Origin of the sequence: Rhizobacter terrae (assembly GCF_003852895.1) — a bacterium.
In the GTDB taxonomy this organism is placed as follows: Bacteria; Pseudomonadota; Gammaproteobacteria; order Burkholderiales; family Burkholderiaceae_C; genus Albitalea; species Albitalea terrae.
In genome coordinates this window covers 228,044-282,378 of the sequence record NZ_QUSW01000009.1, presented here as the reverse complement: position 1 = coordinate 282,378, position 54,335 = coordinate 228,044, and the positions used below count along the sequence as shown (strand labels likewise).

The window sequence follows — 54,335 nt, the reverse complement described above, 5'->3', positions numbered from 1 at the left end:
TGCGCTGTCGAGCACGGGCGCCAAGCCTGCCTGCCCGTGCGTGCGCAGGCAGGCGAGCGCGAAGGTGATGTCCCTGTCATTGGTGCGCACGGCCGCCATGCAGCTTTCGACGGCGGCAGGCACGGTCTTGGCGTCCGCCGAGCCCGCGGCGAGGTCGCGCAGCAGGCCCATCTGCCGCTCGCTGATGACGCGGCGCGTCTCGTCGGAGTTGGCGCAGATGATGCCCGCGGGCCGGCCGTCGTCGCCGGGGATGGGGCTGTATGAGAAGGTGTAGTAAGTCTCTTCGCGGTAGCCGTTGCGCTCCATGATCAGCAGCTGGCTTTCCGCGAAGGTGCCGTCGCCGTTCATGGCCGAGTCCAGCAGCGGCTGGATCTCGGTCCAGATCTCGCGCCACACCACGGAGGTCGGCTGCCCGAGGGCATGCGGGTGCTTGCCGCCGATGATCGACTTGTATGGATCGTTGTACAGGTAGAGCAACTGCTCGCCCCAGCCGATCCAGATCGGCTGGCTGGAGGTCAGCATGATGCGCACCACGGTCTTCAGGCTGCGCGGCCAGTCCTTGGGTGGCCCCAGCGGCGTGGACGACCAGTCGTGCGCGCGCATGAGCGAGCCGAGTTCTCCGCCGCCGGCGAGAAACGTCGTTTCCGCGTCGAGTCCGTTGGGCGCGTCCATGCCTGTCCTCCGCCTGGTGTTGTTGTCCGGTGCGAGGCGCCGATGCCTGGGGTCTTTTGGCAAGCAGCGTGCCTGCCGGAAGGCGGGTGGGTGTCATGCGAACGGGTGACACTCCATGCATGGCTTACAGAACGATTTCCTGGCCCGCGTGGGCCTTGGCATTGGCGTGCACCCTGGCGCATGCCGACGACGACCTCGTCCAGGACCTGGCCCAGGTCCAGCGGCACTGGCAGGCCGGGGAGGTCCGCGCTGCCCTGTCCTATGCACACCTCACGTCGGGCGAGCACCCGGATTCGATGGAAGCACTGGCTTGGCTGGTGATGATCGAAGACCGTATGGGGCAGGCCGACTCGGCCATGTCGCGCCTGTTGCAGGCCTTGAAGGAACGGCCGCGGGATGAACACTTGCGCACCGCGCTGACCCGCCTGGTCAAGGACCGCAAGGGATGCACGGCGACGCTGCGCGCCGCGGGCATCGAGACCGGCCGCTTCATTCCCGGCCGCCAGGCTTTCGCCCTGGTGCCCGCCGCCGGCAGGCCGCGCCTCGTGCCAGGGCTGCTCACCAGTGGTACCGACGGGGACCATGCACGCTTCTCCGCCTCGTCGGTGGTGGGCACATCGGCCATGCTCGTCTTCGACACCGCGGGCCGCCTCATCGCCGAGGGCGACGACCCGCAGGCCTTGCGCGTGCTCGCTCCCATGAAAACGCCCATGCCGGTCAAGCCGGGCATGGGCGCCGAGGAGCTTTATGAGACGCTGCTTCCCAACGTCATCCAGGACCAGCCCTGCGGCTGATCCTTCCTTCTCACGCCATCACGGCGGGCAGCTGGCACCCGCGTCCAGGCGCTGGATGCGGGGCTTGCCCAGCAGCGGGCTGTTCGGGTCGTAAGGCGGGTTGGGGCTCTTGGTGCCAGCCATGAAGTCGACCAGCGCGTCGATGTCCTGGGCGCCGCCCAGCAGGTCCTTGCCGCCCAGCAGCACGGTGAAGCCATCGCCGCCGGTGGACAGGAAGTTGTTGACCGTCACGCGGTAGGTCTTGGTCGGGTTGTTCACCACGCCTGCGGTCACGATCTGGTCGATGCTGCTGCCGGTGGTGAGCTTCACGTCGACGATGCGGCTGCACAGCGCAGCGTCGCCGTTCCAGGTGTAGGCGAAGCCGGCCGAAGGCAGCATCACGCGCGTGGCGGCCTGGCCCATGCAACCGGCGAACTGCTGCTCCAGCACGTCCTTGATCTGCTGCGCGGTGAGCGTCATCGTGACCAGGCTGTTGCCGAAGGGCTGCACCGTGAAGGCTTCGCCGTAGGTGATCTCGCCGGGGCCTTCGCTGCCGCTGATCTGGCTGTACACGAAGCCGGGGTTGCGCACGCCGCCCGCGTTCATGAATGCGATCTGCGCACCGCCGAAGCTGGCCGGCTGCGTGGCCTTGAGCTGAGAGTCCGCAATCAGCTCGCCGCCGGGCATGGCGCACGATGCGTTTCTCGTGTTGAGCGCATCGGAGGCGATCGAGCCGATGACCTGGTTGGCGATGGGCGAGACCAGGGCGCTGTAGTTGTCCACCAGCGTCTTGATGGCGGGCACCGGGGCCACGCCGGCGGCGCTGCGGTCCACCACGCGGTTGGTCGCGGACACGCTCACGACGTCACCGGTGGTGGTGTCCAGCGTCATGTCGATGTCGCTGAGCACGCGGCCGAAGGCATTGGCGCTGGTCACCGGGATCTTGCGGCCGGTGGCGTTGGGAAGCTTGCAGTTGTAGGCCGCATGGGTGTGGCCGGAGATCACCAGGTCCACCGCGTTGTCGAGCTGGCTCACGATGGCAGCGATGTCCGAACCGGCGAGGTCGCCCGCGCAGCCGTTGATGTCCACCGGGCTGGGCGGCAGGGTCTGGAATCCGCCCTGGTGCACCAGCACCACGATGGCCTCGACGCCGCGGGCGCGCAGCTTGGGCACCAGCGCGTTCACCGTGGCGGCTTCGTCGTCGAAGCGCAGGCCGGCCACGCCCGAAGGCGTGACGATGGTGGGCGTCGCCTTGAGCGTCATGCCGATGAAGGCCACGCGCACGCCGCTGAAGGTCTTGATGCCGTAGGGCGGGAACACCGTGGCGCCGGTGGCCGTGTCGAACACGTTGGCGGCCAGGTACTTGAACTTCGCGCCTTCGAAGGGCACCGGCGTGCCCACGCTTGCGCCCTTGCAGCTGTTGGGGTCGGTTGGATGGCAGCCGCCGCCTTGCATGCGCTTGAGCTCGGTCTTGCCTTCGTCGAACTCGTGGTTGCCCACGGCGTTGAATTCGAGGCCGATGCGGTTCATCGCCTCGATGGTGGGCTCGTCGTGGAAGAGCGCGGAGATGAGCGGGCTGGCGCCGATCAGGTCGCCGGCGGCCACCACCGCGTTGTTGGGGTTCTGGGCCTTGAGCTGGGCCACGTAGGCGGCCAGCACGTCCGCGCCGCCCGCAGGCACGTTGGCCGAGGCCGCGCTGCCCTTGAAGTTGCCGGGCGACTGCAGGTTCCCGTGGAAGTCGTTGAGGCCGATGATCTTGACGTTGACCGTGCCCGAATGGGCGCAGGCCGCCATCAGCGCGAGCGCCGCGCCGCTCATGAGGTGCTTGATTGCCATGATGATTTTTTCAGCGATGGTTCTGTGGTTCATGCGCGGCGGCGCGCGACGAATGCGAGGCCGGTGAGCCCCGCGAGCATCAGCGCGAGGGTGGTGGGTTCGGGAACGGGTGTGATGGACACGGCACCGACCGTCGCGTCTAGGCGTGCGCCGGCGGCATCCAGCGCGGAGTCTACGAGCACGCCGGTGATGCTGTGCGCGCCCGCACCCAGCGAGAACACGCCGCGGCTGTAGGAAGCGTTCGCCCAGGCGGCGTCGAAGTCCAGGCCGGTGCTCACGGGGTAAGTGCTGCCGCCCAGCGTGGTGAGGCCCAGCGACACGCCGTTGTCGAACACTTCGAAACGATCTCCTGCGAAGCCGCCGTCGATGACCTTGAACTGTGCAGGGCCGGCCAGCGTGATGTCGAAGCTGATGGCCGAGCCGTCGAGCGCGATCCACTCCAGGCCGCCGGAGGTGGCGGAGAACGGATCCACGTCGAAGGTGTTCCAGCTGCCGTCGGCCACGATGGGCGTGGCATGCGCGGCGCAGGCCAGCAGTGCGGCCAGGGCCGCCAGTGCAGGTTTGAACATGAGACTCCTCTGAGTGTTTGAAGTTGAAAGAAAGGTGGGCCGAATGTCTTCGTTTTGCATGACCTCGGCGTGACGGCTGCGCGATGTGAAACGCAGGCCGCTCGCGGCACGGCGTTTGCTCAAAGACCCCCAACTGTTCACGGAGGAAACGATGACTGACCGCCCCGAAATGTCCGATGGGCTCGCCGCCAAGCCAAGCGATGCCCCCTCGTGGAATACGAGCTTTCGCCTCTCGAAAGAGCAACTGGCCGCGGCCGAGCGCACCCGCGAATACCACGTGCGAAAGCTGCAGCAGCAGGTCAGTGCTGCAGAATTTCCATCACCCGAAGAGGTGAGAACCGAGCACTGACGCGGTGCGGCACGCGCACTGTTGGGCATACGCGTTGCTGCAACGGGATGTCCGGCGATGTTGCCGGCTCTTGAAACAGGAGTCAGAAGATGGCCAACCAACAGCGCAATGACCAGCAGGAGCAGGGCCAGGAAGCCCGCAACCAGAGCAGCCAGCAGCGCGACCAGGATCGCAGCCAGGCGCAGAACGAGCAGCAAAGCGGCCGCAATCGCCAACAGCAGAGCGACCGCAGCTCGGCGGGCAACCAGAGCCGCCAGCAGCAAAGCGACAGCGATCGCAAGTCCGGCTCCAACATGGACCAGGACTCCAGCCGCGACCGAGACCAGAGCAGCCGCCGTTGACCGGCGCACTGACGCTGCATGAGCAAAGGCCGGCACTGCCGGCCTTTTTTGTTGTCGATGTTGCCGCCGGAATTTCAGCCGTGCGGCGTCACCGGAACTGCAGCACCTCCAGCGTGCTGACCGCCGGTGCCTGATTGCCCCACGAGGCCCGCACGTAGCTCAGCACGGCGGCGATCTGGCTGTCGTCCAGCGCCTGCCCGAATGGCGGCATGCCGAAGGGGCGCGGGTTCCCCATGGTGGTCGGTGGGTAGCCGCCGCTCACCACGGCGCGAACGAGGTTGGCCGGATTGCCCATGGTCACGGCGCGGTTGCCGGCCAGGGCCGGGTAGGCGCCGCTCACGCCTTGCCCCTTGTCGCCATGGCATTGCTCGCAGTGCTTTTCGTAGATCTTCGAGCCTTCGCTCAGCAAGCTGAGGTCCAGCGGCTTGACGGCGGGGGCCGAGTCGTGCGCCTGCGGCAAGGACTTCAGGAACACGGCAATCGCCTCCAGGTCGTGGGCCGAGAGATGCTGCGTGCTGCGGTACACGACCTCGGCCATGGGGCCCATCACCGATGCGCGCGGCGAGATGCCGTCGCGCAGCAGGGCGACGACGTGCGCCGTCTCCCATTGCGCGACGCCGGCCTCGCGCGACGAGGTGAGAGCCGGCGCATACCACTTCTGCATCGGGATGAGCCCACCGCTCAGTTCCAGCCTTTCGCTGGTGGCGCCGAAGATGTTGCGGCTGGCATGGCAGGCATTGCAATGGCCCAGGCCGCGCACGAGGTAGGAGCCGCGGTTCCACTGCGCGCTCCTGCCCGCATCGGCGCGGTAGTTGCCCGGGTCGAAGAACATCGCACGCCACACGGCCAGCGAGGCCTGCGTGTTGTACGGAAAACGCAGCGTGTGCGGCGCGTTCGCCTGCTTCACCGGCGGCTGGCTTTGCAGCCAGGCGAAGAGTGCGTCGCTGTCTTCGCGCGTGACCTGCGTGAAGTTGGGATACGGGAAGGCCGGATACAGCAGGTGCCCATCGCGCGAGCGGCCGTTGTGCATGGCGCGGTAGAACTCGGCGGCAGTCCACCGGCCGATGCCGGTGTCGGGGTCCGGCGTGATGTTGCTGGCGAAGACCGTGCCGAACGGCGTGTCGATGCCGAGGCCCCCCGCGTACGCCGCGCCGCCACGCGCGGTGTGGCAGGCGGCGCAGTTGCCGGCCAGCGCGAGGTAGGCGCCGCGCTGCGCGAGCTCGGGCGTGGGCTTCCACGCGGGCGGCGAGTTCACGTCCACCTCGTCGCGCAAGTTGAGCGCGGCCACGATGGCGGCAAGCATCAGCAGCGTGCCGAGCACCGCGGCCAGGATCTTGATGCGGCGTGTGCTCATCGCGTGGGCCCGCTTCCGCAATCCATCGGCAGCGGCATCGCGATGCTGCTCGCCGGCTTGGCCGGCGTGGGCAGCGGGCGAGTGGACAGCCAGCCGGCGACGGCCGCGATGTCCTGCGGCGCCAGGCGTTGCGTGACCTGCGCCATGCAGTCCGGTTGTGCCGCCTTGCGCTGGCCAGTGCGCCAGGCGCCGAACTGGCTGATCACATAGTCGCGCGGCAGGCCCAGCAGGCCCGGCATGGCAGGCGACACGCCGGTCAGCGCCGAGCCGTGGCACTGCACGCAGGCAGGCACCTTGCGTTGTGCGTCGCCTTGAAGCGCAAGCGTCTCGCCACGCTGAAGCACCTCGGCCGGCAACGGCAACTGGGGCGAGGGCGGATACGGCAGGTCCAGCGACGAGAAGTGCGCCGCGATCTCGCGCAGGTAGGCATCGGACATGTGCTGCACGAGGTAGGTCATCGGCCCGTTCTGGCGCCGGCCTTCTCGGAAGTTCACGAGCTGGTTGTAGAGATAGCCGGCAGGCTTGCCGGCGATGCGCGGAAAGTAGCCATCCGGCGTGGCGCGGCCTTCCTTGCCGTGGCAGGCGGTGCACGGGCGCGTGCGCTCGGCGATGGTGTCGACTTCCTGTGCAACCGCCACCGCCTGGGCATGCGCCAAGGCGGCGAACATCGCTCCTGCCAGCACCAGGCCGGAGCGGATCGCGAACTTCCTCACACTGGGTCTCTTTCGATTCGCGAGCGGCATCTTCGGCCCTTCAAACTGATGTTTCGATTGGATACATTCACTGCACCGAGGACACATTCTCCCCCGAGCATGAACGCCATCACCATCCAGCAGACTCTTCTCGATTGCGGCGACGCCCGCGTGGTTCTTGCCAGCGATGCCGACATGCGTCCGGTCGTCGGCCTGAGCACCCACGGTGGCGAACGTTTCGTGCAGATCGATCGCGTGACCATGCTGGAACTCGAGCGTGGCATGGTGGATCCCGGAACCGTGATGGCCGAACGCTGCGCGGGGCTGGCAGTGGCCTGACCTCCTCCAAAATCCCTACGACGAAGCGGCGCCACGGCGCCGCTTTTTCATGCCCGTTACGCTGTGGCACAGTCCGGGCCTGTGAGCAACGAACACCTTTGGCTGGACAGCCTGATCGATGGCTTCATGGCGCTGGATGCCGCCGGTTGCGTGGTGCATTGCAACAGCGCCGTGCAGGACATGCTGGGGCTGGACTGCGAGCTGATCATCGGGCGCGGGTTGCTCGATGCGGCGCCCGTGCTGGCCGCATCGAGCGAGGCCATCCACGACGCCATGGCGACCGGCGAGGCGCAGACGCTGGCTGCGCCGCTGGTGCTGGGCGAGCGAAGCTTCAGCCTGCGCGTGTCGCCCGTGGTCCGCGGCGGCTGGACGCTGCAGTTCGTCGACGTGAGCGCGCAGGTGGCGAGCGATCGGCGACGTGGCGAGGACCTGGCCCGGCTGGCACACGACATGCGCAATCCGCTGGCGCCGCTGCGCACCGCGCTGGAGTTGCTGAAGCGGCCCACCGTGGCCGACGCGACGAAGGAGCGGGCGCGCGAGATCATGGATCGGCAGATCGTCGAGCTGGTCGGGATGATCGATCGCCTGCAGGCCATCGGACGCGGATTGCGCGATGCGCCTGCGAGCGCGCCGGCCGGCCCGTTCATGGCACCCGCCTTGGCGGATCCGTCGGCACTGCCGCACGACCGGGGCGCCCGTGTGCTCGTGGCCGACGACAGCGAACTCGTGCAGCAGTCCATCGTGGCGCTGCTGCGCGTGGAAGGCTATGAGGTGCGCACCGTCTCCGACGGCGAGGCCGCCGTGGCGGTGGCCAACGAATGGAAGCCGCGCTACGTGCTGCTGGACCTGCACATGCCGCGCCTGTCGGGCGTGGATGCGGCCAAGCAGTTGCGCGCCTCGCATCCGCCCGGCGACATGGTGATCGTGATGATGAGCGGCGTGTCCCTCAACGACGCCTGGCGCGACCACGCGAAGCAGGCCGGCTTCGACCTGTGCGTGGACAAGACCGCCGACCCGAACGAATGGCTGGCCCAGATGCGGGCCGCCGGCCTGGTGATCCGGCCGGCCTGAGGCGTTCTCAGACGCGGTGCTGCGGCCGCTTGCTGGTGACCGATCGCACGGCCCTCACGGGCTGCACCATCGGTGCGGGTACGTCGCCTGCCACCATGCGATGGATGTTGAGCACGTCCACCGCCCGCTCGGAGCCGGCCATCGCGCCCATGAGCACCACCAGCAGCTTGCGGCCCGCGGCCTCCAGCCGCATGCTCAGGCAGCGGCCGGCTTCATTGGTGAAGCCCGTCTTGGACACCGAGATGTCCCAGCCCGGCTGGCCCACGAACTTGTTGGTGTTGTGGAACATCCGGCCGCGGCCGTTCACCGCGATGCGGCTGCTGGACTGGCTGGTGGCTTCGACGATCTCGGGGTAGGACGACGCCGCGCGCAGGATCTTGGCCATGTCGTGCGCCGTCGCATGGTTCTCGGGCGACAGGCCCGTGGGCTCCACGAGGCCGGTGTTCTCCAGCTTCAGCTCGGTGATCTTCTTTTGCGTGGCCGCGAGGAAGGCCGGCATGCCGCCCGGGTAGGTGCGCGCCAGCGCGGCGGCGGCGTGGTTGTCCGAAGACATCAGCGCGATCTCGATGAGGGTGCGGCGCGGGAGCACCGCGCCCACCGGCACGCCGGAGTGGGTGTGCTTGAGGGTGTCCAGGTCCGCCCGGTCGATGCGGATCACGTCGTAGGGCGGCAGCTTCGCGTCCAGCACCACCATGGCCGTCATCAGCTTGGTCATCGACGCGATGGGTGCTGCGGTGTCGGCGTCCTTCTCCAGCAGCACCTCGCCGCTTTCCTCGTCCATTACCAGCGCATGGGCGGACTCGATGTCCGGCAGCGAGAGCGGCGCGGCATGGACCGCCGCGGATCCAAGGCCGATGAACAAGGCGAGTACTGCAGTTCTGAGCATGGCGGTGCGGGAGTGAAAAAACGACAACAGGGCTTGCGCGCGTGCTAGAGCCAACGCGCACATGGCGGATTCCGACTACGTGTAGTTGCGCTTGTTCCCTGGTTCACGAGACTTTTTTCGTCTTCTTCGCGAAGAACTTCATGCGAGTGAAAGAACTACACGGTGCGAACGTGATATTCGTGGGGAATGGGCCTTGCTCGACAGGGGCAGCGGCGCAATCCCGCGCCGACATTCAAGGAGCCCGCATGAGCGACCACGACGCCAGCCAAAGAGAAAAACTCTGGGATCTCATCAAGGACATGCGCTTTGGCATGTTCACCACGCGGCACGACAACGGCCACCTGCACTCGCGCCCCATGACCACCCAGAACAAGGCCATCGACGAGGACGACAGCCTGTGGTTCTTCATGTCGCGCGCCGGCGACCCGGTGCACGACCTGGAGCAGTCCGAGGAGGTGAACGTGACCTACGCCGACCCGGGCAAGGACGCCTACGTCTCGGTGTCCGGCAAGGCGCGGCTGGTGGAAGACATGGCGGTCAAGCGGCGCCTGTGGTCCAAGCTGAACGAGGCCTACTTCAAGGACGGCGTGGACGACCCCGACTGCGCGCTGGTCCGCGTGCGCATCAGCCACGCGAACTACTGGGACGTGAAGGCCAGCAAGCTGGTCCAGCTGTGGGACATGGCCCGCGCCGCCGTGACCGGCGAGCCGGTGAAGCATCGCGGCGACCATGGGGAAGTCCGCATGCATTGAGTGTGCAGACGAAGACCGCACGTCCGTGAGGGGGGCAGGGCGCCGAGCGTGATGCATTCACGCTAACGAACGTGCGGGCTTTCCGATAATTCCGGAGGTCGCCGGCTGTCATCCGGCGTATTTCCCAAGCAGTACCCCCATGATTCTCTGGCGAGTCGTTTTCTCCAAGACTGCGCGCCGGCAACGCGACACCTTCGCGTTCGGCCCGTGGCACCCCGACAAGACGGTGGTGGAGAACTGGGCGACGTGGTTTCGCCAACTGGGGCATCCGGTGTCGGTGGAAGACAACCGGGGGCTGGGGAGAACGGTGCTCTGACCCTGCGGTTCGGTTTCATTGCGCAGCGGGTGTGGTCTGCGCTGAATTGATCGGCATGGCGTAGTGAATCACCGAGCCGGGATCGGTGGGATGGTATTGCTCGCCGTAGACCTCGACGTCCCAGCCGCCGTCGTGCTGATGGCCGCTGCCGAGCAGCCAGCTTGAGTACGCGTAGTTCACCGTGTGGTCGAGTGTGGATACCGGTCCGCGGTGGATGAAGCGGGCATGGGACGCTGCCGGCAAGCTCAGCGACACCATGCCGGCCGGCACGTCCGCATCGCCGGTCACCGGCACGCAGGCCACGTAGTGTAATTGGTCGGACTCGTCGTCAACGGGGCGCAGCAGGCCGTACGCCACGCGGCCCGGCCCTGGCACGCGGCCACCGATGTCGCCCATCCGGGCGAGGAATGCGTCCCACAAGGGCGGCAGTTTGTGGGCCAGGTTGTTCTTGTCCGAATCGACGCCGAAGAAGCGTGTGTGCAAGCCGACGACGCGCTGTGCGGGCCAGTGCTGCAGGCTGGGCGTCAGCGACACGCCCTGGTGCAGGTGCTGCAGGTAGTCCGCATTGAATTCCGGCTTGGCCGGGAACAGGCTGCGAGACCCGATGCGGCGGTACTGGCCCGGCGTCATGCGGTAGACCTTGCGAAAGGCCCGGGTGAAGCTCTCCTGGCTTTCGAAGCCCGCCGCCAGTGCAATGTCGATGATGCGGGCCTGCGGATCGCGCAGGGCCGCCAGAGCGCAGGCCAACCGGCGGGAGCGGATGTAGGTCTTCAGCGTCTCGTTGGTCAGGGCCTTGAAGATGCGCTGGAAATGCCATTGGCTCAGCCCGGCGGCGCGTCCGACATCGGCCAGCGCGATCTCGTCGTCCAGATGGCGCTCGATGTGGTCGATGCCGCGGCGCACGCAGGCCAGGTAGTCCAGCGGCACGCCCTGGCTCGCCGGGGCAGGGGTCATGGCGTGTCGAAGAAGCCGTTCATGGCGCGCAGCTTGCCATCATCGGCGTATTCAGCATAGCTCACGCCGTGGCCGAGCACGCTGCCATCGGCGCCGCGCATCTCCCATTTCGCGACGCTGCGATCGTGGTGGGCGACGAACCACGTGGTGACGAAATGGCCGCCGGGAACCTGGCGCTGGAAGTCCTGCATGTAGTTGTCCAGCGCGTCCCAGCCGATGGCATGCACCAGGGGGTCGCGGTACTCGCAGTCCCGGCTCAGCGTCAGCTCGAAGAGGCCGCGCCGCCGTGCCAGGTTCTCGGGCTTCCAGGCGGCGGTGTAGGTCTCCCATGTCTGGCGGGAATCGGCGAGGCGGGGGGAAGGCGAGGCGGTCGGGGCATCCATGCTGCAGGCTCCTGGGGTGAAGAAGGTCCGCAGCTTATGCATCGCCTCGCGTGGCGTCTTGATATTTTGTGCTTCGTCTGCCGTGGCGTCGGAACGGCCGCCGGCAGGCGGGCCTACAAGTCCAGGATCAGCCTTGCGCTTTTCGCGCGTGAGCAGCACGGCGTGAACTGGTCGTTCACCGCCTGCTCCTCCGGCGTGAGGTACATGTCCTTGTGATCCGGCATGCCTTCGAGCACGCGCGTGAGGCAGGTGCCGCACACGCCTTGCTCGCAGGAGGTCTGCACCTCCACGCCGGCTTCGGTGAGCGCCTGCACGACGGTCTTGTCGCTGGGCACGATGATGATCTGGCCCGTGCTGGCGATCTGCACCTCGAAGGTCTGGTCGCTGGCGGAGTGCGTCACCTCGGCGGAGAAGTACTCGCAATGCAGCTGCGATGCCGGCCAGCCGCGCTCGCGCGCGGTGTTGAGCACGGCGTCCATGAAGCCCTTGGGGCCGCAGACGTAGAGGTGCGTTCCGGCCTGGGGCGCGGCCAGCAGGGCAGGGATGTCCAGCTTCTGGTCCGCAGGCCCATCGTCGAAGTGGAAGCGAACGCGGTCCGCGAAGCGCGAGCGCCCGATGCGATCGGCGAAGGCCATGCGTTCCTTCGACCGCGTGCAGTAGTGCATCTCGAACTCCGCGCCCACCGCCGACAGCCGCTCGGCCATGCACAGGATGGGCGTGACGCCGATGCCGCCGGCCAGCAGCAGGCTCTTCGCCGCCTCGTGGGCCAGCGGGAAGTGGTTGCGTGGCGCGCTGATCTCGATCACGTCGCCCACCTTCAGCCGCTCGTGCATGCCGGCCGACCCGCCGCGCGAGGACGGCTCGCGCAGCACGGCGATCTGGTAGCGGTCGGGCTCGCCGGGTTCGTTGCACAGCGAGTACTGCCGGGTGATGCCCGGCGCCGCCGGCACGTCGATGTGCGAGCCGGCGGAGAACGCCGGCAGCGGCTTGCCGTCGGCCGACACGAGCTCGAAGCTGACGATGTCCTGCGCTTCCACCGTGCGCGACTGGACGCGCACTTTCAGCGATGGCGCTCCGGTGCTCATTCGGCAGCCTGCTCGGCCGCCAGCAACCGCTCCAGCACGCGCCGCGACTGCACGCCGCCGGCATCGATGTTGAGCTTGAGCAGGTTGCGTTCGGGGTGCGCCAGCAGGTTCTTCTGCTGCCGCTCCAGCATCTCCAGGTCTTCGCTGAAGATCTTGCCCTGGCCTTCGCGGATGCTGGCGGTGAGCGCCGCATCCTCCGGCTTGAAGTGCCGTGCCATGCCCCAGAAGTACCAGATGGAGGTTTCGGTCTCGGGCGTGATGAAGTCCACCACGATGCTCGATGCCTTCTTGTCCGCCGGCGCTTCGTAGCCGCCGTGGCCTGCGAGCGCCACGCCGACTTCGATCATCACGTGGCTGGGCGGCGAGAAGCGGCAGATCTGCCAGCGGTCCACCGGTTGGTCGTCCGGCAGGCCGTTGCCGCGCAGGGCCATCTGCCAGAAGGGCGGCGCGATGATGCCCTGCATGAAGCGGCTGGTGACGACCTCGTCGCCTTCGCTCTTCGTGGTCGGCGCGGCCTCGTCGATTTCCTTCTGCCCGATGGAGTTCGCATGCACGTAGGTCTCGTGCGTGAGGTCCATCAGGTTGTCGATCATCAGCCGGTAGTCGCAGTGGATGTGGTACAGCCCGCCGCCATAGGCCCACTCGGGGTTCTCGGCCCAGTGCAGGTGATGGATCTGCGCCGGGTCGGCCTTGGCCGCATCGCCGGGCCACACCCAGATGAAACCGTGGCGCTCAACCGCCGGATAGGTGCGGATCGCCGGAAAGCCGCGCACGCGCTGGCCGGGCATCGCGACGGTCTTGCCGTCGCAGCCCATCTCCAGCCCGTGGTAGCCGCACACCAGCTTGCCGTTCACGCAGCGGCCCAGCGACAAGGGCGCGCCGCGGTGCGGGCAGAAGTCCTCCAGCGCGGCGACCTGGCCTTCGGGGCCGCGGTAGATCACCATCGCCTCGTTGCACACCTTGCGGCCCAGCGGCTTGCCGTCGATCTCGTCGGGCGTGCAGGCCACGTACCAGGCGTTCTTCGGGAACATCGCGGGTCTCCGGGTTTCAGATGTCGAAGAAGACGGTTTCGTTTTCGCCTTGCAGGCGGATGTCGAAGCGGTACACCGTGCCGTCGGGCCGCTCCTCGCGCTGGGCGATGAGCGTCTTGCGCCGCACTTCCCACTCGATGAGGTTGATGACCGGGTCTTTCGCGTTGGCCGCGGCCTCGTCGCTGAAGTACAGCCGGGTGTTCAGTCCTATGTTGATGCCGCGCGCCACGATCCACACGTTGATGTGCGGCGCCATCACCCGCCCGTCGCGTCCGGTGACGGCGCCGGGCTTGATGGTCTCGAAGCTGTAGAGCCCGGTCTCGAAGTCGCTGCAGGCCCGGCCCCAGCCGCGGAAGGACGGATCCACCGCCTTGCCCGCCTGCCGGTCGCCCGGGTGGTTGTACTTGCCCTGCGCGTTGGCCTGCCAGATCTCCAGCAGCACGTCGCGCAAGGGCGTGCCGCTGCCGTCGAACACCTTGCCTTCGATGCGGATGCGCTCGCCCTGCGTCTGCGGCGAGACCAGCACCGGCCCGAAGTTGTTCTCGAAGATCTCGAAGCCCGCGGCACGCGGCGCCAGGCCGATGTGCACGTACGGACCGGCCGTCTGCGAAGCGGTTTCCCTCAGCAGTTCGCTCATTTCACTTCTCCCTGCACGCGGTTCTCGAAGTAGGTGGCGCGCTGGCCGCGCAGCACGATGTCGAAGCGGTAGGCGCGGCTGTCCAGCGGCACGAAGCCGGAGACGTCCTGCTGCGCGATCAAACCGCGCACCTGCTCGTCGCTGGGAATGGTCTGCAGGATGGGGCAGCGTGAGATGAGCGGGTCGCCCTCGAAGTACATCTGCGTGATCAGCCGCTGCACCCAGCCGTCGCCCGAGATGGCCACGTGGATGTGGGAGGGCCGCCAGTCGTTGATGCGGTTGCGCCAGGGGTAGGGCCCGGGCTTGATGGTGCGAAAGACGTAGTAGCCGTTCTCGTCGGTGAGCATGCGGCCGCAGCCGCCGAAGTTCGGGTCCAGCGCGCCGATGTAGGTGTCCTTCTTGTGGCGGTAGCGCCCGCTGGCATTGGCCTGCCAGACCTCCACCAGCGCGTTCTTGACCGGGCGGCCGAACTGGTCGCGCACGAAGCCGTGGACGATGAGCCGCTCGCCGATGGGCAGGCCGGCCTTGGCGCCGTTGCGGATGAGGTCGTTGTCCAGCGGGCCCAGTTCGTCGGCGCTGAACACTGGCCCCGTGACCTCCGACAGCGACTGCTGCAGCGAAATGAGGGCGTTGCGCGGGCTGCGCAGGACGCTGGTCTTGTAGGCCGGCGCCAGGGCCGGCGGGTGCGACGCGGTGTCGCGCATCAGGAACTCATCGCCGGGCTGGGGCGCACGGGTCATCGCTGTCTCCTCGTCAAGGTGGAGGCGACTTTAGGGTTCACCAATGCTCATGTAAATTGAAATCTTCGATGCCTATCCATAACCAATGGTTTGGGTCGGGCCGTCAGCGGCGGCGAGTGGGCTTTCTGGCGCCTCGTGTCTTGGCTTCCTCGCGTGCGGCCTGCACCAGCGCCTGCACCGCCGCGGTCGGCAGGGCATCGTTGCGCAGCATGACGCCCACCGGCTCGTCGGGCGTGATGACAGCGGGCAACTGAACCATCGCGCCACTGTCCAGGTCGGGCTGGGCGCAGCCGATGGGGGTGAACCAGGCATGGTCCGCATGCATCACCAGGCCGCGGGCCAGCGAGGTCTCCAGCGTGTCCACCGTCACGCCCTGCGGCACGATGCCGTGGCGCAGCATGAAGCCGTCGGCCATCTGCCGGATGATGGTCGCCTCCGGCGGCAGCACGAAGCCGTATTCGCCCAGGGCCGACATTGCCACCTTGCGGCGCGCGAACTTCGTCGCGAAGGGGTGGCCCTTTCGCAGCACGATCACCATCGGCTCGGCGAAGAGCTGCTCGAAGGTCACGCCCTGCATCACGTCCGGGTCCGAGAGGCGGCCGATCACCACGTCCATCTCGCGGTTGCGCAGCGCGTCGATCAGCGTCTTGTTTCGGCCGGAGATGACCCGCAGCCGCGCCGTGGGCCGCATGCCTTCGAAGCGCCGCAGCACCGCCGGGATGAAGGCGGGCGCCAGCGTGGGCAGCACGCCCACCGTGAGGTGCGGTTCGCGCGGGCCCTCGACGATGCTGTCCACCGCCCGGCCCAGCGCATCCAGGCTGGCGTTGGCATGCAGCATGAAGACCTGCGCCTCGGGCGTCAGCGTGGCGCCGCGCCGGCCGCGCTCGAACAGCCGCGTGCCCAGGATCTCCTCCAGCTCATTGATGGTCTTGGTGACCGCCGGCTGCGTGATGGACAGCGCCTGCGCCGCGCCGCCCAGCGTGCCGGAGCGCACGATGGCCTGGAAGCACTGCAGGTGGCGAAGGCGGATGCGTGCGAGGGCGCTGGACGAGGGCATGGGCCGGATTGTGCGTCCGTCCGTGCGAAAGGATGGCGCTTCGAGACCATGATCACGATGCATGACGTTCATTCCGAATCTCATGCTCACAACCGTTCAAAGCTCACATTCAAGGGCCAAACCCTGTACCCGATTCGGATGTGCGATCCGCATACTCGCCCCACTACAAACCGTCCGTGAAGGGGTTCCGCATGACCAGCCGCCGAGTCGTTCTTGCAGCCATCACCGTCGCATCGTCCGTGCTTCTCGGGGGATGCTCCCGGGTGCCCGACACCGTGAAGATCGGCGTGGCCCAGCCCATGTCCGGCCCGCTGGCCGCCCTGGGGGCCGACATGAAGAACGGCGTTCAGCTGGCCGTGGACGAGCTCAACACCCGGGGCTTCAAGATCGACGGCAAGACGGTGAAGCTGGAGGTCGTGAGCGTGGACGACCGATCCAACGCCGACACCGGCAAGGCCGTGGCCAAGACACTGGTGGATGCGAACGTGGTGGCCGTGATCGGGCACCTGAATTCCGGCGTGAGCATCGCCGCGGCGCCGGTGTATGCCGAGGCAGGCATCGCGCAGCTGGCCATCTCCACCAAGCCCGAATACACCCAGCTCAACCTGCCCACCACGCTGCGCCTGGTGGCCAACGATGCGCTGCAGTCCAAGGCCCTGGGGTCGTATGCCGCCACGCAGATCGAGGGCAAGCGCTTCGCGGTGGTGGACGACAACACCCCCTACGGCAAGGGCCTGGCCGACCTGGCGGCCGCCGAGATGAAGAAGAACAAGAAGGAGTTGGTGGTGCGCGCCAGCCTGGACGACAAGACCACCGATTTCTCCAAGCTGGTGCCCGAGCTGAAGGCGGGCAACGTGGACGTGTTCGTCACGACGCTGGCCGACTTCCAGGTGGCCGCGCTCATCAAGCAACTGGTCCAGGCCGGCATGAACGAGATGCAGATCGTGGGCGGCGACACCATCAAGACCGACAAGCTGCCGCAGGCGGTGGACGGCATCAAGGCGGTGTACTCGACCTCGCCGATCATCGAGGCCCGCGAATTCGTGGCCGGGCCGCAGTTCCTGGCCAAGTTCCGCGAGGCGTTCAAGGGCGACCCGGTGTACGGGGCGCACTATGCCTATGACGCCGTGTACGTGCTGGCCGCGGCCATGCAGCGTGGCGGCACGGCGGACCCGAAGAAGGTGCTGGAGGAGCTCAAGCGCATCGACGCGCTGGCGCCGGTGACCAACAACATGCGCTTCAAGGCGGATGGAGAGCAGTACTACGGCGTTGTCAGCGTGTACAAAGCGCGCGGCGGCCGTTGGGAACCCGTCACCCGTAGTGATAGCTGGTAAGCCGATCTAGGCGCGAGACAGTGCCTTGGCAATGAAATGCCTCGGCACCGTCGTGCGCGGCACCTTGCCCTGGAACCAGCTGCGCACGTCCGCCTCCAGCCCGATGCCGTGCATGTAGTTGTACAGCGCCTTCTTCAGCGCCGCGCCCATCGCGTCGTGGTCGGTGCCCGTGGGGTCGAAGAACCCGATGTCGTTCTTCGCAAAGCTCACCGGCGGCAGAGGCTGCAGCGTGACGCCGTACTCCTCGGGGTTTTTGCCCACCGGTGAATGCACCGTGCAGGCGAACCGGTGGAAGAAGCCCGACTGGATGCAGCCTTGCTCGAAGAGCTGCCGCACGTACTCCAGCGCATCCACCGTGTCCTGCACGGTCTGGGTCGGGAAGCCGTACATCAGGTAGGCATGCACGAGGATGCCGGCGTCGGTGAATGAGCGCGTCACCCGCGCCACCTGCTCGACCGACACGCCTTTCTTCATCAACTGCAGCAGCCGATCGGACGCCACCTCCAGCCCGCCGGAGATCGCGATGCAGCCGCTGTCGGCCAGCTCCTGGCACAGCTGCGGGGTGAAGGACTTCTCGAAGCGGATGTTGCCCCACCACGAGATGGAGAGGTTGCGCCGATCCAGCTCCGCCGCCAGCGCACGCAAGGCCTTGGGTGGCGCGGCTTCGTCGACGAAATGAAAGCCTGTCTGCCCGGTCTCGTCGATGATCTTCTCGATGCGGTCGGCCAGCGTGGCGGCTGACGCGCCTTCGTAGCGCGAGATGTAGTCCAGCGAGACATCGCAGAAGCTGCACTTCTTCCAGTAGCAGCCGTGAGCCACGGTGAGCTTGTTCCAGCGTCCGTCGGACCACAGCCGGTGCATGGGGTTGAGCATGTCCAGCAGCGACAGGTAGTCGTTCAGCGGCAGGCCGTCCCATGTGGGGGCGCCGACCTCCTCGAAGGCGATGTCGGGCTCGCCCACGTTGGAGTTGATGTAGCGCACCTCGCCCTCGGCCGTGCGCACGAAGCTGCGCACCAGGCGGCTTTGCGAACGTTCGCCGCGCAGGTGCTCCAGCAGGGCGAGCAGCGGCCGCTCGCCATCGTCGAGCGTGACGAAGTCGAAGTGGTCGAACACGCGCGGCTCGGTCAGCTCGCGCAGTTCGGTGTTCACGAAGCCGCCGCCCAGCGCGGTGGTGATGCCGGGTGAGTGCGCCTTGATGGTCTGGGCGATGCGGAAGGCTGCGTACACCGAGCCGGGGAAGGGCACGGAGACGAGCACGAGGTCGGGCTGGTGCTTCTCGATGGCCTTCAGGGTCAGTGCCTTGAGCGTCTCGTCCACCAGGTTGGGCGGCGCCGCGAGGGCCTCGGCCAGGGGATCGAATGTCGGCTGGCTCTGCGCCAGCGACTCCGCGTACCGGACGAACTCGAAGCGCGGGTCCACCGCATCGCGCAGCACGTCGGCGATGTCGTTGAGGTAGAGCGTGGCCAGGTGCCGTGCGCGGTCCTGCATGCCCAGGGCACCGAAGGCCCAGGCCAGCGGGTCGCCGCCGTCTTCGTCGACGTAGACGTCCAGCGACTCGAAACGCGGCCCTTCAGGCAGGAAGCTGCGGGTGGTGATGCGGTGGCCGATGGTCGAATCGCGCCCCTGCAGGAAGGCGATGACCGGCCCGATGGTGGCGGCGTAGCGATCGAACTGCGCGTCGAAGGCCTGCACACGATGAGAGCGCTTGTCGACAGGCGTTGCTGCAATGCATTCACGGATATGCGCCAGACCCGCTTTGCTGAACAGCCGCAGCACCAGCGCCAGGGCGAGGTCCTCCTGCACCGCGTCCACCCTGCGGGTGCGCAGGAAGCCTGTGAGATAGGCGGTGGACGGGTAGGGCGTGTTCAGCTGCGTCATGGGCGGGATGAGCGCCAGGACGCGAAGGGACTTCGGGGAGGACATCGCGCGATTGTCCCCCGGGGCGGCGGCAGGCGCGAATCAGCCGCGCGCCAGCACCACCATCATCACGACGAACATCACGAGCTGCACTGCCCAGAAGCTCGCCCGCACGAACACGTTGGGCTGGCCGGTGCCCGACAGGTGGGCCAGTGTCTGGCCGAGGCGGGCATACAGCACCCAGGGCGCGAAGGCGGCGATGGCGTCCAGCCGGTTCATCTGCGCGGCCACGAACACGATGGCGGCGAACACCGGCAGGTTCTCCAGGCAGTTCGAATGCGCGTCGGCGATGCGGCGGATGAGCGGCATGTCGTCCTCGCGCTTCTCCGAGCGCGGCCAGCTGTTGATGGGCGTGCCGCCCAGGAAGCGAACGCCGCGGTAGAGGAACACGGTGATCACGAGCAGCAGGGTCCAGGCAGTGAAGCCTAGCAGGGCTTGGATGGCGGTCATGATGTCTCCAGGGATGTCGGTGTTGGTTCGAACTGCGGCCGCGATTGAATCACAGGCGGGTGCCGATGTGGCAAGCTTGCAGCTTCGACCGATCGCGGTCGCAGCAGACCATTTCAGGAGTTCCACCATGAAGCGCATGCTCAGTGCCATCGCTTGTTCCGTTTCCCTCATCGCCCTGGCAGCGCCCGCCATGGCCGCCGACACCGCCAAGACCCAGGCCGACCAGGACAAGACCGTCGCCGGCGTCAAGCTCTCCAGCCTGTGCGATGGCTGCGGCGTCGTGTCCAACGCCCACACCGAGACGCGCAAGGGCAAGGCCAGCGGCGTGGGTGCCGTGGGCGGCGCGGTGGCCGGCGGCGTGGTGGGGCACCAGCTGGGCGGCGGCTCGGGCAAGACGGCCCTGACGGTGCTGGGCGCCGTGGGTGGCGGCCTGGCCGGCAACGAGGTCGAGAAGAACATGAAGAAGTACACCGTCTGGGTCACCACCGTGACCTTCAAGGACGGCACGAAGAAGCGCTACGAGGCCAAGGCCAATCCGGACCTGAAGTCCGGCGATCTGGTGAAGATCGACAACGGCCACCCGGTGAAGAAGGTCTGATGCGCGCTGGAGAGCTGATCGAGGCCTTCTGGCGGACCGCCAACGCGCGCGACTGGGACGGCTTCGGCCGCCTGCTGCACGACGAGGTGATCTACGAGGTGCCCCAGACCCGCGAGCGGCTGCGGGGCCGGGCGAACTACGTGGAGTTCAACCAGACCTACCCGGGAAACTGGACAGCCACCGTCACCGAGCTGTTCGACCAGGGCGCCAAGGGCATGTCGGTCGTCGATTTCCGGGTGGACGACGCAGCGGAAACCGGCATCAGCCTGTTCGAGATGCGCGACGGGCTCATCGCGCGAATCACCGACTGGTGGCCGACGCCGTACGATCCGCCCCAGCGCAAGACCGACAAGATCGAACGCTACTGAGGCCTGCCTGCTGCCATCGACGCCTGGCCAGCGTCCACCATACCAACCAACGAATCCGGGGGACACGCTCATGAAGACCACCTGCCTCACCCTGCTGGCTGCGGCCGTGCTCAGCGCCTGCGCCACTCAGGAGACGACCTCCGGCACTGCGGCGCCGGGGGGATCGGCCAGTGCGCCGGCCACATCGAGCGCCAGCAAGAACGACCCCGGGGCCCAGGTGACCCAGGCCGTGGCCACGCCGCTGAACGACCTCAACCTCGTGCGGGCGGACATCCCCGCGGCGCTGCTCGCAGCGGAGAAGGCGCCCTATGCCGCACCGCCGCAAGCCACCTGCCCGGGCATCACGGCCGACGTGCAGGCGCTGGACGCGGCCCTCGGCCCTGACCTGGACACACCGGCGTCGCCCAACAACCCCAGCCTGGTCGAGCGCGGAACGGGCGCGGCCGGCAATGCGGCGGTGGGCGCCTTGCGCAGCACGGCGGAGAACGTCATTCCCTTCCGCGGCTGGGTGCGCAAGCTCTCGGGCGCCGAACGGTACTCGCGCGAGGTCGCAGCCGCCATCGCCGCGGGCACCATCCGGCGTGCGTACCTCAAGGGCCTGGGGCAGTCCATGGGCTGCAGCGCGCCGGCAGCACCGCGACATCCGGCATGAAGGAGGTGCTGCGGCGGACGCTGCGCACCGGGCTGATCGTCGTCGCTGTTGCGCTCGCCTTGGCGGTGGCGGCGCTGTGGCTGGTCGTGCAGCCTTTCGTCACACCGGTGGCAACCCAGTCGCCGGCGGTCGATCCAAGGCGGCTGCAGGCGCATGTGAAGCATCTGTCGGTGGACCTGTACCCGCGCAGCGCCGACCAGTACGACAAGCTCGATCGTGCCGCCCAGTACGTCGAAGACGAACTGCGAAAAACCGGCGCCGATGTGAGCGTGCAGCCCGTCACCGTGGACGAGGTGCGATACCGGAACATCGTGGCCCGCTTTGGCCCTCGCACCGGCCCGGTGACCGTGTTCGGCGCGCACTACGACTCGCACGGCGATGCCGTTGAAGGCCAGCACGCCCCGTCAACCGACACGCACACGCCCGGGGCGGATGACAACGCCAGCGGCGTGGCGGGCCTGATCGAGCTGGCTCGGCTGCTGGCCGCCAAGCCTCCCGCCCAGGCGGTCGAGCTCGTGGCGTATACCTTGGAAGAGCCGCCGCATTTCCGCACCGAAAACATGGGCAGCGCATGGCATGCGCGGGCGCTGGCTGAATCCGGCCGCGAATGCCGGCTGATGGTGGCGGTGGAGATGATCGGCTTCTTCAGCGACAAGCCCGGCAGCCAGGCGTTCCCGGTGCCGGCCATGTCACGGCTTTACACCGACCGCGGCGATTTCATCGCGCTGGTGGGCAAGTTCTCTGACTTCGCGTTGATGCGCCGCGCCAAGGCACTGATGGCCGGGGCGGGCAGCCTGCCGGTTCATTCGATCAGCGTCACGCCGCTGGTCACCGGGATCGATTTCTCGGACCACCTGAGCTACTGGAACCGCGGCATGCCGGCGCTGATGGTCACGGACACGTCCTTCATGCGCAACCCGAACTACCACCTCGCGGGCGACACCTGGGACAAACTGGACTACTTCCGCATGGCGCAGGTGGTGCAGGGCTTGTTCGCGATCGCGCAGGGCTTGTAAGACAAGGCACCTACCGCCCGCCGGCGTTCACGCGCTTGAGGATCTCCTCGATCTCCCCTCGCGCCTGCATCTGCCGAAGTTCTTCCGTGAGCCTGGCCGCCAGCGCCGCGTGCTTCTTGTTCAGGTGGTGGTACAGCGGCACGCGTTCGAGCACGCCGTTCACCTTGCACAAGCGCTTGTCGTTGCGGCGGCGCATTTCGCCGTCGGTTTCGCGGCCGGTGCCCACGGCCACGTCGACCATGCCTTTCTCGAGCATGCGGAAGAGGTCGCTCATGTTGTCGGCAGCCACCGGCACCGCGCGGCCCAGGCGGCGTTCGACCGCGAGCACGCCGCGGATGTGGCCCACGCGCTTGCCATCCAGGTCCGTCCAGTCCTTGAGGTGCGGGCAGGGCGCCAGGGCATAGGCGGTGATCTCGACGTGATTGACGGGCACATCGACCCGCACGAGGTTGGGGTATTGCGCCGTCACCTCGACGATGCGCATGTTGTCGCCGTCGATCATGCCGGCATCGGCCAGGACCAGCGAGCGCAGCAGTGGGTATTCCTCAAACTTCGTGCTCACGCCCAGGCGGGCATACGCCGTCTTGAGCACCTGCTCGCTGCCGTCGGCGAGCATGGCCGACGGCCCTGCGTTGCGGCCGATGCGCAGGGGGTCTTGCGCGGCTGCCTGTGCTGCGGCCAGCGCAAGCAGCACGCATGACCATCGCGCGCGCCAGACCCAGGCGAAGACGAAACGCATCATGCCGATGACGATACCGCGCCGCCTGCCGCGGCGCCTGTGAACAAACCCTGGTGGGGCCAGACCCGCCGGGACCCGCACGGGCTGAATACCGGAGCAACTGTCAAAGCTTACAGATGGCTGATTTGTGCGCTCTGTGCACAATTCCTGCCTTAAGGGAGTTCGCGATGTGCAGGCCAGTCGTCCGGTGGCCTCGTCTTGTCCATAGAAAGCCCACCAGACCCCATGGGTGCTGCCGTCCAGGTATTTCAGCTCGCGAATCCGCATGCGCTCGCCTCCATCCTTGACGCCAGCACCACGCGGCGCATCGTGGCCTCGCGAGACATCCTCGATGACCGCGGCTCCCGGCTCTGGGCGCGCGACCAGCCCGTCTCCCACTCGCTGCACCAGCGGCTGCAGGAGCGGCGGCTGCGCCAACCGCTGGAGACCTGCCTGCGCGCGGAAGACGGCGTCACGCCGTTCGTCCTGCAGGAGAGCCTGGCCGAATTCCTTTCCAGCACGCATCCGCTGGCGCTCGCGTTGCAGCCCATGGCGCCTCGCCTGGCCGAGGAGGTAGAGCACCTGCCGCTGCACCCCGCGGTGCAGTTGCTGCTGACCGCCGCCCATGCCACCCGCCCCGCGGTGTACGAGCACGCGGTGCGCGGCATGGCCCTCGCCGGCGCGCTGCAGATGCAGACACGCACCGAGCGTTATGCCGTGCGCCTGGCGATGCTGGGCGGCCTGCTGCACGACATCGGCGAGATGTACGTCAACCCGGCCTACCTGCAGGGCCGACAGCCGCTGGACATGCTCAGCTACCGACACGTCGTGACGCATCCTCGCGTGGGCGAATTGCTGCTGGCGACGATGACCGACTACCCCAGCGATCTCGCACGCGCCATCGGCGAGCACCACGAGCGCCTGGATGGCAGCGGCTACCCCATGCGCCGGCGCCAGGAGCAGATCTCGCCGCTGGGCATGGTGCTGTCCGCCACGGAAACTGCCCTGGGCGTGGGCGACGCCGATGAGGCGCCCCTGTCGCGGGTGAGTTTCGCGCTGCGGATGGTGGCCGGCGAATACGACGAATCCTGCGTGGACTTCTTCGCCAAGGCGGCGGAACGAGCCGGCGAGGATGCCCGCGCGGCCGTGACTGAAACCCAGGCCGAACTGATCGTGCAGCTCGCGCTCATGGACACCGAGCTGAGCATGCTTCGCGAGGAGGCCCAGGCGCTGGTCGCCGAGGCGGATTCGACCCGCATGGTCCGCGACGTGGCCGGCAAAGTGGCTGAACGCGTGCAACGCCTGCGCGCAGGCTGGAACTCCATGGGACTGTGGTGCATGGCGCAGCCGCAGGACTCGCCGCGCAAGGTGTTCGAGCTGAGCATGGCGCGCGACGAGCTGCGCTACCGGCTGTCTACCCTGGAGCGCGACTGCCTGTGGCCGCACGGCGAATTGCTGGAGACCGATGCCCTGCAACTGGATTCGCTGTGGCGCACGGAGCTGGCTTGAGTTGAGCTGCCCGTTGGCCCTGCGCCAGCCAGGGGTACCCGCATCGATGCTGGGTGCAATATGCGGTGACTGGACCTAAAGTGATGCGCAGCCGTTGCCAGCGTATCGACAGGGTGGAATGAGCACAACGCCAGAGTCTGCCGAGTCCCGCACCGAACCTGCGGCGCCAGGGCCTGCGCTCGAGCCCGCCGGTTTCCGTTCATCGGCGTCTGCCAAGCAACTGGTGGAAGCCTGGCAAAACATGAAGATGAACTTCAACCTGCTCATGAGGGGCTTCCAGGCCGACGGCGGTTGGCTTGCGCGCTTCGAGGCCATGGCCGAGCGGGTGAGGGTGCTTCTCGCGCAGGACGCCGACGCGGCGCTGTACATGACGATGCAGACGGCCGCGCTGGAGATCGAGCACTACAGCGCCCACCACGCCTTGCATTGCGCGGTGGTTTCGCACCTGTGCTCGGGCTGGCTCGGCTGGCAGCCCGACGAGCGCAACGCGGTCTTCATGGCGGCGCTGTCCATGAACCTCGGGATGCACAGCATGCAAGACGCCATGGCGCGCCAGAGCAGCGCCTTGTCGGCCGAGCAGCGCAAGAAGGTGGATGTGCATGCGCAGCAAAGTGCCGACCTGCTGCAGTCCGCCGGGGTCATGGATGCGCTGTGGCTGGAGGTGGTGATGCGCCACCACCACCCCATGCTGGCCGGCGAGGCGCCCGACGCGGACCCGCCCGCGCGGCGCCTGGCGAGCCTGCTGCATCGCGTGGACGTCTTCACCGCCAAGCTCAGCCGCCGTCAGGTACGGGCTGGTACCTCGGCGACCGTGGCGGCGCGCGATGCCTGCCTGGACGAGTCGGGCTACCCCGATGCCATCGGCGCGACCATCCTGCGCGTGCTCGGCCTGTATCCACCCGGCAGCTTCGTGGAGCTGGCCAACGGCGAACTGGCGGTGGTCACGCGCCGCGGCGCCAAGGCCCATGCACCCATGGCGGCCTGCCTTCGCCGCTCGGACGGCACGCCCATGCTGCGGCCGGCACGGCGCGACACCAGCCAGCGCGGATTGAGCGTGAAGCGAGCGGTGCTGCCGGCTGAACTCAAGATGGTGGTCAACCACGAGCGCGTGCTGGCGGCCTGAAGGGAATCAGTCGGCCGGATAGGTCCAGCTCACCTTCAGCGTACGTTCGATGGCGTCCAGCAGCTGGGGGATGTCGATCGGCTTGGGCACGAACATGTCCGCGCCTGCCTGCAGGCATCGCTCTCGGTCTGAGGCCATCGCGCTGGCCGAGATGCTGATGATGGGCGTGCGCGCCAGGTCAGGCGCGGCGCGGATCTGGCGAATCGCCTCCACGCCGTCGAGCACGGGCATCACCGAATCGATGACGATGAGGTCGGGCTTGAGCCGCATGGCCTGGCGCAGCGCCTGCTCGCCGTCCGTCGCATCGTGCACTTCGAAGCCCAGCGGGGTGAGCACGCTGTGCAGCAGCGTGCGGTTCAGCGCGACGTCGTCGGCCACCAGCACCGAGCGCAGCTCGCCCTCGTAGCCACTGGGCATGAGGCGGTTCGAGGTGGGCGGGCGCAGCACCGCCAGCGGCACGTCCAGGTCGAACCAGAAGCGGCTGCCCTTGCCGGGGTGGCTGATGACGCGGACCTCGCCCCCCATCAGCCGCACGAGCTGGCGGCAGATGGCCAGCCCCAGGCCTGCGCCCCCGCGGCGCAGCCGCAGCTCGCCCACCTGCTCGAAGGGCTGGAAGATGCGGTCCAGGTCCTCGCGGGCGATGCCCGGCCCGGTGTCCAGCACCTCGAAGCGCAGGCAAGCCGAGGTGTTGTCCGACTTGAGCAGGGTGGCGCGCAGCGTGACCTGTCCGGCCTCGGTGAACTTGGCCGCGTTGTCCAGCAGGTTCAGCAGCGTCTGCCGCAGCCGCTTGGCGTCCGCCACGATGCCTTCGGGCAGGTCGGACGACGGCTCGTAGACGAAGCCGATCCTCTTGCTGCTGCAGCGCAGCGCCGCGGTGGAACTGACGCCGTCCAGGAATTCGCGCAGGCTCATGGCGGCGGGGAAGAGCTCCAGCCGGCCCGCCTCCACCCGGGCGATGTCCAGCACGTCCTCGATAAGCGCCAGCAGGTGCTCGCCGCTGTCGCGGATGAGCGAGGCATAGCGTGCCTGGTTCGGTGCCCGGTTGCCACTGATGGTGGATTCATGCTCCAGCAACTGCGCGAAGCCGAGGATGGCGTTCAGCGGCGTGCGCAGCTCATGGCTCATGTTGGCCAGGAAGGTGGTCTTGGATGCATTGGCCAGCTCGGCGGCCTCGCGGGCGCGCCGCTCGCGCTCGTGGCGTCGATGCTCGGTGTGGTCCAGCACGAAGGCCACGCTCTCCTCGCGGTCGGCGAACCAGACGCTGCTCACCAGCACCGGCACGCTGGTGCCGTCCTTGTGAAGCAGGTCGGTCTCGTAGGTGCTGCGGCCGTGGCGCTTCATGTCCATCAGCGCGGTTTCGAAGCGCATCCACTGGTCGCGCGGCACGAAGGTGGTGGGCTGCACCAGCCCCGCGTTGAAGTCGGCCTGGTCGAAGCCCAGCATGGTGAGGAAGGCGTCGTTGGCCAGCGTCACGCGGCCCAGCGAATCGGAGATGAGGATGCCCACCACGTTGGCCTGCACGAGGCGGCGCTCGCGCTCCTCGCTTTGCGCCAGCGCCTTGGCGCGCTGCTGCGCTTTCTCGAGCGTGCGGATGAAGATGCGCGCCGCCACCACCAGCAAGGCGGCGATGGCACCCATCTCCACCGCCGCCTCGGCCAGGAAGTGGGCGGCCTGTGCCGAGGGGATGTCCGACTGGTGCAGTGCCACTGCCAGCGCGAGCAGTTGCAGCACCAGCGCCACCAGCCCGGCGGACGGCCGCACGAACAGGGCGGCGGCCACCACGGAGATCATGAAGGCCACGTCCACCACCGGCACCGGCCCGGCATAGAGGTGCGGGTCGATGCCCAGCGTGGTGGCGACGATGAGCAGCACCACGAAGCCTGCCGCACCCAGCGCGGAACCGCCGCGGTTGAGCCACCAGCAGACCATGCACAGCGGTGCGATGGCCAGCGCCACGCACACCGGCAACGCCGGGCGTCCGACCCAGATCAGCACGCCGCCCATGGTAAGGCCCAGTACCGCCATCGCCAGCAGCACCCAGGCCAGGCCGGCATTGAGTGCGCGGCGCACCGGATCGAGCGAATCGACGTGCTGGACCCAGCGCGCGATGCGCTGCCAGGACGAGGGCATGGAGGACGGGGACGAGGGCATGGACTCACAGCATAAGGGGCGAAGTATCCCGCTACTACCCGCAAATCCCGGGTGGTCCACACAATCGATCGGCAGGCCTTGCAATGGTGCACGGGCTGCCCGACCAGGAGACGAGACATGGGCAAGAAGATTCTTTTGCTGACGGGCGACTACACCGAGGACTACGAGACCATGGTGCCCTTCCAGGCCTTGCTCGCGGTGGGCCACACCGTGCATGCGGTGTGCCCGGACAAGAAGGCAGGCGAGTACGTCCACACCGCCATCCATGACTTCGAAGGTGCGCAGACCTATTCGGAGAAGCCTGGCCACCGCTTCACGCTGAACGCCACGTTTGCCGAGGTGAAGCCGCAGGACTACGACGCGCTGGTGGTGCCCGGCGGCCGATCGCCGGAATACCTGCGCATGAACAAGCAGGTCATTTCGCTGGTGCAGCACTTCTCGCGCGAGAACAAGCCGATCGCGGCCATCTGCCACGGCGCGCAATTGCTGGCCGCGGCCGGCGTGCTGCGCGGCAAGCGGGTGTCGGCGTATCCGGCCTGCGCGGCCGAAGTCGAGCTGGCGGGGGCGAGCTACGCGGAAATTCCTGTGGACCAGGCCGTGACCGACGGCAAGCTGGTGACGGCGCCCGCCTGGCCTGCTCATCCGGCGTGGATTGCGCAATTCCTGAGCGTGCTCGGCACGCGCATCGAGGCGTGATCCTCCGGGTGGAATCCCACGATTTGCTCAGGGGTGGCGACAGCGCCTAAGGTATCGGCCGGACCGTGACCGTTCGCGTGTCCGTGCCGATTCCTTTGGCGGAGCGTCCCATGTGCGAAATCTTCATCAGCGCCAACCCCGAGAGCTATGAATCGCGGACCCGCTCGGTCCGGCTTCACGGCGTCGTCACCAGCATCCGGCTGGAAAACCTGCACTGGGAAGTGCTGGAGGAAATCGGCCGGCGCGATGGAATGTCCGTCACGCAACTGCTTGAGCGGCTGTACGACGAACTGGTGGCCGCACGCGGCGAGGCCGGCAACTTCGCCTCTTTCCTTCGGGTGAGTGCCTTGCGCTACATGGGCTTGCAGGCGAGGCAGCGGATTCCGACCGACGTCGGCGTGCCGATCCGATCGCTGGATGCGGACCGGGTGCTGGAGGCGCTGCCGCAGAGTTGGGTGAGGCGGGAGGTGGCGCAGGCCCTATCGCAAGGTTCGCTCGAAGAACTGGACAGCATCCGCGCCAACTTGCCGATGCACCGCTGACCGGTCCACGCCTTCGGGGTCGCTGCAGATCTGCCGGGCGACCGTCCTGCCCACCATGGTGCAGGTGGACAGGAAGGCGTAGTGGGTGACACCGGGCAGTAGCTGAAGCTGCGCCTTCGGCACCAGTGCGGCGACGGGTTTGGCCGTGGTTTCGGGAATGGCCTGGTCGTCGGCCGTGCCCACCACGATGCGCAGCGGCACCTGGATGCCGGCCACGCTGTCCTTCACGTAGGCAGGGCCGAGCACCGGCGCGATGGCATAGGCCGACCTGATGCGCGGATCGCGGAAGGAATTGCCCATGCGCTCCAGTTCCTTCTTCATGCGCTCGTCCTGCGTGAGAAGCCGGTTCACGTCGTCCATCGAATACTTGCTGGCGATCTCGGGCGGCAGTTTGCAGTTCGGGTTGTCGGGCGAGGCTTCGGCACAGAAGTCCTGCCACTGCTTCTGGCTGAGACGCACGCCGATGGTGGCCAGCGTCGTGTAGCCGCCGAGCGAGAAACCCGCCATGCCGATGCGCGAGGTGTCGATGCGGGGCCCGAAGCGCGGGTCGGCGAGCAGCTTGTCGAGCACGGCGGAGATGTCCTGCGGGCGATCCCACCAGGCCATGAAGCCTTCCAGCCGATAGGACGGCTCGGCACCGGTGTTGCCGTGGTGATTCACGCCGGCAACGATGTAGCCGTTGGCTGCCAGCGCCTCGGCCAGCCAGCCCAGTGTTGACGCGGCCCCACCGGTGCCGTGGGACAGCAGCACCAGCGGCAGCTTGGCCGGCTCGGCGGCCATCGGCGCGCCTTGCGCATTGGTGCCGGCGTTGAAGATGCTCACCGTCCAGTCGGTTTCACGCGAGCCCGGTGCAGCGGGGTACCAGACCACGGTGCTCAACGGGCGGGCTCGGCTGCCGGTCCAGTCCCGGCGGACGGGATCTTCGTAGCTGGCGAAATTCAAGCCGACTGGGTGGGGTCTCTTGGGCGCCTCGCAACGGGCAGCAGGCGTGACGAGCATGGCGGCCAATACGAAGACGAACTTAATGTTTAACTTGAACATTGCGATGTAAGTTGATTTGAGTGTGCTCAAAGTGACGTGACGGGGACGCAGATGTCGCAGGCGAACGCACCCGTCCCAGCTTCGTCAGTGACACCGGGCTGGTAGTACTCGTAGCAGGGTCGACCGTCGAGCTGGAGTCCACTCGAAGGGAGCCAGTCACGCAGCAAGCGGGCCCACGCCAGCTCCACCTCGGCCACCTTGCCGCGAAACGGAAGGACGGCGTAGCGGCCGCCCGGCAAGGTGGTGCTGAACGAGCGGCCGCTGGCCTTGAAGCCCGCCGGCGCTTCGGCGCAGGCGTCGTAGCGGCAGCGCGCCGGGTCGGTGACGCTCGGGTCGTCATGGCCGATGCCATAGCGTGGCCGGTCGAGCAGCCCGTTGGCGACGATCCACGGGTAGACCTCATCGGCCCAGAAGCGGTTGACGCTCGGTCCGTAGGGTCCGATGTGTCGCAGGTACACGATGCGGGCCGGCGCGCGGTCGATGATCTTGACGGGGAGTGCATGGCTGGATGGCTGGTGGGATGCGCCATTCTTCGAGGCCGCTCGCCGGCCGTCATGATCGGGATTGCTCAATTGCACGCCATCGCGCCGATGCGTGCGCCATCCGCTGGGCGACGCGCCGAAGTGCGCCTTGAAGGCCCGCGAGAACGCTTCGCTCGAACCGAAGCCCACGTCCAGTGCCGCCTGCAGCACCGTCAGCCGCGGCTGCGACAAGAGCTTCACGCCCGCGACCTCCACGCGCCGCCGGCGCAGGTAGTCGCCCAGCGTCTCGCCCATCCACGCGGCGAAGAGCCGGTGGAAATGGAAGGGCGAGAAGTGGGCCACGTCCGCCAGCTGCGGCAGGTCCAGCGGCTCGGACAGGTGCGAGTCGATGTGCGCCAGCACGCGATGCATGCGGCGCTCGTATTCCAGGCGATGGACGTCAGGCATGTCGGCAGGTTTTGTGCGGTCGGCGCACTGTAGTGGAGGGCATGCAGCGCAAAATCGCCGCCACCCACAATATTCCGCGTCGTCAAACGTCTACCCGGGCGTATGGACGCAAGCACGGCACCCGGCCGCGACATGAGCAAGCTCAACGAATCGATTTCCGCGGTCTTCGCGCGGGAACGCGATCGCTTGCGCGGCTTCATCCGCCGCAGGGTGCCGGCGACAGCGGATGCCGAAGACATCCTGCAGGACGTGTTCTACGAGCTGGTCGAGGCCGACTTGATGGTCCAGCCCATCGAGCAGGTTGGCGCCTGGCTCTTTCGAGTGGCGCGCAACCGCATCACCGACCTGTTTCGACGGCGAAAGCACGAACAGGCGGTCGACGATGCAGCAACCCTGTCCGATGCCGAGGCTGACGAGCCCTGGCTGGAGAGCTGGCTGCCGTCGGCGGACGAAGGCCCGGAGGCCGAGTACGCGCGCCGCATCCTGGTCAACGAGCTGGAGCTGGCCCTGGACGAACTGCCCGAGGAGCAGCGCGACGTGTTCATCGCGCACGAGATCGGCGGGCAGAGCTTCAAGGAAATCGCCGATGCCACGGGCGTGGGCATCAACACCTTGCTGTCTCGCAAGCGCTATGCGGTGCTCTTCCTGCGCCGCCGCCTGCAGGCCATTTATGACGAGTACATCCGAGCATGAGGAACCGAAACATGAAACGAATGTGGTGGAAGCACGGGCTGAAGTTCGCCCTCTTTGCGGTGGTGGCCATCGGCGCGGTCGGCCTGGTGGTGATGAGCCTGTGGAACTGGCTGCTGCCGGGCCTGTTCGGCCTGAAGACCATCGACTTCTGGCAGGCGCTGGGCCTGTTCCTGCTCAGCAAGCTGCTGCTGGGCGGCTTCCGCGGCAAGGGCCACCACGGCGGCGGCCCGGGCCGGTGGCGCGAACGCTGGGGGCAGCGCTGGGACGAGATGTCCGAGGAAGAGCGCCAGCGTTTTCGCGAAGGCATGGGCCGGCATTGCGGCTGGGGGCATAGGAGCCACGCCCGGCCGCCCGAAGGGGCTCGCACCGCAGTGCGCAGCGCGGAGGTTGATCAAGAACTCCGCCGCAGCAACGGCGGGCCCGAGCAGGCGCCGGTGAATCAGGACGCCTGAATGCGCGCGCCGATCCACTCGCGCAGCGCCGGATCGCGGATGTCCAGCACGTCGAACAGCCCCAACGCCCGCAGGTCGGGCAGGGACGCCTCGATGTCGCGCTGTGCAGCAGCCCGCTGGTCCGGCGCGCTGAGCGGGTCGCTCCAGCAGCGTGCGTTGTGCAAGAACGCGGCGATGGTGCCCTTGCGCACCGTCACTCCATTGAAATCGCCCTGGTTCACGTGATCGGGCAAAACATCTTCAGCTCGCATGGAAACAACTCCTTTGACTTGGCGACACGATGCCTTCACTGTAGGAAGAGGCGGCTGGCCGCGCCGCGCCGTGGTCGTCAACGACTGCGGCGATTCGGACAAGGATGCGCGCCTGGCGCACAAACTCTCGCTCGTGAGCAGCGACCACGGCGTGCCGCTGGTGGTCATCGCCGCGGCGCAGACGACACCGCGCTTCACCGAGCCGCATGCCCATGCACGCGGCCAGATCTTCGGTGCCACGCGCGGCCTGATGACCGTGACCACCGAGTCCGGCCAATGGGTCGTGCCGCCCACGCATGCCGTGTGGGTGCCGCCCTTGCAGCGCCACGGCGCGTCGGTGCACGGCGCCTATGAAGGCTGGAGCGCCTACCTGGCGCCGCTGGAGTGCCTGCAGCTTCCGTCGCAGCCATTCACCATGCGGGCCTCGGGCCTGCTGCGCGAGGCGGTGATGCGCGCCGCCGAGTGGGACGGCGTGGACTGGGATGAATCCCGCTCGCGGCTGCTGGGCCTCGTGCGCGACGAGGTGCGCGACGGCGTGCAGGAGCCGCTGGGCCTGCCCATGCCGCAGGACCGCCGTGCCTTGCGCATCGCGCGGGCCATCACCGCCAACCCGGCCGACACGCGCTCGCTCGATCAACTGGCCCACTGGGCCGGCATGTCGGCACGCACCGTCACGCGCTATTTCGTCGAGGAGACCGGGTTCAACTTCATCGACTGGCGGCAGCGCGCGCGGCTGCTGAAGGCGCTGGAGCTGATCGCCGCGGGGCAATCGGTGACGTCGACCGCACTCGAAGTGGGCTACGACAACGTCAGCGCCTTCATTGCGATGTTCCGGCGGTTGACCGGCGTGACGCCGAGCCGGTATTTCGCGACGCGGTGACGAGGGTCGGGCGGCCTCACGCCGCCCGCATTCACTTCGCGACGGCGCTCTGGTAGTGCTCGCCGATCTTCTTCATCCAGCCGTCGCTGCGCATGGTGTCGACGGCCTGGTTCAATGCCTTGACGGCGCTTTCCGCCGTCTTCGGGCTGCAGGCGAGATAGTGGTCGACTTCCTTGAGGGTGTAGATCGGCTTGATGTCGGTGATGCCTTCCTCGGCCGCCAGTGCCCGTCCGCGATGCAGGCCGGTCGCCCACAAGTCGATGCGGCCGGCCGCGAGCTTCTTCAGGTTGTGCTTGTTGTCGCCCACCAGGTCGATCTTGATGCCCTGTGACTTGAGGTACATCGACGGCCCGTCCTGCAGCAATCCGCCAATCACGTATTTCTCAAGGTCAGCCAGGCTGCTGACCTTGCCCGGGAAACTGGTCTTGGCATACAGCACCCAGGTGTTGACCGACAGCGGCCCGATCCACTGGAACTGTGATTCACGTTCGGGCAGCCGCACCAGCGGATAGACGCAGGTGTCGGGGTCGTTCTTTGCCAGCGAATAGGCGCGTGCCCAGGGAAAGATCTCCAGCACATAGGGCTGCTTGGCACGCCTTGCCGCCTCGATCACCATCTCGGCCGTGATGCCCGTGATTTTCTGGCTGGCGGGGTCGGTGTATCCGAAGGGCGCGTTCTCATCGGTCAGCATGTGCAATGCCGCGTGTGCCGATGTGGTGAGCATGAACGCGCATGCCAGGAACGTACTGCGAGTGGCCAACAGGCTCATGACCGGAGGTGCCGTTGAAGACTGGCGCATGCTAGTGCCTCGCGCTGTCCTTGTCGAGGCGAAGCCCTGTCGCGGCGCGGCAGGGAGATTTCACCCGGTATTTGACGGATCGGCCGCGCCGCGGCCGGGCCATCATGGCAAGGTGCACCAAGTCATCCGCCTTCACAGCGCCGCGCCGGCCAAGCCCGGTGCCGGGCAGCCTTGCAACGGCTGCGGGCTGTGCTGCGCCACGCAGCCGTGTCCGGTGGGCATGCTCATCAGCGGCAAACGGGAAGGGCGATGCGATGCCCTGCAATGGCGCGATGACGGCGGGCTGTACCGCTGCGGGTTGATCGAGTCGCCTGCGCAGTTCCTGCCTTGGTTGCTGCGCTGGACCGCACCGATGGTCCGGCGCTGGGCGCGTCGGCTCATCGCCGCGGGCCAGGGCTGCGACTGCAGCTACGAAGTCGCCTGAGCGTCGTCCGAGCTTCAGGCGCTGCGATCCAGGGCCGGGCGGAACTGGCTCGGCGTCGCGCCGGCGGTCTTGCGCATCAGGCGCCTGAGGGCGGTCGCGTCTTCGTAGCCCACCTCTGCTGCCACCTGCTCGATGGACAGTCGCGTCGTCTCGATCAGCGTGCGAGCGCGATTGAGCCTCACGCCTTGCACCAGCGCCAGCGTGCCGTGCCCGGTGGCAGCGCGCACATGGCGGGCCAGGGTGCGTTCGGACATGGCAAATTCGCTGGCGAGTTCGGTCACGCTGGGCGGCGTCGGCAGGGCCGACTCGATGCGACGGGTGAGCCGGCTGACGAGTTCGTTGCCGTTGGCCTTCATCGCCGGAACGACGAAGGGCGCCTGCGCCTGCCGCGCATCGATGAGCAAGGTGCGGCTCACAGCCTCGGCCAAGGCACTGCCGAAGCGGATGCGCAAGAGGTGCAGCATCAGGTCGGAATGCGCCATGGCGGCGCCCGCGGTGTGCACCGGCCCGTCGGCGCAGACCATGCGGTCGGCATCCACGGTACTGCCCGGTTCCAGGCGATGCAGTTCTGGCGCCAGCCACCAGCAGGTCGTGACGCGCCGCTGTTGGACGAGGCCCGCGGCCTGCAGCAGGAAGACGCCGGAGCACGACGCTGCCACGTGCCCGCCGTGTGCGACGTGGCGCCGCACGGCGTCGGTGGCCTGCCGCGCATCGCTGGCGGCGAGGCGGTTGGCGACGGCTGCGGGCGTGTTCATGGCGAGGCCGGGAATGATCCAGGTGGAAGCATCCGCACGCGGTTTGGCAGGCATGCAGTCCGTGTCCACATGCAGGCCGCCGGTCAGTGGCACGAGGCCGCCCTGGACAGACATCACCCGCCAGGTCGGCCGGGGCAGCTTCAACCCCGGCGCCAGCGAGGCCGCCGCGCCCAGCACGTCCAGCGTGATGGCCACGCCCGCGGCGAACGACCCGGACAGAACCACGACAGTGAAATCAGGCATGGCTGAAAACGCCTCAAACATGTCAAACAAGACACTGCCAGTCTAGGCCCTGGCGCGATGCAATGAAAGCCCATCCACTCATTGCGACAAGACCATGCGCCCCCTCGATCAGGACGATCCCCTCGACGACTTCTCAGCACAAGAGATCACGCTCAACGGTGCGACCAAGGTGGTCCACGTGGCCGGCACCGGCCCAGGCGTGATCGTGATGACCGAGATGCCCGGCATCAGTCCGCACGTCGCGCGCTTCAGCCGCTGGGTGCGCGACGCCGGCTTTACCGTCTACATGCCCTCGCTGTTCGGCCGCGACGGCGCAGTGCCCCAGGCGGAGGAGGGCGTGGCCGTTTTCAAGCGCGCCTGCGTCAGCGCCGAGTTCCGGGCCATGGCGGCCAACCAGTCCAGCCCGGTCACGCAATGGCTGCGGGCGCTGGCCCGGCTGGCGCATGAGGAGTGCGGGGGCCCGGGCGTGGGCGCCATCGGCATGTGCTTCACCGGCAACTTTGCGCTCACGATGATGCTGGAGCCGGCCATGCTCGCGCCCGTGCTGTCGCAACCCACGCTGCCGCTGAACGACCCGGCAGGGCTGGAGATCGCGCCCGATGAGCTGGCCGCCGTGCGCGAGCGCATGGACCGCGAGGACTTGACGGTGCTCGCCTACCGATTCGAAGGCGACCACTTTTGCCGGGCCGAGCGCTTCGCCGCCTACGCGCAGGCCTTGGGGCAGCGCTTCGTCGCCCGCGTGCTGCCCGACAGCTCGGCCAACAAGAAGTCGCTGCCGCCCTTCTTCGAGCAGGTGGTGACGCAGCCGCACAGCGTCGTCACGGCGCACCTCATCGACGAAGCCGGACAGCCCACGCTCGCGGCGCGCGACGAGATCCTCGCGTTCTTTGGCCAGCGGCTGGGGCGCCGGGAATAGTTCACGCCGCAGGCTTGATCTGCGTCAAGTTTGAAGGACTGCGCGGCAACCGGGCGCCTCAACGGGCGAGTGCGGCGGTCGATAACGGCACATGTCCGCCGACCGCCACATCGCTGCTGCCTGCGCGCCGTTCGTGCTGCTGGCCGCCAGGCCTGCCTTCGGTGCGTACCGCCTGGTGTGCCGGCTCCAGCGCCTGGGGCTGGAGACCGACACCGTGCGGGATGCGGATTCGGCCATCGAAGCCGTCTTGAAGCGCTCGTACAACCTGCTGGTGCTGGAGACGTCCGACGCAGCGCCGGCTGGCGAATTTGTGCGCATGCTGCGCGCGGCCGGTCACCATCGGCCGATCGTCGGCTGGGTGCGCAGCGTCTGCACGGTCCGCTGCGTGTCGCCGGCTGACGGGTTTGACGCCGTCCTGGCGGGTTGTCCGGCGCAGGGCAAGCTGGCGCAATGGCTGGCCCCGCTTCTGGCCGCCGCGGCCAGTGGCCCACATACCGTGCTCGACGTCGAGCACGACGCCGACTTCCAGGCACTGAAGATTGAATTCCGCGCCGGCCTGGCCGCCCAGCTTGCCGGGCTCCGGCAGGCCTTGGACGAAGGCGACAGCACCACACTGCTGCACTTGGCCCACACGCTCAAGGGATCGGCCGGCTCCTACGGCTACATGAGCGTCACGTCGGCCGCCGACGAATTGCAGAACGCGCTGCTGGCCGGCCAAACCGGCCATGTCCTTGCGCTGGGCAGGCATTTGATCCGTGAAGTCTTCCTGGCCTTGCCGCCATGAATCGTGTCCAACCCTGGTCCTGCCATCAAGGGACCGCTTTTTCCACCGACAACCCGAACCATGAAACGTGTCCTGATCGTCGATGATCAGGCGGACCTCAGACGCCTGGTCCGCTGGTCGCTTGAAATGCTCGAAGACGGCGTCGAACTGCATGAGGCCAACGGCAGCGCGGCCGCGTTGCGCATGGCCGAATCGATCAAGCCGGACCTGGTGTTGCTGGATGTGATGATGCCCGGGCCGATGAACGGCCTGGAAGTCTGCCGCCAGCTGCGTGCCATGCCGGACCTGTCGCACACCAAGATCGTGCTGGTGTCCGCCCGCGGGCAGATCAACGACGTCCGTGAAGGCGTCGCCGCCGGGGCGAATTCCTACATCGTCAAGCCGTTCAGCCCCCAGAAGCTGCTGGACACGGTCGAATCCATGTTCACCAAGGCGGACAGCAGCAAGGAGCCCTCATGAATCCCACACGCCGTGCCCTGGCCGCGGCCCTGGGGGCACTGTGCCTTCCGCTGGCCGCCCAGGCGCAGCCCGAGTATTTCTTCTCACCGGTCAACCAGTACGGCATCAGCGTCACGGCGGCCTACTGGAACCCCATCGTGCGCTACGTCTCCGAGCGCAGCGGCGTCAAGCTGCAGCTCAAGATCGGCCGGACCTCGGCAGACACCACGAGCTACGTGCTGGCGCGCGAGGTCGACTTCGTGTTTTCCAACCACCTCTTCAGCCCCGACCGTGAACACCTGGGCTGGAAGGTGTTCGGCCGGCGCGAGACGCCGCCTGTGCGCGGCCAGATCGTCGTGCCTGCGGATTCGCCCATCACCGACGTGCGGCAACTGGCCGGCAAGGAAGTCGCATTTCCCGGGCCCGAGGCCACCATCGCCTACAAGTTCACCTACGGCCATCTGCTGCAGGACAAGGTCGACGTGAAAGTCGTGTTCGCCGGCAACATGGATGCGGCCTTCGCCCAGATCTTCAGTGGACGCGCGGCCGCCGCGGGCGCGAACTCGCAACTGGTCGAGGGCTATGCCAGGCGTGAAGGCAAGGCCTTCCGTGTGCTGTGGTCGTCGGCCCCTTTGCACGACCTGGCCCTGATGCATTCGTCCAAGGTGCCTGCCGGCGACGTCAAGGCCGTGGCAGCGGCCTTCTTCGCCATGGCGAATGACCCGCAGGGGCGCGAGGTGCTGGAGCAGGCCGCCAAGGCCGCCGGCCTGCCCGCGATGGCCGCCTTCGTGCCCTCCGACGGCAGCGAGTACAAGTCTTACCGGGACTTCTACCGCAGCGCGCCGCAGCAGGTGCAGTGACCCCGCCGTGGTGCGACTCCTTCCCCGCTCGCTCGTCGGACGCGTCTATGCGCTGTACGTCTTGACCCTGGCTGTCTTCGTGGCCAGCGGTCTGGCCATGTTCTACCGCTACGTGTTCAGCCTTGAGCTGGAAAGCGCCATGGAGCGCTCGCTGTCGGTCTCCATGATCGTGGCCTCGACGGTGAGCGACAGCGCGGTCATCGGCGACTACGACACCATCCGACGCACGCTGGAGCGTGCACTCAGCCATTCCGACCTCGCCAGCGCCTCGTTCATCGACGTGCGTGGCGGCGTCGTGCGAGTGGAGCAACACGAGGCGCCGGTGGTGACGCCGCCTGGGTGGCTGCTTGAACGCGTGGCCGACCGCCTGTACGACACCAACCTGCCCATCGTGGCGGGAGGGCGCGACTATGGAGTGCTGCGCATGCAGTTCGCGCCGGACCGCATTGCCGGGGGCCTGTGGCGCTCGGCGCGCGTGGCCATGCTGCTGGCCGGCATCGGCATGGCCGCGGGCATCGTGCTCATCCGCTGGCCGCTTCGCCGCTGGCTGGGCTGGCTCGGGCGGATCGACTCGATGGGCGACGAGCTCTCCCATGGCGTGGTGCCAGACGCACTGCGCTTCCCCGACGACGCGCCGGTGGAATTCCGCCGCACGTTCGACGTGCTCAGCAGGACGGCGACAAGCCTGCGCCAGACCAACGAGCAATTGCAGCAGGAGGAGCGCGCCCGCGAGGCAGCGCTGGCGGCCCTGCGCAAGATCCTGGAGGAACTCGTGCCCACCGCCAGCGTGCGCGGCGAAGCCGGAAGCGGCGACATCGATGCGATCACGCGGATGATCACCCAGCTCGTGGGCACGCTGCAGGAGCACACCGAGCAGCTGGGCGCCATCTTCTCGCTGAGCCCGGACGGCTTCGTCTCGTTCGACAAGGCCTTGTGCGTGAACTACGTGAGTCCCGGGTTCAGCCGCTTGACCGGCGTGGACGACGCCCAGGTGCTCGGCCTCACCGAAGATGAATTCGCTGCCCAGTTCGCAATGTGCTGCATGGGCGGCGCCGAGGCGCTGCCGACCTTCGAGGCGATGAGGCGCCAGGAAGGTTCCGGCCAATCCATGGGCGGGCGGCGGCGCACCATCGACCTGAATGGCCCGGGGCGCCGCACGGTGGAACTCAGCCTGGGGTCGGGGCAGGGCGGCGCGATCGGACAGGTGCTGCACCTGCGCGACGTGACCGTCGAAACCGAAGTCGATCGCTTGAAGAGCGAATTCCTGTCGACAGCCGCGCATGAACTGCGCACGCCGATGACGAGCATCTACGGCTTCACGGAGCTGATGATGAAGCGGCGCCTGTCGCCCGAGCGCCAGGCGGAGGTGGTGGCCATCGTCTACCGGCAGACGGGGATCATGATCGACATCGTCAACGAGCTGCTGGACCTGGCCCGCATCGAGGCGCGTCGCGGCAAGGACTTCAGGCCCGAGGTGGTGGACGTGCGCGACATCGTGAACTCGGTGGTCGCCGAATACAGTCCGCCGGCCGACCGGCCTGGTCCCATCGTGGAGCTGGCTGCGGAGCCGGCCAGCGTGAAGGTCGATCCGTCCAAGCTCGGCCAAGCCTTGCGCAACGTGGTGTCCAACGCCTACAAGTACTCGCCTCAGGGGGGCGAGGTGCGGGTGAGTGTGGTCACTCGGCGGCAAGAGGGCAGCGCACAGGCGGGCATCACCGTGGTGGACCAGGGCATCGGCATGACGCCGGAGCAGCTCGCCCGCGTGTGCGAGCGGTTCTACCGGGCCGACGACTCGGGCACCATCCCGGGCACCGGCCTGGGCATGAGCATCGTCAAGGAGATCATCGAGCTGCTCGGCGGCCTCCTGGAGCTGTCCAGTGAAGCGGGCCGGGGCACCACGGTCACGATGTGGCTGCCGCAGGTGGACGCGCGGCCGCTTCCTTCAGCGCAGCCGGCGCCTGCCGCGGCGGCCTGACCGTCGGGCCGTTCAGGCCGGCAGGGGCACGCAAACGTTGTCGAGTTGCCGCAGCCAGTCAAAGGCCAATTGGGGCGGCATCGGACGGGACACGAGATAGCCCTGGACCTGGCTGCATCCGCACTGCCGCACGGCCGCCAGTTCGCTGGCGTTCTCCACGCCTTCGGCCACGACCTGCAACCCGAGCGAACTGCCCAGCTGGGCGCAAGCCCGCACGATGGCCTGGCGAGCCGGGTCTTCGCCGAGGCCGGTGACGAAGGCTCGTTCGATCTTGAGTTCGGAGAACGGAATTTGCGAGAGCTGGAAGAAGCTCGAGTACGCCGTGCCGAAGTCGTCGATGGCGAGGTTGAAGCCCAGCATGCGGATGCGCGCGGTGTTCTCGATGACCTGGGCCAGGTCGCACATGGTCTCGCTTTCCGTGATCTCGATGGTGATCCAGCTCGGGTCCAGCTCGATGGCGTCGACCGCGCGGACCAGTTCCTGGCAGAACCCGAAGTTGGCCAGCGATTGCATGCTGATGTTGATCGACGCGCTGATGGCCATGCCCTCGGACAGGCAGTGCCCCACGAAGTCAATGGTCTGCCTGGCCATCTGCATGGACGCCTGATCGAGCAGCCCTCCAGCGGCCAGCGGGCCGATCAGGCGGTCCGGGGTGATGAGCCGGCCTTCGGCATCCTGCGCACGCATCAGCGCCTCGAAGCCGACGACCTCGCAGGTGTCCACCCGAACCTTGGGCTGCAGCCAGGGCGCAATCGCGCCTTGCGCCATCAGGGCGCGGACTTCATCCACGCTCAGTTCCTGGGGGCGGGGCTGGGCGGCGCGGCGGGGGGTCTTGAACTCGACCCGGCCCAGGGTCGCGGCGATGGCCTGCGCGTCCACCGGCTGCTCGGCCACGCCCACGACCGGCACGGCGCTGGCCTGCGCCAGCGCAACGGCCGCCTTGATGACGGCACGCTGCTGGTGGCTGGCGATGAAGATCGATGGGGCGGCCGGCAGTCCGCCGAGCAGCCGCACCAGTTGCAGGCCGTCGCCATCCTGGAAGCGAAGCCCTGTGACCACGACGTCCGGCGTGTGAGGCACGCAACGCAGCAGGTCCCGTGCGCCTTTCATGCCGTTGGCGATGCCCGAGAGGTTCCAGCCGGCGTCCTGCAGGGCACGTCCCACGGTCCAGGCCTGGTGGGCGTCGTCGATGACCACCCAGGCGGAGCGTTGTGCCGCCCTCATGCGGCGCGGGCGAAGAAATGATCGCAGACGGATTTGACGTCGGCGAAGCTGATGGGCTTGATGAGCAACTCGTCGAAGCCGGCTGCACGCATCCTGTCGCGTTCCTCCGCCATGCCGTGGGCCGTGAAGGCCACCACGTACAGGCCTGCATGCGCCGGGTCGGCACGCAGCGTGCGGCAGGCTTGTTCGCCGGTCATCACCGGCATGCGCAGGTCCAGCAGCACCATGTCGAAGCGGGTGCCCTTGAGCGACTGCAGGGCAGCGTCGCCGCTCGCCACGCACTGAACCTCCCAGCCCAGGCGCTTGAGGAAGACCGACACCAGCCGTCCGTTGAGCTGGTTGTCGTCGACGACGAGGGCGTTCATGCGCGTTCCCTTTCAGACAGCATCGGAAGGGACGGCCGGCCTCGTGCCGGTGGTTCCCACCATGTCCTGCTATCGGAGGACCCGGCTGCAACTTGAGGTGCGGGACGGATCGGAATTTGCGCTGGATCAAGGCCGCGAGGTCCGGCGGCCACGGATTCAGATGCGCAGCTTGGGACCGCGCGGGAGACCAGCCTCGTCGAAGGCGCTGCGGTGAGACCGCCAGGCCCACAGCAGTGCCAGCAGCGGCAGCAGGGCCAGCCCGGTGATCCAGGGCCAGTGGGCCGTGAGGAATTCGGCGGTGCGCTGCGTGATCAGCGGCTCGGTCTCGGCGGGCTTGGCAGCGGCCTCCGGTGCGGGCGGCGGGGTCTCCACCGCGCTGGCCGCGGGGCTTGTCGTGCTTGCGGATGCTGCGAGGTCTGCAGCGGAAGCCGCCGCCACGGGAGGCAAGGGTGCCTGTGACGCGGCGACCACCACCGGCGTTGGTGCGGCAGCGATCACCGGTGCGGGTGCGGGAACAGATGCGGCTGCCACCGGAGGCGTCGCAGGCTTGGCCGCGGGGGCAGGCAAAGGCCCGACGGCAGGGGCGGGGGCGGGGGCAGGGGCAGGCGCTGCGGCGACCACGGGTGCCGGTGCAGGCGCAGGAGGCCGGGGCTCAACCACAGGCTTCTGCGGCGCAGGTGCCTTGACCACAGCCTCCTTCGGTGCCACCGGCGCAGGCGCCGGCGCTGCCTTGGGCTGGGCCGCGGGAGCCGGCTCGGGCGATGCCTCGGCCGCCGAACTTCCGCCGAAGCGCCGATACAGCATCTTCCACGCGCCGCCTTCGCAAGTGCCGATCACCTTCGCACCCGACGGTGTCGGTGTTTTCGATGGCACCGCTTCCAGGCTGTAGCCATGCACGCCACCCGCTTCGATGCGCGAGCCGAGCCTGGCCTTGAGCACGTCGCAGGAGTTGCCCTCGGCCTGGGCATGGCCCGGCAGGACCATCAAGGCAGCTTGCAGTGCACTCAAAGCACCGATTCGCGCTGCCAGGCGCGGATTCCGACTCGATCTTGCGGTGGCCGATGCGCCCTGGATTCCCCGCCACGGCATCGTTCTTGGTGCTGCTCTCACGGATCACTTCCCCTCTTTCCGCCGGCGATTGTCTCAAGCCGTGCCGCGCCGCGGGTCAGGGGAAGCGCCAGAAGTCCCGCGGATGCGACACCTGATCCGGGGGGCGAAGGGGGTCGCGTGCTTACATCTGCCGGAACAGGTGCAGGTAGGTGCGGCTGACCGGCAGCACCTCGGGGCGGCCCTTGAGGTGGATGTCGGCGGTCTCGTTCACGCCGCGCGTGACCTGCTGGATGGAGCGCAGGTTCACCACCACGCTGCGGTGCACCTGCACGAAGTGCGTGTCGTCCAGCTGCGGCAGCAAGGCCTTGATGGTGGTGCTGATCAAGGCCTCGGCGGGCTGGCCATCGTCGCCGCGCCAGGCCACCAGCGTGTACTTCTCGTCGGAGCGCAGGAAGTCGATGTCGTCCACGGCAATGAGGCGCAGCGCCTGTCCGACGCTGGCGCGGATCCATCGCAAGGGGGCCTTGGCGCCGGTGGGCTGGAGCTGGGCCGCCAGCTGGCGCAGCAGATCCTCCGTCGCGTCGGACGGCGAGGAGGACTGCATGCGTTCGCGCAAGCGCTGGACGGTGGTGGCCAGCCGGGCGGGCTCCACCGGCTTGACGAGGTAGTCCAGCACACCATGCTCGAAGGCCTTGAGTGCGTACTGGTCGAAGGCGGTGACGAAGACCAGGTGGGCCTGGCCACGGATCTGCCGTGCCGCGTCCACGCCCGACATGCCGGGCATCTGCACGTCGAGGAAGCAGATGTCGGGATGGTGCTCCTCGAAGCGCTCCACCGCCTCGCGTCCGTTGCGTGCCTCGGCCACGATGCGCAGCTCGGGCCAGGCCTGGGCCAGCAGCGCGGTGAGTTCCTCGCGCAGCAGCGGCTCGTCGTCGGCGATCAGCGCGGTGGGCTGCTTGCTGCTCATGCGCCGCCACCTTGCGCGGGAAACTCCAGCTCGGCGCACACGCCGTGCGGCATCACACCCGTCAGGCTCAGCCGCGCATCGCCTGCAAAGGCCAGCTGCATGCGTTCGCGCAGGGTGCTGAGCCCCGTGCCCAGGCCGTCGCCCGGCGCCTGCAGGCCCACGCCCGTGTCGGTGACGCGCATGACGCAACGCCCCTCGCGCACGGTGATGACGATGTCCACGCGGCCGCCTTCCTCGCCCGGGTCGATGCCGTGCCGCACGGCGTTCTCCACCAGCGTGTGCAGCGCCATCGGCGGGCAGCGCAGCGGCAGTGCGGCGTCGTCGGCATGCAGGCTGTATTGCAGTCGGTCGGGCATGCGCATTCGCATCAGTTCCAGGTAGGCGCGGACCAGCTCGATCTCCTGCGAGAGTGTGCTCGCGTTCTCGTCCAGCCGGGGCACGGCGGCGCGCAGGTAGGCAATGAGGCTGTCCAGCACGGCCGGTGTCTGGGGCGAATTGGAGCGCACCAGCGCACGCACGTTGGCCAGGGTGTTGAACAGGAAGTGCGGCTGCACCTGCGCTTGCAGCAGGCGCATGCGTGCGTCCAGGGCCTGCCGTTCGAGTTCGCTGCGCTCCAGCTGGAAGGCCAGGGCCTGGGTCCGCGCGAGTTCCTCGCGCTGCTTCACCATCGCGCCCAGCGCGATCCAGGGCGCGAAGAGCCAGCCGGTGAAGACCATCTGCACGCAGCCGTTGACGCGCAGCGGATTGAGCCAGAACTGCCACTCGCCGGTCGTGACCCAGTAGGCCACGAGTCCGCCCAAGGGAATCGCCGTCTCCACGCCGATGAGCTGCCACGCCCATCGCGGCATGGAGCTTGGCAGCCGCGCCGGCCACTGTTCGCACAGTCCGAAGGCCAGCATCGCGAGCAGGCCGACGATCACGGTGCGCACGGCCCACACAGGCAGCGGGGTGGTGGATGCGAGGTGAAGGAGCGCGAAGGGAAGCGCCGCGAGGACGGTGTAGCGCACGCGTGGCCACGCGATGACGCGGGCCAGTCCGGCGGGCAGGGGAGCGGTGGTGTCAGCCATGGGTCGGCAGTGTGCGTGCGAGTGTCGCCGGTCTCAATCGGGACAAGACGGGGCACGCCCCGTGCTGCATGAATCACGGCGGACACCGACGAATCGTCGGCGGTGCCCGCAAAAGACCCGGCGCCGGGTCCGGGCATCGCCCAGGCTGCAGAAAAATCGATGCGACGCTGTCGATTTCGTCCGGCCCCGTTCGTCGTCCTCATGACGAGCCATTCGGCCCGCCAGAATTCCACCGAGGCCAAGACAGGAGAAACAGATGTCCCTTCAGAAGATCACCCCCTTCCTCTGGTATGCCAAGGAGGCCGAGGAGGCCGCCCGGCTCTACACCTCCATCTTTCCCGACTCGCGCATCCGGCGCGTGGTCAGCATGCAAAGCGACTCGCCCAGCGGCCCGCCGGGGTCCGTGAAGGTGGTCGACTTCACCATCTTCGGCCAGGACTTCACGGCCATGAGCGCCGGCCCCGATGGACCCGTTCAACCATGCCATCTCCTTCATGGTGAACTGCGCCGACCAGGCCGAAGTCGACCGCTACTGGGATGCGCTGCTCGAAGGCGGCACGGCCGAGCAGTGTGGCTGGCTGCGCGACCGCTTCGGCGTGTGCTGGCAGATCGTGCCCACGGCGATGATCGACATGATGGCCAGCCCCGACAAGGCCAAGAGCAAGCGTGCGAGCGACGCGATGATGACCATGGTCAAGCTGGACATCGCCAAGCTGCAGGCGGCCTTCGACGGCAAGGCCTGAATCTCGTCAAAGCTAGGGAGGCGGCGCGGCCGCCTCATGGCTAGGATCACTTGCAAAGCTGCCATCGCATTGCAGGGAGAACCAAGTCATGAACGCATTGGAACGGCGGGCCTGCGCCCGCTTCGCCGCGCTGTCGCTCGTCTGCTGCGCCTGCGCCGTGCTGTCGCCGTCCGCGCAGGCCTGGGGCGACAAGGGCCACCAGGTCGTCGCACTGGTGGCCTGGGAACACATGTCGCCCAAGGCGCGCGATGCCATCACCGCCATGCTGGCGAACGACCCCAAGCCGTACCCGATGCGCGACGGCGTGATGACCAACGCCTCCTTCGACCGGCAGGCCACGTGGGCCGACTACTACCGCGACTCGCAGCGCGGCCCGGGCGTGACGCCCGATGACATCCATTCCTACTACTGGCACTTCGCCGACATCGAGATCCATGGCGGCTCGCTGGAGCAGGCGTGCTATGGCTTCCAGCCGCTGCCGCCGGGCGACCTCGGCTCCGAAGGGCCGGACCCCGACTGCGCCGTCAACAAGATCGAGCAGTTCGCGCTGGAGCTGTCGTCGCCCTCTGCCAGCGCGGATGAAAAGCGCCTGGCCATCAAGTACCTGATGCACTTCGTGGGCGACATCCACCAGCCCCTGCATGCGGCAGACGACGTGGACCACGGCGGCAACGGCAAGAATGCGACAGTGAATGGCGGCAGTGCCCAGCCGTTGCATCACCACTGGGACGTGACCTTCGTGGATGCCGTGGCGGCCAGGCCCGGCAAGCCCAACCCGTCGCCCCAGGAGGTCGTGGCGGCACTCAAGAAGCCCACCGCGCAGCAGGTCACGCAATGGCAGCACGACCCGAGCCCGCGGCGCTGGGCGCTGGAGTCCTACGCGCTGGCCCGGCGCGATGCCTACGGCGATCTGCCGGTTCCGTCGTCAACGCCGTCGGGCAAGGTCTACAAGCTGAGCAAGGCCTATGCCGACCAGGCGAAGAGGGACGTCGCCACCCAGCTCGTCAAGGCCGGTGTGCGCCTGGCCGGCGTGTTCAACAAGGCGCTGGCGCCCGACTGATCGCGGCCGCCGTCAGTGCATCTGCCCGCGGCTGAAGCTGCCGTGCGGCTGCGACTGCATGAGGCTGTGGAACTGGTCGTGGGACATGCGCAGCAGGCGCTCGTGGTCGCCGGCTTCCATGTAGACGACCTCGGCCTGCTCCAGGTCGTCGTCCACGATCGTCGGAATGCCCCAGGCCATGCCGATGGGCGGGATCGCGCCGCGTTCACAGTCCTTGAACAGCCGCGCGATGCGTTCTTCCTTGGCCAGTTCGAGGTGGTCGCGGCCCATGAGGCGGGCGAAGTCCTCGACCTTCAGGGTCTTGTCGGCCGGCACGATGGCCATCACGCAGCCTTCGTCGTCTTCGAGGATCACGGGCTTGGCCAACTGGCCGCCCGTCAGACCCGCGCGGCGTGCCGTTTCAGCGCTGCTCAGGCTGTGTTCGTGGATGCAGACCTCGTAGCGCGCGCCGCGCTGCGCGAGATAGGTGCTGAGTTGGGAAGAGACTGACATGGGGACCTCCTTGGGAAGACAAGAGGAGCGGACAGTCCGCATCGGGAGTTTGCGCGTGCTGGCGTCAAAAGGGTAGTTCACCGCCGCGGTCTTGGGCTAGACTGCTTGCGCGCGGAGCCGAGGCCGTGCAACAGGGAGAAAAAAGATGAATCGACATGCCCGCCTCGGTGGCAAGCGTACCGCTGCCTACTCACGCCCCCAGCGTCTTCAGCACATCCGGCAACACCTGATCCAGCAGCCATGAGCGCGCTGCTGGGCGAGGCGCGGCCGGGCCTTCGCGATGCTGCGGCCGTCGCCGAAGATTCGTCTGCGGCGACGGCGCGATTCATGCTGGGCGACTGGCTCGTCGATGTGCCCACGCGCCGGCTGCACCGCGGCGACGAAGTGGTGATCCTGGAGCCACGGCCCATGGCCGTTCTGGCCGAGTTGTGCCGGCATCCTGGCGAGGTGATCGGCGCGGAGGCCCTGCTCGATGCCTGCTGGCCGGGCGAGCCGCTCGGCGACAACCCGGTGCACAAGGTCATCGCCGGTTTGCGCCGTGCGCTGCAGGACAGCGCCACCGCGCCGCGCTGCATCGAAACCATCCGCAAGCAGGGCTACCGTCTCGTCGCGCCGATCCGCGTGCTGTCGGAGCAGGGGCCTCGCAGCCTGCAGGGTGGGTGGCGCGACCGATCGCCTTTCCGGGGCCTCGAATCGTTCGGGGTGGAGCACTCCGCCGTGTTCTTCGGGCGTGACGACGCCGTCGCCGAATTGCATGCCCGATTGGCGGCGCAATGGCAGCGTGGCCACCCGCTGGTGGTGCTGCTCGGACCGAGCGGTTCGGGCAAGACCTCGCTGGTCCAGGCGGGGCTGTTGCCGGCCTTGCTGCTGCCGCGGGCCCTGCCGGATGCTGCTGGCCAGGTGCCGTTGCTGCGCGCGTGCACGGCAGGAAGCATGGAGCTTGCTGCCGTCGGCGACATGGGACCCTGGTCGGCGCTGGCCGGCGCACTGCTCGACTGGGACGGTGACGGCGTGCCCTTGCTCGCCGGCTACAGCATCGAGTCTCTGGCGCGTGCATTGCGCGAGCAGCCCGAGGAAGTGCTGCGCCTGCTGCGTGTCGGCCTGATCGCCTGCCGCATGATGGGCCCCGACGACATTCCCGTGGCGCCACCGCTGCTGGTGCTCGACCGGCTGGAGGCGCTGTTCCAGTCCGCCGCACAGGCCGATGCATCTGCCTTCATCGATTGCATCGGGTGCCTGGTCCGAAGCCGCCTGCTGCTGGTGCTGGCGGTGTGCCGCAACGACTTCTATCCGAGTCTCGCCGCGCATCCGGCGCTGATGGTCGACAAGGCGTGCGGCGCGCACATGGACCTGGCGCCACCAGGCGCCGATGCGCTGGCCCAGATGATCCGGCTGCCGGCGCGCGCGGCCGGCCTCGTGTACGGGACGGACGCCAGCGGCCTGAGGCGGCTCGACGATCGCCTGTGCGACGAGGCACTGCATGCGCGCGACGCGCTGCCGATGCTGCAGTACACCCTGCAGGCGCTGTACCTCGACCGGGCCCCCGGCAACGAGCTGAGCTGGGCGTCGTACGACGCACTCGGAGGCCTGGAGGGCGCCATCGGCCAGCGCGCGGAGGCCGTGCTGGCTGCGCTGCCATCGGCGCGCCAAGCGGCCTTCACGCATCTGCTGCCGCGGCTGGTGGGCCTGACCACCGAAGACGCCACGCCCACCAGTTGTTGGGTGGCGGCGGCCTCGATCGCCAACGACGACGAGCGCGCGGTGCTGCACTCGCTCGTCGAAGCGCGCCTGCTGGTGGCTGACCAGTCAGGCGGCGCGGCGGGCTTTCGGGTCGCGCACGAAGCGCTGCTGCGCCGCTGGCCTCGAGTCACCGCGTGGGTGGCGCAGCATCGCACGACGCTGGTGGCACGCGGCGAATTGATGCCGTGGGTGCGTCGCTGGGTCGACGGCGGGCGGGCCAGCGCCTTGCTGCTGCCGCGAGGCACGCTCCTGTGGCAGTCGGTCGAGGCCGTCGCCGAGGCGCCGCATCTGTTCGGCGGCGACGAGCAGCAATTCGTCGCGCGCTCGCATGCGAGGCTCAAGCGCCAGGTGCAATGGCGGTGGGCGGTATCCGCAGGTGCGCTGGCTTTGGCGCTGATCGCGGCATCAGCTGCCTTGCGCAGCGCGCACCTGGCACGCGTGGCCTCCGAGCGCGAGTCGCAGAGCCGCCGGCTGGCGTCGTTCATGCTGGGCGACCTGGCGGACCAATTGCGCCCGATCGGCAAGCTGGACCTGCTGGGGCGCATCGGCGAGCAAGGACTGCAATTGCTGAGCCCGAGGGATGTCAACGATGAGACCGCCGCGGACACCTTGCAGCGAGCGAAGGCATTGGTGGTGATCGGCGAGGTCAACAGCAGCCGCGGCAAGAGCCGTCCCGACATTGCATCACCCGCGCTGAAACGCGCCCGCGACCTGCTGGCGCCGCTGGAGCAGGCGTCCGATCTCGATGCGGCGGACTTCTACAAGACCTTGGGAGCCAGCGACTTCTGGCTGGGACAGATGGCTTTCGACGCGGGCCGGCTTGACGAAGCAGCGCAGCAGATGGCCCGCTACCGGGAGGCCTGCGAGCGTTGGCTGGCAGCCAGACCGCGGGACCCGCAGGCCAGGACGGAGCTCAGCTTCGCCCTGGGCAGCCTGGGATCGATCGAGCTCAGGCGCGGCGCCTGGGGCGCGGCGAGCCGGTGGTTCCAGTCCTCGCTCGCAATCAAGCTGGCGGTGCTGGCCGAGCATCCGGATGACGCCGACGCGCAGGATGCGGTGGCAAGCGCGCGCACCTGGGCGGGACTGCTGGCCTACATCCAGGGTGAGCCGTCGAAGGCACTGGCGCTGTTCGACGCCGCACGTGCGGTCCAGGTGTCGCTGGCTGCGCAGCGGCCGAACGAGTCCGTGCGGCAGCGCGACCTGGGGACCCTGGAGGTCCGGCGCGCCGAAGCCTTGCAGGCGCTGGGCCGGCCTGCTGATGCACTGCAGGCGTGGCATCAATCGGTGGCGTGGCTGGCCAGGGCCACAGGCAACGATCCGAAGAACCTGCGCTGGCAAGCCGAGCGACTGCACGCCGAGAGTGGCCTGCTGCAGGCCCGGGGAAGGGCGGGCGAAGCGATCGATTCCGCCTCGCAATCGCTGCGCCATCGGCTGTCCGATCGCGCCGACCTCAAGACGGCGCATGAGCAACTCTGGCGGCAGGCGCTGCTGCGGGTCGACCTGGCCGAGGCGGAGTCAGCATCCCGCGCCCGGGACTGGCCGAGCACGCTGCACCACAGCGCCATGGCCGCGCTGCAGCTTCGCGAGGTCATCGCGCAGCGCCCGTCGCATTGGCAGGGGCGTGAATTGCAGGCGTACTCGGGGCTCTTGACGATCGGCGCGCATGCCGCGATGGGCGACCTCAACCGTCGAACGGCGGCATGCGCGCTGACACGCGACGAACTCCAACCGGCGGTCGATTCCGGCCAATCCGGTCTCGTGCTCGAAGCATGGCTCCTTGCAAGAGCCTGCTCGGGACCCGGGGACATCAGCGAGCCTGAGCTGCTCAGGCTGGGTGCCGGCGGCTATCGGCCGACCGCTCCGGGGCTCTTGAACCTGTTGAACAGAGGAATTCAACCATGACGACCCTTGATCCCAACTCACCCCCCATGGCCCTGTACTTCGCCGTCCCGGTCATCCGCGACGACAACGGCGCAGAAGACGTTTTCTACTACGCGCCCACCGGGCGTGGACCTGACCGCTGGAAGACACGCTGGACCAGGGTTGACCCGCCAGTCCTGAACAGCAAGAGCCAGGACGCCACAGGCGACTTGCTCATGCTGGTCCAGCCCTCCGAAAAGGAAATCCGCCAATTTGCGCCGGACCATCCACAACTCGATCCATCAGTCACCCTGTTTGCCGGCGTGGCAAAGACGCTGGGGTCGGACAACCTGTTGCCCAACTTCTACATGGCCCAGCAATTCAACAATCTGCCGGCCGTGGTGGTGTCCGTGGTGGAACAGACGCGGCGCGGACTGATTCTCACCTTCGTCCGCAGGGACATCCTGAGCAACATGGTCCCGCCACCCATCGTCGGCCTGATGGCCAGCACCGATCCGGAGATCAAGAACAGCACCGATGGCGTTTGACGCCGCGGACGCCGACGCAACAAAAAGGGCCGCACATGTGTGGCCCTTTTTCATTTGCGCAGCCCGTTTTCACTCGCAAGAACCTTCCGGAAGGTTTCCGGAAGGTTCTTTTGCAGCGTGTCGACCACAGTGTCTTCCCAGTGCTTCGCACGGAGGACATCGTGAACACATTGACCATCATCCCCGCCATCATCCTGGCCGGCCTGGCCGCCGGCGGGTACCTCGGCTACGAAGTGGGGACCCGGAAACTGCTGGCCGTCCAGGCCCAGCTCGCGGACGTGCGCCGCACGCTCGACACGGAAAACCGCGAATACCAGCGAACGCGCCAGCAGCTTGTCGACACCGCGACGCAGATCGAGGCACAGCACCGGCGTGAGCAGGACCGCATCAAGGCCGACTACCAGTCGCAGGTCCAGCACCTGAAGGACAGCAACGACGATGCGCAGCGGCGCATCGCCTCCCTTGACGCCCAGATTTCGGCCATCGACCGCGAGCGTCGTTCGATCCAGCAAGACCGCCAGCCCGCCAACGGCGCTGCCGAGGCGGCACGGCTGCAGGTGCTCGATGCCGAGCGCTCGGCCAACACCGCGGAGATCGCGGGCCTGGCCTGCCTGCAGGCTGCCGTGCCCGTCGCGCAGATCGCCAGCTTTCAACACAACTGACGGGAAGGAGCTTGCCATGCGGTTCCACATTGTTGCCGGGCTGTTGTCGGCCCTCCTGTCGGGATGCGCCACCACGCAGGTCACTGTCGTGCCGCCCGCGCCGGCCTGCCCGGTCCCGGCCGCGCTCGCGAAACCCTGCACGCCACCGAGGACGCTGTCCGCCGGGACGACCTATGGCGACCTGTTGCTGAGCTATCAGGCCGACCGGGCGAGCCTCGAACTGTGCGCGACCAGCTTCGACGAGCTCAACCGGCTGCTCGCGGCGTGCCGGGCGGCCTTGTCCGAGTACAACGCGAGCCTGGACCGCAAGACCACGAGTCCTTGAGGCGCCATGACCACCTCCGATCAAGACCCGGCGCTGCAGGCGGCTGCGACGCCGGAGGATGAACAGGCAGCGAGCACGCTCAGGCGCCACGTCATGGCGGAGATCATGGTGATGCTGCGCTTCGCCTGGTCCCGCGGTGTCGACCTTCCGGTGGAGCTGCCGGGCTTGCTCAGCTGTATCGATCCAGCAGCCTGCCGGGCGCGCGAGGCATGCGACGCCCAGGCGCCGCTCGCTGCGCTGGCCGAGCTGCACGCCTTGCTGGCGCGAGCCGTGGCGCCGGCGATGCCTGTGACGCTGGCCTTGATGGAGTGCGAACTGCATGGGACGGGCTGGCGTGGAGTCCTGGGGCCGATCGGCAACGTGCGTCGCCTGGTGGTCGCGGCGTTCGCGTTCCTGCTCCTGTTCGTGGCCATCAGCATGGCGCCGGCCTTGAACGCCGAATCGATGGACGGGGACATCTATACGCTGGACGGCCTCAGCCAGATCGTCGTCATGGTGTTTCTCTTGTCCGCGGCCGGCATCGGCGGCACCTTCCAGGCGCTGTTCACGGCGCAGCGGTACGTCGCCGACGCGACCTACGATCCCCGGTACGACGGTTCGTACTGGAGCCGCATTGCCCTGGGCCTGGTGGCCGGCCTGCTGTTGTCGGTGCTGGTGCCGGTCAGCCTGGAGGGGGCTGAATCGCCGACTCTCGCCAAGCCGGTGCTGGCGCTGCTCGGAGGCTTCTCGTCCGGGCTCGTCTACCGGATCATGCAGCGGCTGGTCGAGACGATCGAATCGCTGTTTCAATCCCGCGCCCCGACGGCGCGGGGACCGTGACCGGATGCGCTGCGATGTCCTTGCCGGTCGACACCTTCCTGCAGAAGGCCTATTACCCGTTTCGCCGCTTGCCCGACTTGCTGCAAGCGCTGCTCGATGCCCTGGTCGCCCAGTTGGGCCTGGCCGGCGCGACGCTGCGCCTTCACGACACGGGTGAATCCATCACCAGTGCGGCGCCGTCTGCATTGGCCGGCGGGTCTTCGCTCGTCTCTCGGGCGCTGCCCATCGCCTGCGCCACCGGTCCCATCGGCGAGCTGCAGTGGCAATGGCGCCATGACGAGGCCGTCCTGGTGGATGCCGGTTTCTGGGAAGACTTCGCACGCCGCTGCGCGCATCTCATCCGGCGCTACGAGGTGCAATCCTGGGCTGAACGACGCCTGGGCCGGCCGCTGTTGCTGGTGGGTGTCTGCGAGGCCTTGCACCGGCTGGAAATCTTTGTCGAGAAGGCGGCCAGCAGCAGCCTGCCCGTGTTGCTCAAGGGCGAGTTCGGCACCGAGAAAGCCCAGCTCGCGGTGTCGGTGCATTGCTTCGGACCGCGCCGCGACAGCCCCTTCATCGAAGTCAACTGTGCGGACCCGGTGGGGCAGCCTGTACAGTGGTTCGAGCAGGCCAGCGGCGGCACGCTGTTCTTCAACGGGATCGACGAACTGGCCCGGCCGCTTCAAAGCCAGTTGCCGCAGCACATGCATTCACGCCTGGGCCAATGGCTGACCGTGCCGGACGCGCAGGCGGTGCGGGTCGTGGCATCGGCCACCGCCGACCTCGCAGGACTCGTGGCAGATGGAAGGTTCTCGCGGCAGCTGCTGGCTGAACTCGACTTTCTCACGGTGACCGTGCCCCCGCTGCGGGAGCGGCCGCGCGACATCCGGGCCATGCTCGTGGCTGCGCTGGAACGTCACGGCTTCGATTCGTGCCGCACCTGCACTGATGACCTCGTGCGCATCTGCCAGCGCCACACCTGGGCTGAAAACCTCTTCGAGCTGGAGCGGGTGGTCGCACGGCTGGCCGTGATGAACGACGGACAGCCCATTCATGAGGCTCAGGTGCAGCGGCATGCGCCCT

Annotated in this window: 59 protein-coding genes and 2 pseudogenes (2 of these 61 running past the window's edge); 32 read left to right on the top strand and 29 right to left on the bottom strand. The window is 67.8% G+C overall.

All coding sequences use genetic code 11. From position 1 onward, the window contains the following. Positions 1–672, bottom strand: the beginning of a protein-coding gene (locus DZC73_RS26405; RefSeq protein ID WP_124543366.1) for an ATP-binding protein. 3,105 nt of this gene lie to the left of the window's left edge; only the first 672 of its 3,777 coding nucleotides appear in the window; the start codon lies at positions 670–672; the stop codon falls past the left edge of the window. A 119-nt stretch (positions 673–791) separates the two neighbouring features. Here DZC73_RS26405 and DZC73_RS26400 point away from each other — a divergent pair, with 119 nt between their 5' ends. Beyond that, entirely contained in the window at positions 792–1,466 is a 675-nt protein-coding gene (locus tag DZC73_RS26400; RefSeq protein WP_124543365.1) for a tetratricopeptide repeat protein, read from the top strand. 18 nt (positions 1,467–1,484) lie between these two features. On the opposite strand, the gene DZC73_RS26395 is transcribed toward DZC73_RS26400, so the two are convergent. Both DZC73_RS26395 and DZC73_RS29840 read right to left on the bottom strand, forming a co-directional pair. After that, a complete protein-coding gene (locus DZC73_RS26395) occupies positions 1,485–3,281 on the bottom strand; it encodes a bifunctional metallophosphatase/5'-nucleotidase (RefSeq protein ID WP_124543364.1) in 1,797 nt (598 codons plus the stop codon). 29 nt (positions 3,282–3,310) lie between these two features. After that, on the bottom strand, positions 3,311–3,850 hold the full coding sequence (locus DZC73_RS29840) for a PEP-CTERM sorting domain-containing protein (protein ID WP_161974757.1): 540 nt from the start codon (positions 3,848–3,850) through the stop codon (positions 3,311–3,313). 151 nt (positions 3,851–4,001) lie between these two features. Here DZC73_RS29840 and DZC73_RS29835 point away from each other — a divergent pair, with 151 nt between their 5' ends. Together DZC73_RS29835 and DZC73_RS26385 are read left to right on the top strand one after the other, a co-directional pair. Further along, positions 4,002–4,199, top strand: coding sequence for a hypothetical protein (locus DZC73_RS29835; RefSeq protein ID WP_161974756.1), 198 nt, complete (start codon positions 4,002–4,004; stop codon positions 4,197–4,199). A gap of 89 nt (positions 4,200–4,288) precedes the next feature. After that, positions 4,289–4,540, top strand: a complete 252-nt coding sequence (locus DZC73_RS26385; protein WP_124543362.1) for a hypothetical protein — start codon at positions 4,289–4,291, stop codon at positions 4,538–4,540. Between the two features lie 88 nt (positions 4,541–4,628). On the opposite strand, the gene DZC73_RS26380 is transcribed toward DZC73_RS26385, so the two are convergent. Both DZC73_RS26380 and DZC73_RS26375 read right to left on the bottom strand, forming a co-directional pair. Next, positions 4,629–5,894 carry a c-type cytochrome gene (locus tag DZC73_RS26380; protein WP_124543361.1) on the bottom strand — a complete coding sequence of 422 codons (1,266 nt, stop codon included), beginning with the start codon at positions 5,892–5,894 and terminating at the stop codon, positions 4,629–4,631. Further along, the gene (locus DZC73_RS26375; protein ID WP_124543402.1) at positions 5,891–6,562 is read right to left on the bottom strand and encodes a c-type cytochrome; all 672 of its coding nucleotides are present in this window, start codon (positions 6,560–6,562) and stop codon (positions 5,891–5,893) included. The genes DZC73_RS26380 and DZC73_RS26375 overlap by 4 nt, the downstream gene beginning before the upstream one ends. A gap of 144 nt (positions 6,563–6,706) precedes the next feature. Between DZC73_RS26375 and DZC73_RS26370 the strand changes: the two genes are divergently transcribed. Continuing rightward, on the top strand, positions 6,707–6,925 hold the full coding sequence (locus DZC73_RS26370) for a hypothetical protein (RefSeq protein WP_124543360.1): 219 nt from the start codon (positions 6,707–6,709) through the stop codon (positions 6,923–6,925). 81 nt (positions 6,926–7,006) lie between these two features. Further along, positions 7,007–7,996, top strand: coding sequence for an ATP-binding response regulator (locus DZC73_RS26365; protein ID WP_124543359.1), 990 nt, complete (start codon positions 7,007–7,009; stop codon positions 7,994–7,996). 7 nt (positions 7,997–8,003) lie between these two features. Here the strand turns inward: DZC73_RS26365 and DZC73_RS26360 are convergent, their stop codons facing one another. Next, positions 8,004–8,858: a D-alanyl-D-alanine carboxypeptidase family protein gene (locus DZC73_RS26360; protein WP_161974755.1), complete on the bottom strand. Its 855-nt coding sequence runs from the start codon at positions 8,856–8,858 to the stop codon at positions 8,004–8,006. A gap of 269 nt (positions 8,859–9,127) precedes the next feature. Between DZC73_RS26360 and DZC73_RS26355 the strand changes: the two genes are divergently transcribed. Together DZC73_RS26355 and DZC73_RS29830 are read left to right on the top strand one after the other, a co-directional pair. Then, complete coding sequence (locus DZC73_RS26355) at positions 9,128–9,634, top strand: pyridoxamine 5'-phosphate oxidase family protein (protein WP_124543357.1); 507 nt, start codon at positions 9,128–9,130, stop codon at positions 9,632–9,634. A gap of 139 nt (positions 9,635–9,773) precedes the next feature. Beyond that, complete coding sequence (locus DZC73_RS29830) at positions 9,774–9,950, top strand: hypothetical protein (RefSeq protein ID WP_161974754.1); 177 nt, start codon at positions 9,774–9,776, stop codon at positions 9,948–9,950. A 15-nt stretch (positions 9,951–9,965) separates the two neighbouring features. Here DZC73_RS29830 and DZC73_RS26350 read toward each other — a convergent pair whose 3' ends face one another. The 7 genes from DZC73_RS26350 to DZC73_RS26320 form a co-directional block, all read right to left on the bottom strand. Further along, on the bottom strand, positions 9,966–10,904 hold the full coding sequence (locus DZC73_RS26350) for an AraC family transcriptional regulator (RefSeq protein WP_235835291.1): 939 nt from the start codon (positions 10,902–10,904) through the stop codon (positions 9,966–9,968). Further along, positions 10,901–11,287, bottom strand: coding sequence for a nuclear transport factor 2 family protein (locus DZC73_RS26345; protein WP_124543356.1), 387 nt, complete (start codon positions 11,285–11,287; stop codon positions 10,901–10,903). Before DZC73_RS26345 ends, DZC73_RS26350 begins: the two co-directional genes overlap by 4 nt. Positions 11,288–11,400: 113 nt before the next feature. Continuing rightward, on the bottom strand, positions 11,401–12,372 hold the full coding sequence (locus DZC73_RS26340) for a PDR/VanB family oxidoreductase (RefSeq protein ID WP_124543355.1): 972 nt from the start codon (positions 12,370–12,372) through the stop codon (positions 11,401–11,403). Then, complete coding sequence (locus tag DZC73_RS26335) at positions 12,369–13,403, bottom strand: aromatic ring-hydroxylating oxygenase subunit alpha (protein WP_124543354.1); 1,035 nt, start codon at positions 13,401–13,403, stop codon at positions 12,369–12,371. The genes DZC73_RS26340 and DZC73_RS26335 overlap by 4 nt, the downstream gene beginning before the upstream one ends. A gap of 16 nt (positions 13,404–13,419) precedes the next feature. Further along, entirely contained in the window at positions 13,420–14,040 is a 621-nt protein-coding gene (gene pcaG / locus DZC73_RS26330) for a protocatechuate 3,4-dioxygenase subunit alpha (RefSeq protein ID WP_124543353.1), read from the bottom strand. Next, on the bottom strand, positions 14,037–14,780 hold the full coding sequence (pcaH, locus tag DZC73_RS26325) for a protocatechuate 3,4-dioxygenase subunit beta (RefSeq protein ID WP_124543352.1): 744 nt from the start codon (positions 14,778–14,780) through the stop codon (positions 14,037–14,039). Before pcaH ends, pcaG begins: the two co-directional genes overlap by 4 nt. A gap of 103 nt (positions 14,781–14,883) precedes the next feature. Further along, a complete protein-coding gene (locus DZC73_RS26320; protein ID WP_161974753.1) occupies positions 14,884–15,837 on the bottom strand; it encodes a LysR substrate-binding domain-containing protein in 954 nt (317 codons plus the stop codon). Positions 15,838–16,028: 191 nt separating this feature from the next. On the opposite strand from DZC73_RS26320, the gene DZC73_RS26315 reads away from it, so the two are divergent. After that, positions 16,029–17,171, top strand: coding sequence for a branched-chain amino acid ABC transporter substrate-binding protein (locus DZC73_RS26315; protein ID WP_124543350.1), 1,143 nt, complete (start codon positions 16,029–16,031; stop codon positions 17,169–17,171). 6 nt (positions 17,172–17,177) lie between these two features. Here DZC73_RS26315 and DZC73_RS26310 read toward each other — a convergent pair whose 3' ends face one another. Further along, entirely contained in the window at positions 17,178–19,094 is a 1,917-nt protein-coding gene (locus tag DZC73_RS26310; protein ID WP_124543349.1) for a B12-binding domain-containing radical SAM protein, read from the bottom strand. Positions 19,095–19,130: 36 nt separating this feature from the next. Beyond that, complete coding sequence (locus DZC73_RS26305) at positions 19,131–19,538, bottom strand: MAPEG family protein (RefSeq protein WP_161974752.1); 408 nt, start codon at positions 19,536–19,538, stop codon at positions 19,131–19,133. A 127-nt stretch (positions 19,539–19,665) separates the two neighbouring features. Between DZC73_RS26305 and DZC73_RS26300 the strand changes: the two genes are divergently transcribed. The 4 genes from DZC73_RS26300 to DZC73_RS26285 all read left to right on the top strand — a co-directional run bounded on the left by DZC73_RS26300 (position 19,666) and on the right by DZC73_RS26285 (position 22,172). Then, positions 19,666–20,136, top strand: coding sequence for a glycine zipper 2TM domain-containing protein (locus DZC73_RS26300; RefSeq protein ID WP_235835290.1), 471 nt, complete (start codon positions 19,666–19,668; stop codon positions 20,134–20,136). Continuing rightward, positions 20,136–20,504 (top strand): nuclear transport factor 2 family protein, encoded by a 369-nt coding sequence (locus DZC73_RS26295; protein ID WP_124543346.1) that lies wholly within the window; start codon positions 20,136–20,138, stop codon positions 20,502–20,504. Before DZC73_RS26300 ends, DZC73_RS26295 begins: the two co-directional genes overlap by 1 nt. 70 nt (positions 20,505–20,574) lie before the next feature. Then, positions 20,575–21,156, top strand: a complete 582-nt coding sequence (locus tag DZC73_RS26290; RefSeq protein WP_124543345.1) for a hypothetical protein — start codon at positions 20,575–20,577, stop codon at positions 21,154–21,156. After that, positions 21,153–22,172, top strand: coding sequence for a M28 family peptidase (locus DZC73_RS26285; protein WP_124543344.1), 1,020 nt, complete (start codon positions 21,153–21,155; stop codon positions 22,170–22,172). Before DZC73_RS26290 ends, DZC73_RS26285 begins: the two co-directional genes overlap by 4 nt. Before the next feature lie 10 nt (positions 22,173–22,182). Here DZC73_RS26285 and DZC73_RS29825 read toward each other — a convergent pair whose 3' ends face one another. After that, entirely contained in the window at positions 22,183–22,914 is a 732-nt protein-coding gene (locus tag DZC73_RS29825) for a substrate-binding periplasmic protein (RefSeq protein WP_161974751.1), read from the bottom strand. Between the two features lie 222 nt (positions 22,915–23,136). Here DZC73_RS29825 and DZC73_RS26275 point away from each other — a divergent pair, with 222 nt between their 5' ends. Together DZC73_RS26275 and DZC73_RS26270 are read left to right on the top strand one after the other, a co-directional pair. After that, complete coding sequence (locus DZC73_RS26275; protein WP_124543342.1) at positions 23,137–24,399, top strand: HD-GYP domain-containing protein; 1,263 nt, start codon at positions 23,137–23,139, stop codon at positions 24,397–24,399. Between the two features lie 118 nt (positions 24,400–24,517). Beyond that, positions 24,518–25,522: an HD-GYP domain-containing protein gene (locus DZC73_RS26270; protein WP_124543341.1), complete on the top strand. Its 1,005-nt coding sequence runs from the start codon at positions 24,518–24,520 to the stop codon at positions 25,520–25,522. Between the two features lie 6 nt (positions 25,523–25,528). Here DZC73_RS26270 and DZC73_RS26265 read toward each other — a convergent pair whose 3' ends face one another. Continuing rightward, entirely contained in the window at positions 25,529–27,673 is a 2,145-nt protein-coding gene (locus tag DZC73_RS26265) for a hybrid sensor histidine kinase/response regulator (RefSeq protein ID WP_161974750.1), read from the bottom strand. Positions 27,674–27,790: 117 nt separating this feature from the next. Here DZC73_RS26265 and DZC73_RS26260 point away from each other — a divergent pair, with 117 nt between their 5' ends. Then, positions 27,791–28,369, top strand: a complete 579-nt coding sequence (locus DZC73_RS26260) for a DJ-1/PfpI family protein (protein WP_124543339.1) — start codon at positions 27,791–27,793, stop codon at positions 28,367–28,369. A gap of 110 nt (positions 28,370–28,479) precedes the next feature. After that, positions 28,480–28,911, top strand: a complete 432-nt coding sequence (locus DZC73_RS26255; RefSeq protein ID WP_124543338.1) for a ribbon-helix-helix domain-containing protein — start codon at positions 28,480–28,482, stop codon at positions 28,909–28,911. On the opposite strand, the gene DZC73_RS26250 is transcribed toward DZC73_RS26255, so the two are convergent. Further along, positions 28,849–29,781, bottom strand: coding sequence for an alpha/beta hydrolase family protein (locus DZC73_RS26250; RefSeq protein WP_235835299.1), 933 nt, complete (start codon positions 29,779–29,781; stop codon positions 28,849–28,851). The genes DZC73_RS26255 and DZC73_RS26250 overlap by 63 nt on opposite strands. 197 nt (positions 29,782–29,978) lie before the next feature. Beyond that, entirely contained in the window at positions 29,979–30,881 is a 903-nt protein-coding gene (locus DZC73_RS26245; RefSeq protein WP_198414982.1) for an AraC family transcriptional regulator, read from the bottom strand. Between the two features lie 132 nt (positions 30,882–31,013). On the opposite strand from DZC73_RS26245, the gene DZC73_RS26240 reads away from it, so the two are divergent. Beyond that, positions 31,014–31,574: an RNA polymerase sigma factor gene (locus DZC73_RS26240; protein WP_235835289.1), complete on the top strand. Its 561-nt coding sequence runs from the start codon at positions 31,014–31,016 to the stop codon at positions 31,572–31,574. A gap of 174 nt (positions 31,575–31,748) precedes the next feature. Here DZC73_RS26240 and DZC73_RS30740 read toward each other — a convergent pair. Next, a pseudogene (locus DZC73_RS30740) lies at positions 31,749–32,090 on the bottom strand (hypothetical protein); the annotation flags it as partial. Beyond that, positions 32,014–32,277 carry a hypothetical protein gene (locus DZC73_RS30385; protein ID WP_235835288.1) on the bottom strand — a complete coding sequence of 88 codons (264 nt, stop codon included), beginning with the start codon at positions 32,275–32,277 and terminating at the stop codon, positions 32,014–32,016. The pseudogene DZC73_RS30740 and the gene DZC73_RS30385, both read right to left, overlap by 77 nt. A 13-nt stretch (positions 32,278–32,290) precedes the next feature. Here DZC73_RS30385 and DZC73_RS26225 point away from each other — a divergent pair, with 13 nt between their 5' ends. Next, the gene (locus tag DZC73_RS26225) at positions 32,291–33,157 is read left to right on the top strand and encodes an AraC family transcriptional regulator (RefSeq protein WP_235835287.1); all 867 of its coding nucleotides are present in this window, start codon (positions 32,291–32,293) and stop codon (positions 33,155–33,157) included. Positions 33,158–33,188: 31 nt separating this feature from the next. Here the strand turns inward: DZC73_RS26225 and DZC73_RS26220 are convergent, their stop codons facing one another. Next, positions 33,189–33,881, bottom strand: a complete 693-nt coding sequence (locus DZC73_RS26220; RefSeq protein WP_161974748.1) for a substrate-binding periplasmic protein — start codon at positions 33,879–33,881, stop codon at positions 33,189–33,191. Between the two features lie 187 nt (positions 33,882–34,068). On the opposite strand from DZC73_RS26220, the gene DZC73_RS26215 reads away from it, so the two are divergent. Continuing rightward, positions 34,069–34,380 (top strand): hypothetical protein, encoded by a 312-nt coding sequence (locus DZC73_RS26215; protein ID WP_124543333.1) that lies wholly within the window; start codon positions 34,069–34,071, stop codon positions 34,378–34,380. Between the two features lie 14 nt (positions 34,381–34,394). Here DZC73_RS26215 and DZC73_RS26210 read toward each other — a convergent pair whose 3' ends face one another. Then, a complete protein-coding gene (locus DZC73_RS26210; RefSeq protein ID WP_124543332.1) occupies positions 34,395–35,378 on the bottom strand; it encodes a GlxA family transcriptional regulator in 984 nt (327 codons plus the stop codon). Between the two features lie 94 nt (positions 35,379–35,472). Here DZC73_RS26210 and DZC73_RS26205 point away from each other — a divergent pair, with 94 nt between their 5' ends. The 5 genes from DZC73_RS26205 to DZC73_RS26185 all read left to right on the top strand — a co-directional run bounded on the left by DZC73_RS26205 (position 35,473) and on the right by DZC73_RS26185 (position 40,351). Continuing rightward, positions 35,473–36,294 (top strand): dienelactone hydrolase family protein, encoded by an 822-nt coding sequence (locus tag DZC73_RS26205; RefSeq protein WP_124543331.1) that lies wholly within the window; start codon positions 35,473–35,475, stop codon positions 36,292–36,294. A gap of 91 nt (positions 36,295–36,385) precedes the next feature. Then, positions 36,386–37,078, top strand: coding sequence for an Hpt domain-containing protein (locus DZC73_RS26200; RefSeq protein ID WP_124543330.1), 693 nt, complete (start codon positions 36,386–36,388; stop codon positions 37,076–37,078). A 60-nt stretch (positions 37,079–37,138) separates the two neighbouring features. After that, positions 37,139–37,537 (top strand): response regulator transcription factor, encoded by a 399-nt coding sequence (locus tag DZC73_RS26195; protein WP_124543329.1) that lies wholly within the window; start codon positions 37,139–37,141, stop codon positions 37,535–37,537. Next, the gene (locus DZC73_RS26190) at positions 37,534–38,376 is read left to right on the top strand and encodes a phosphate/phosphite/phosphonate ABC transporter substrate-binding protein (RefSeq protein WP_124543328.1); all 843 of its coding nucleotides are present in this window, start codon (positions 37,534–37,536) and stop codon (positions 38,374–38,376) included. Before DZC73_RS26195 ends, DZC73_RS26190 begins: the two co-directional genes overlap by 4 nt. A 10-nt stretch (positions 38,377–38,386) precedes the next feature. Beyond that, positions 38,387–40,351 (top strand): sensor histidine kinase, encoded by a 1,965-nt coding sequence (locus DZC73_RS26185; protein ID WP_235835286.1) that lies wholly within the window; start codon positions 38,387–38,389, stop codon positions 40,349–40,351. Between the two features lie 12 nt (positions 40,352–40,363). Here DZC73_RS26185 and DZC73_RS26180 read toward each other — a convergent pair whose 3' ends face one another. The 5 genes from DZC73_RS26180 to DZC73_RS26160 all read right to left on the bottom strand — a co-directional run bounded on the left by DZC73_RS26180 (position 40,364) and on the right by DZC73_RS26160 (position 45,024). Next, entirely contained in the window at positions 40,364–41,575 is a 1,212-nt protein-coding gene (locus DZC73_RS26180; RefSeq protein WP_124543327.1) for an EAL domain-containing response regulator, read from the bottom strand. Beyond that, positions 41,572–41,940: a response regulator gene (locus DZC73_RS26175; protein WP_124543326.1), complete on the bottom strand. Its 369-nt coding sequence runs from the start codon at positions 41,938–41,940 to the stop codon at positions 41,572–41,574. Before DZC73_RS26175 ends, DZC73_RS26180 begins: the two co-directional genes overlap by 4 nt. Positions 41,941–42,096: 156 nt before the next feature. After that, positions 42,097–42,948: a DUF1161 domain-containing protein gene (locus tag DZC73_RS30535; protein WP_161974747.1), complete on the bottom strand. Its 852-nt coding sequence runs from the start codon at positions 42,946–42,948 to the stop codon at positions 42,097–42,099. 223 nt (positions 42,949–43,171) lie between these two features. Next, positions 43,172–43,957: a LytR/AlgR family response regulator transcription factor gene (locus DZC73_RS26165; protein ID WP_124543324.1), complete on the bottom strand. Its 786-nt coding sequence runs from the start codon at positions 43,955–43,957 to the stop codon at positions 43,172–43,174. Then, the gene (locus DZC73_RS26160; protein WP_124543323.1) at positions 43,954–45,024 is read right to left on the bottom strand and encodes a sensor histidine kinase; all 1,071 of its coding nucleotides are present in this window, start codon (positions 45,022–45,024) and stop codon (positions 43,954–43,956) included. Before DZC73_RS26160 ends, DZC73_RS26165 begins: the two co-directional genes overlap by 4 nt. A gap of 256 nt (positions 45,025–45,280) precedes the next feature. On the opposite strand from DZC73_RS26160, the pseudogene DZC73_RS26155 reads away from it, so the two are divergent. Further along, positions 45,281–45,767 (top strand): annotated as a pseudogene (locus DZC73_RS26155) (VOC family protein). Between the two features lie 88 nt (positions 45,768–45,855). Then, complete coding sequence (locus DZC73_RS26150) at positions 45,856–46,827, top strand: S1/P1 nuclease (RefSeq protein WP_124543322.1); 972 nt, start codon at positions 45,856–45,858, stop codon at positions 46,825–46,827. A gap of 12 nt (positions 46,828–46,839) precedes the next feature. Here the strand turns inward: DZC73_RS26150 and DZC73_RS26145 are convergent, their stop codons facing one another. Beyond that, positions 46,840–47,319, bottom strand: coding sequence for an aminoacyl-tRNA deacylase (locus DZC73_RS26145; RefSeq protein ID WP_124543321.1), 480 nt, complete (start codon positions 47,317–47,319; stop codon positions 46,840–46,842). A 240-nt stretch (positions 47,320–47,559) separates the two neighbouring features. Here DZC73_RS26145 and DZC73_RS26140 point away from each other — a divergent pair, with 240 nt between their 5' ends. From DZC73_RS26140 to DZC73_RS26115, 6 genes are all read left to right on the top strand, one after another. Then, a complete protein-coding gene (locus DZC73_RS26140; protein ID WP_124543320.1) occupies positions 47,560–50,961 on the top strand; it encodes an nSTAND1 domain-containing NTPase in 3,402 nt (1,133 codons plus the stop codon). Positions 50,962–50,987: 26 nt separating this feature from the next. Beyond that, positions 50,988–51,467, top strand: coding sequence for a hypothetical protein (locus tag DZC73_RS26135; protein ID WP_124543319.1), 480 nt, complete (start codon positions 50,988–50,990; stop codon positions 51,465–51,467). A gap of 161 nt (positions 51,468–51,628) precedes the next feature. Further along, positions 51,629–52,129, top strand: a complete 501-nt coding sequence (locus DZC73_RS26130) for a hypothetical protein (protein WP_124543318.1) — start codon at positions 51,629–51,631, stop codon at positions 52,127–52,129. Positions 52,130–52,145: 16 nt separating this feature from the next. Continuing rightward, the gene (gene lysC, locus DZC73_RS26125; RefSeq protein WP_124543317.1) at positions 52,146–52,454 is read left to right on the top strand and encodes an Rz1-like lysis system protein LysC; all 309 of its coding nucleotides are present in this window, start codon (positions 52,146–52,148) and stop codon (positions 52,452–52,454) included. 6 nt (positions 52,455–52,460) lie between these two features. Then, entirely contained in the window at positions 52,461–53,273 is an 813-nt protein-coding gene (locus DZC73_RS26120; protein ID WP_124543316.1) for a hypothetical protein, read from the top strand. A gap of 14 nt (positions 53,274–53,287) precedes the next feature. Further along, positions 53,288–54,335: the 5' portion of an AraC family transcriptional regulator gene (locus tag DZC73_RS26115; protein WP_124543315.1), read on the top strand. It continues 482 nt past the right edge of the window; only the first 1,048 of its 1,530 coding nucleotides appear in the window; the start codon lies at positions 53,288–53,290; the stop codon falls past the right edge of the window.

Coding starts and splice junctions, on each gene's coding strand:
- lysC (WP_124543317.1), top strand. CDS start 52,146: ATGCGGTTCCACATTGTTGCCGGGCTGTTGTCGGCCCTCCTGTCGGGA.
- DZC73_RS26140 (WP_124543320.1), top strand. CDS start 47,560: ATGAGCGCGCTGCTGGGCGAGGCGCGGCCGGGCCTTCGCGATGCTGCG.
- DZC73_RS29835 (WP_161974756.1), top strand. CDS start 4,002: ATGACTGACCGCCCCGAAATGTCCGATGGGCTCGCCGCCAAGCCAAGC.
- DZC73_RS26295 (WP_124543346.1), top strand. CDS start 20,136: ATGCGCGCTGGAGAGCTGATCGAGGCCTTCTGGCGGACCGCCAACGCG.
- DZC73_RS26400 (WP_124543365.1), top strand. CDS start 792: ATGGCTTACAGAACGATTTCCTGGCCCGCGTGGGCCTTGGCATTGGCG.
- DZC73_RS26165 (WP_124543324.1), bottom strand. CDS start 43,957: ATGAGCAGCAAGCAGCCCACCGCGCTGATCGCCGACGACGAGCCGCTG.
- pcaG (WP_124543353.1), bottom strand. CDS start 14,040: ATGAGCGAACTGCTGAGGGAAACCGCTTCGCAGACGGCCGGTCCGTAC.
- DZC73_RS30385 (WP_235835288.1), bottom strand. CDS start 32,277: ATGCGAGCTGAAGATGTTTTGCCCGATCACGTGAACCAGGGCGATTTC.
- DZC73_RS26345 (WP_124543356.1), bottom strand. CDS start 11,287: ATGGATGCCCCGACCGCCTCGCCTTCCCCCCGCCTCGCCGATTCCCGC.
- DZC73_RS26180 (WP_124543327.1), bottom strand. CDS start 41,575: ATGAGGGCGGCACAACGCTCCGCCTGGGTGGTCATCGACGACGCCCAC.
- DZC73_RS26220 (WP_161974748.1), bottom strand. CDS start 33,881: ATGCTCACCACATCGGCACACGCGGCATTGCACATGCTGACCGATGAG.
- DZC73_RS26385 (WP_124543362.1), top strand. CDS start 4,289: ATGGCCAACCAACAGCGCAATGACCAGCAGGAGCAGGGCCAGGAAGCC.
- DZC73_RS26310 (WP_124543349.1), bottom strand. CDS start 19,094: ATGTCCTCCCCGAAGTCCCTTCGCGTCCTGGCGCTCATCCCGCCCATG.
- DZC73_RS29825 (WP_161974751.1), bottom strand. CDS start 22,914: ATGATGCGTTTCGTCTTCGCCTGGGTCTGGCGCGCGCGATGGTCATGC.
- DZC73_RS26270 (WP_124543341.1), top strand. CDS start 24,518: ATGAGCACAACGCCAGAGTCTGCCGAGTCCCGCACCGAACCTGCGGCG.
- DZC73_RS26335 (WP_124543354.1), bottom strand. CDS start 13,403: ATGTTCCCGAAGAACGCCTGGTACGTGGCCTGCACGCCCGACGAGATC.
- DZC73_RS26160 (WP_124543323.1), bottom strand. CDS start 45,024: ATGGCTGACACCACCGCTCCCCTGCCCGCCGGACTGGCCCGCGTCATC.
- DZC73_RS26120 (WP_124543316.1), top strand. CDS start 52,461: ATGACCACCTCCGATCAAGACCCGGCGCTGCAGGCGGCTGCGACGCCG.
- DZC73_RS26300 (WP_235835290.1), top strand. CDS start 19,666: ATGAAGCGCATGCTCAGTGCCATCGCTTGTTCCGTTTCCCTCATCGCC.
- DZC73_RS26210 (WP_124543332.1), bottom strand. CDS start 35,378: ATGCCTGATTTCACTGTCGTGGTTCTGTCCGGGTCGTTCGCCGCGGGC.
- DZC73_RS26200 (WP_124543330.1), top strand. CDS start 36,386: ATGTCCGCCGACCGCCACATCGCTGCTGCCTGCGCGCCGTTCGTGCTG.
- DZC73_RS26255 (WP_124543338.1), top strand. CDS start 28,480: ATGTGCGAAATCTTCATCAGCGCCAACCCCGAGAGCTATGAATCGCGG.
- DZC73_RS26190 (WP_124543328.1), top strand. CDS start 37,534: ATGAATCCCACACGCCGTGCCCTGGCCGCGGCCCTGGGGGCACTGTGC.
- pcaH (WP_124543352.1), bottom strand. CDS start 14,780: ATGACCCGTGCGCCCCAGCCCGGCGATGAGTTCCTGATGCGCGACACC.
- DZC73_RS26175 (WP_124543326.1), bottom strand. CDS start 41,940: ATGAACGCCCTCGTCGTCGACGACAACCAGCTCAACGGACGGCTGGTG.
- DZC73_RS26150 (WP_124543322.1), top strand. CDS start 45,856: ATGAACGCATTGGAACGGCGGGCCTGCGCCCGCTTCGCCGCGCTGTCG.
- DZC73_RS26305 (WP_161974752.1), bottom strand. CDS start 19,538: ATGACCGCCATCCAAGCCCTGCTAGGCTTCACTGCCTGGACCCTGCTG.
- DZC73_RS29840 (WP_161974757.1), bottom strand. CDS start 3,850: ATGTTCAAACCTGCACTGGCGGCCCTGGCCGCACTGCTGGCCTGCGCC.
- DZC73_RS26245 (WP_198414982.1), bottom strand. CDS start 30,881: ATGCCTGACGTCCATCGCCTGGAATACGAGCGCCGCATGCATCGCGTG.
- DZC73_RS26195 (WP_124543329.1), top strand. CDS start 37,139: ATGAAACGTGTCCTGATCGTCGATGATCAGGCGGACCTCAGACGCCTG.
- DZC73_RS26315 (WP_124543350.1), top strand. CDS start 16,029: ATGACCAGCCGCCGAGTCGTTCTTGCAGCCATCACCGTCGCATCGTCC.
- DZC73_RS26145 (WP_124543321.1), bottom strand. CDS start 47,319: ATGTCAGTCTCTTCCCAACTCAGCACCTATCTCGCGCAGCGCGGCGCG.
- DZC73_RS26375 (WP_124543402.1), bottom strand. CDS start 6,562: ATGTTCGCCGCCTTGGCGCATGCCCAGGCGGTGGCGGTTGCACAGGAA.
- DZC73_RS26240 (WP_235835289.1), top strand. CDS start 31,014: ATGAGCAAGCTCAACGAATCGATTTCCGCGGTCTTCGCGCGGGAACGC.
- DZC73_RS26380 (WP_124543361.1), bottom strand. CDS start 5,894: ATGAGCACACGCCGCATCAAGATCCTGGCCGCGGTGCTCGGCACGCTG.
- DZC73_RS26265 (WP_161974750.1), bottom strand. CDS start 27,673: ATGCCCTCGTCCCCGTCCTCCATGCCCTCGTCCTGGCAGCGCATCGCG.
- DZC73_RS26350 (WP_235835291.1), bottom strand. CDS start 10,904: ATGACCCCTGCCCCGGCGAGCCAGGGCGTGCCGCTGGACTACCTGGCC.
- DZC73_RS26290 (WP_124543345.1), top strand. CDS start 20,575: ATGAAGACCACCTGCCTCACCCTGCTGGCTGCGGCCGTGCTCAGCGCC.
- DZC73_RS26355 (WP_124543357.1), top strand. CDS start 9,128: ATGAGCGACCACGACGCCAGCCAAAGAGAAAAACTCTGGGATCTCATC.
- DZC73_RS26340 (WP_124543355.1), bottom strand. CDS start 12,372: ATGAGCACCGGAGCGCCATCGCTGAAAGTGCGCGTCCAGTCGCGCACG.
- DZC73_RS26135 (WP_124543319.1), top strand. CDS start 50,988: ATGGCCCTGTACTTCGCCGTCCCGGTCATCCGCGACGACAACGGCGCA.
- DZC73_RS26395 (WP_124543364.1), bottom strand. CDS start 3,281: ATGGCAATCAAGCACCTCATGAGCGGCGCGGCGCTCGCGCTGATGGCG.
- DZC73_RS29830 (WP_161974754.1), top strand. CDS start 9,774: ATGATTCTCTGGCGAGTCGTTTTCTCCAAGACTGCGCGCCGGCAACGC.
- DZC73_RS26205 (WP_124543331.1), top strand. CDS start 35,473: ATGCGCCCCCTCGATCAGGACGATCCCCTCGACGACTTCTCAGCACAA.
- DZC73_RS26275 (WP_124543342.1), top strand. CDS start 23,137: ATGGGTGCTGCCGTCCAGGTATTTCAGCTCGCGAATCCGCATGCGCTC.
- DZC73_RS26260 (WP_124543339.1), top strand. CDS start 27,791: ATGGGCAAGAAGATTCTTTTGCTGACGGGCGACTACACCGAGGACTAC.
- DZC73_RS26285 (WP_124543344.1), top strand. CDS start 21,153: ATGAAGGAGGTGCTGCGGCGGACGCTGCGCACCGGGCTGATCGTCGTC.
- DZC73_RS26370 (WP_124543360.1), top strand. CDS start 6,707: ATGAACGCCATCACCATCCAGCAGACTCTTCTCGATTGCGGCGACGCC.
- DZC73_RS26320 (WP_161974753.1), bottom strand. CDS start 15,837: ATGCCCTCGTCCAGCGCCCTCGCACGCATCCGCCTTCGCCACCTGCAG.